General features: G+C 68.1%; 52 protein-coding genes and 1 tRNA gene (2 of these 53 running past the window's edge). 29 read left to right on the top strand and 24 right to left on the bottom strand.

The window, feature by feature from the left end:
* The 3 genes in view from CIW48_RS00780 to CIW48_RS00770 are tightly spaced (at most 11 nt apart) and all read left to right on the top strand, a layout consistent with a single transcriptional unit that may run on beyond the window.
* Window positions 1–1,228 carry the 3' portion of an ABC transporter substrate-binding protein gene (locus CIW48_RS00780; protein ID WP_149308176.1) on the top strand. It extends 725 nt beyond the left edge of the window, so the window shows 1,228 of its 1,953 coding nt (coding positions 726–1,953); its start codon lies beyond the left edge, outside the window; its stop codon occupies window positions 1,226–1,228.
* Window positions 1,225–2,241 carry an ABC transporter permease gene (locus tag CIW48_RS00775; protein ID WP_149308174.1) on the top strand — a complete coding sequence of 339 codons (1,017 nt, stop codon included), beginning with the start codon at window positions 1,225–1,227 and terminating at the stop codon, window positions 2,239–2,241. Before CIW48_RS00780 ends, CIW48_RS00775 begins: the two co-directional genes overlap by 4 nt.
* An 11-nt stretch (window positions 2,242–2,252) precedes the next feature.
* Entirely contained in the window at window positions 2,253–3,401 is a 1,149-nt protein-coding gene (locus CIW48_RS00770; protein ID WP_149308172.1) for an ABC transporter permease, read from the top strand.
* A gap of 118 nt (window positions 3,402–3,519) precedes the next feature.
* Here CIW48_RS00770 and CIW48_RS00765 read toward each other — a convergent pair whose 3' ends face one another.
* Both CIW48_RS00765 and CIW48_RS00760 read right to left on the bottom strand, forming a co-directional pair.
* Entirely contained in the window at window positions 3,520–5,736 is a 2,217-nt protein-coding gene (locus CIW48_RS00765) for an HWE histidine kinase domain-containing protein (protein WP_149308170.1), read from the bottom strand.
* Between the two features lie 55 nt (window positions 5,737–5,791).
* Entirely contained in the window at window positions 5,792–6,133 is a 342-nt protein-coding gene (locus tag CIW48_RS00760) for a SelT/SelW/SelH family protein (protein ID WP_173009145.1), read from the bottom strand.
* 260 nt (window positions 6,134–6,393) lie between these two features.
* Here CIW48_RS00760 and CIW48_RS00755 point away from each other — a divergent pair.
* Window positions 6,394–6,468 (top strand) — tRNA-Val (locus CIW48_RS00755).
* A 157-nt stretch (window positions 6,469–6,625) separates the two neighbouring features.
* The gene (locus tag CIW48_RS00750; protein WP_149308168.1) at window positions 6,626–8,158 is read left to right on the top strand and encodes an acyl-CoA carboxylase subunit beta; all 1,533 of its coding nucleotides are present in this window, start codon (window positions 6,626–6,628) and stop codon (window positions 8,156–8,158) included.
* Between the two features lie 35 nt (window positions 8,159–8,193).
* Here the strand turns inward: CIW48_RS00750 and CIW48_RS00745 are convergent, their stop codons facing one another.
* The 3 genes from CIW48_RS00745 to CIW48_RS00735 all read right to left on the bottom strand — a co-directional run bounded on the left by CIW48_RS00745 (window position 8,194) and on the right by CIW48_RS00735 (window position 10,366).
* Window positions 8,194–8,655, bottom strand: a complete 462-nt coding sequence (locus CIW48_RS00745) for an ABC transporter ATPase (protein WP_149308166.1) — start codon at window positions 8,653–8,655, stop codon at window positions 8,194–8,196.
* 65 nt (window positions 8,656–8,720) lie between these two features.
* Window positions 8,721–9,275 carry a TerB family tellurite resistance protein gene (locus tag CIW48_RS00740; RefSeq protein WP_149308164.1) on the bottom strand — a complete coding sequence of 185 codons (555 nt, stop codon included), beginning with the start codon at window positions 9,273–9,275 and terminating at the stop codon, window positions 8,721–8,723.
* 170 nt (window positions 9,276–9,445) lie between these two features.
* The gene (locus CIW48_RS00735) at window positions 9,446–10,366 is read right to left on the bottom strand and encodes a metallophosphoesterase (RefSeq protein WP_149308161.1); all 921 of its coding nucleotides are present in this window, start codon (window positions 10,364–10,366) and stop codon (window positions 9,446–9,448) included.
* A 185-nt stretch (window positions 10,367–10,551) separates the two neighbouring features.
* On the opposite strand from CIW48_RS00735, the gene hemC reads away from it, so the two are divergent.
* Window positions 10,552–11,475, top strand: a complete 924-nt coding sequence (gene hemC, locus CIW48_RS00730) for a hydroxymethylbilane synthase (RefSeq protein WP_149308159.1) — start codon at window positions 10,552–10,554, stop codon at window positions 11,473–11,475.
* 10 nt (window positions 11,476–11,485) lie between these two features.
* Window positions 11,486–12,358, top strand: a complete 873-nt coding sequence (locus tag CIW48_RS00725) for a PhzF family phenazine biosynthesis isomerase (RefSeq protein WP_149308157.1) — start codon at window positions 11,486–11,488, stop codon at window positions 12,356–12,358.
* A gap of 180 nt (window positions 12,359–12,538) precedes the next feature.
* Here CIW48_RS00725 and CIW48_RS00720 read toward each other — a convergent pair whose 3' ends face one another.
* Both CIW48_RS00720 and CIW48_RS00715 read right to left on the bottom strand, forming a co-directional pair.
* Entirely contained in the window at window positions 12,539–13,609 is a 1,071-nt protein-coding gene (locus CIW48_RS00720; RefSeq protein ID WP_149308155.1) for a phytoene/squalene synthase family protein, read from the bottom strand.
* Window positions 13,590–15,113 carry a phytoene desaturase gene (locus tag CIW48_RS00715; RefSeq protein WP_149308153.1) on the bottom strand — a complete coding sequence of 508 codons (1,524 nt, stop codon included), beginning with the start codon at window positions 15,111–15,113 and terminating at the stop codon, window positions 13,590–13,592. The genes CIW48_RS00720 and CIW48_RS00715 overlap by 20 nt, the downstream gene beginning before the upstream one ends.
* Before the next feature lie 630 nt (window positions 15,114–15,743).
* Between CIW48_RS00715 and CIW48_RS00710 the strand changes: the two genes are divergently transcribed.
* The 3 genes from CIW48_RS00710 to CIW48_RS00700 all read left to right on the top strand — a co-directional run bounded on the left by CIW48_RS00710 (window position 15,744) and on the right by CIW48_RS00700 (window position 18,517).
* Window positions 15,744–16,715 carry a GDP-L-fucose synthase gene (locus tag CIW48_RS00710; protein WP_149308624.1) on the top strand — a complete coding sequence of 324 codons (972 nt, stop codon included), beginning with the start codon at window positions 15,744–15,746 and terminating at the stop codon, window positions 16,713–16,715.
* A 77-nt stretch (window positions 16,716–16,792) separates the two neighbouring features.
* Window positions 16,793–17,815, top strand: a complete 1,023-nt coding sequence (locus tag CIW48_RS00705; RefSeq protein ID WP_149308151.1) for an SGNH/GDSL hydrolase family protein — start codon at window positions 16,793–16,795, stop codon at window positions 17,813–17,815.
* A 3-nt stretch (window positions 17,816–17,818) separates the two neighbouring features.
* A complete protein-coding gene (locus CIW48_RS00700; protein WP_149308149.1) occupies window positions 17,819–18,517 on the top strand; it encodes a GDSL-type esterase/lipase family protein in 699 nt (232 codons plus the stop codon).
* Here CIW48_RS00700 and ilvD read toward each other — a convergent pair whose 3' ends face one another.
* A complete protein-coding gene (gene ilvD / locus CIW48_RS00695; RefSeq protein WP_149308147.1) occupies window positions 18,518–20,347 on the bottom strand; it encodes a dihydroxy-acid dehydratase in 1,830 nt (609 codons plus the stop codon).
* A 127-nt stretch (window positions 20,348–20,474) separates the two neighbouring features.
* Between ilvD and ade the strand changes: the two genes are divergently transcribed.
* Both ade and CIW48_RS00685 read left to right on the top strand, forming a co-directional pair.
* Window positions 20,475–22,196 carry an adenine deaminase gene (gene ade / locus CIW48_RS00690; protein WP_149308145.1) on the top strand — a complete coding sequence of 574 codons (1,722 nt, stop codon included), beginning with the start codon at window positions 20,475–20,477 and terminating at the stop codon, window positions 22,194–22,196.
* Between the two features lie 86 nt (window positions 22,197–22,282).
* Entirely contained in the window at window positions 22,283–22,708 is a 426-nt protein-coding gene (locus CIW48_RS00685; RefSeq protein WP_149308622.1) for an organic hydroperoxide resistance protein, read from the top strand.
* 268 nt (window positions 22,709–22,976) lie between these two features.
* On the opposite strand, the gene CIW48_RS00680 is transcribed toward CIW48_RS00685, so the two are convergent.
* From CIW48_RS00680 to CIW48_RS00660, 5 genes are all read right to left on the bottom strand, one after another.
* Window positions 22,977–24,125, bottom strand: coding sequence for an acyl-CoA dehydrogenase family protein (locus CIW48_RS00680; RefSeq protein WP_149308143.1), 1,149 nt, complete (start codon window positions 24,123–24,125; stop codon window positions 22,977–22,979).
* Window positions 24,126–24,135: 10 nt separating this feature from the next.
* Complete coding sequence (locus tag CIW48_RS00675; protein WP_149308141.1) at window positions 24,136–24,885, bottom strand: glucose 1-dehydrogenase; 750 nt, start codon at window positions 24,883–24,885, stop codon at window positions 24,136–24,138.
* 43 nt (window positions 24,886–24,928) lie between these two features.
* A complete protein-coding gene (locus CIW48_RS00670) occupies window positions 24,929–26,065 on the bottom strand; it encodes a CaiB/BaiF CoA-transferase family protein (protein ID WP_149308139.1) in 1,137 nt (378 codons plus the stop codon).
* A 153-nt stretch (window positions 26,066–26,218) separates the two neighbouring features.
* On the bottom strand, window positions 26,219–29,383 hold the full coding sequence (locus tag CIW48_RS00665) for an efflux RND transporter permease subunit (RefSeq protein ID WP_149308138.1): 3,165 nt from the start codon (window positions 29,381–29,383) through the stop codon (window positions 26,219–26,221).
* A 49-nt stretch (window positions 29,384–29,432) separates the two neighbouring features.
* Window positions 29,433–30,686 carry an efflux RND transporter periplasmic adaptor subunit gene (locus tag CIW48_RS00660; RefSeq protein ID WP_149308136.1) on the bottom strand — a complete coding sequence of 418 codons (1,254 nt, stop codon included), beginning with the start codon at window positions 30,684–30,686 and terminating at the stop codon, window positions 29,433–29,435.
* Between the two features lie 253 nt (window positions 30,687–30,939).
* On the opposite strand from CIW48_RS00660, the gene CIW48_RS00655 reads away from it, so the two are divergent.
* A complete protein-coding gene (locus tag CIW48_RS00655; RefSeq protein ID WP_091783620.1) occupies window positions 30,940–31,167 on the top strand; it encodes an HOOK family protein in 228 nt (75 codons plus the stop codon).
* A gap of 424 nt (window positions 31,168–31,591) precedes the next feature.
* Window positions 31,592–31,768, top strand: coding sequence for a hypothetical protein (locus CIW48_RS33060; protein WP_173009144.1), 177 nt, complete (start codon window positions 31,592–31,594; stop codon window positions 31,766–31,768).
* Here CIW48_RS33060 and CIW48_RS00650 read toward each other — a convergent pair whose 3' ends face one another.
* From CIW48_RS00650 to CIW48_RS34685, 3 genes are read right to left on the bottom strand one after another with little or no spacing between them, the layout of a single operon-like run.
* Entirely contained in the window at window positions 31,769–31,918 is a 150-nt protein-coding gene (locus tag CIW48_RS00650; RefSeq protein ID WP_246695077.1) for a hypothetical protein, read from the bottom strand.
* Window positions 31,919–31,976: 58 nt separating this feature from the next.
* Window positions 31,977–32,591, bottom strand: coding sequence for a cysteine hydrolase (locus tag CIW48_RS00645; protein WP_149308132.1), 615 nt, complete (start codon window positions 32,589–32,591; stop codon window positions 31,977–31,979).
* Window positions 32,588–33,841 carry a GNAT family N-acetyltransferase gene (locus CIW48_RS34685; protein ID WP_149308130.1) on the bottom strand — a complete coding sequence of 418 codons (1,254 nt, stop codon included), beginning with the start codon at window positions 33,839–33,841 and terminating at the stop codon, window positions 32,588–32,590. The genes CIW48_RS00645 and CIW48_RS34685 overlap by 4 nt, the downstream gene beginning before the upstream one ends.
* A 97-nt stretch (window positions 33,842–33,938) precedes the next feature.
* Here CIW48_RS34685 and CIW48_RS00635 point away from each other — a divergent pair, with 97 nt between their 5' ends.
* The 6 genes from CIW48_RS00635 to ureG all read left to right on the top strand — a co-directional run bounded on the left by CIW48_RS00635 (window position 33,939) and on the right by ureG (window position 39,224).
* Complete coding sequence (locus CIW48_RS00635; RefSeq protein ID WP_149308128.1) at window positions 33,939–34,952, top strand: LysR family transcriptional regulator; 1,014 nt, start codon at window positions 33,939–33,941, stop codon at window positions 34,950–34,952.
* A gap of 117 nt (window positions 34,953–35,069) precedes the next feature.
* Window positions 35,070–35,690, top strand: coding sequence for an urease subunit gamma (locus CIW48_RS00630; protein ID WP_149308125.1), 621 nt, complete (start codon window positions 35,070–35,072; stop codon window positions 35,688–35,690).
* Between the two features lie 2 nt (window positions 35,691–35,692).
* Window positions 35,693–37,420 (top strand): urease subunit alpha, encoded by a 1,728-nt coding sequence (gene ureC / locus CIW48_RS00625; protein WP_149308123.1) that lies wholly within the window; start codon window positions 35,693–35,695, stop codon window positions 37,418–37,420.
* A gap of 12 nt (window positions 37,421–37,432) precedes the next feature.
* Window positions 37,433–37,921 carry an urease accessory protein UreE gene (locus CIW48_RS00620; protein ID WP_149308121.1) on the top strand — a complete coding sequence of 163 codons (489 nt, stop codon included), beginning with the start codon at window positions 37,433–37,435 and terminating at the stop codon, window positions 37,919–37,921.
* Complete coding sequence (locus CIW48_RS00615) at window positions 37,893–38,597, top strand: urease accessory UreF family protein (RefSeq protein ID WP_246695076.1); 705 nt, start codon at window positions 37,893–37,895, stop codon at window positions 38,595–38,597. Before CIW48_RS00620 ends, CIW48_RS00615 begins: the two co-directional genes overlap by 29 nt.
* 9 nt (window positions 38,598–38,606) lie before the next feature.
* On the top strand, window positions 38,607–39,224 hold the full coding sequence (ureG, locus tag CIW48_RS00610) for an urease accessory protein UreG (RefSeq protein ID WP_149308119.1): 618 nt from the start codon (window positions 38,607–38,609) through the stop codon (window positions 39,222–39,224).
* Between the two features lie 39 nt (window positions 39,225–39,263).
* On the opposite strand, the gene CIW48_RS00605 is transcribed toward ureG, so the two are convergent.
* The gene (locus CIW48_RS00605; RefSeq protein ID WP_149308117.1) at window positions 39,264–39,494 is read right to left on the bottom strand and encodes a hypothetical protein; all 231 of its coding nucleotides are present in this window, start codon (window positions 39,492–39,494) and stop codon (window positions 39,264–39,266) included.
* Window positions 39,495–39,691: 197 nt separating this feature from the next.
* Here CIW48_RS00605 and CIW48_RS00600 point away from each other — a divergent pair, with 197 nt between their 5' ends.
* Entirely contained in the window at window positions 39,692–39,895 is a 204-nt protein-coding gene (locus CIW48_RS00600; RefSeq protein ID WP_149308115.1) for a DUF3311 domain-containing protein, read from the top strand.
* Window positions 39,892–41,352, top strand: coding sequence for a sodium:solute symporter (locus CIW48_RS00595; RefSeq protein ID WP_149308113.1), 1,461 nt, complete (start codon window positions 39,892–39,894; stop codon window positions 41,350–41,352). Before CIW48_RS00600 ends, CIW48_RS00595 begins: the two co-directional genes overlap by 4 nt.
* A 6-nt stretch (window positions 41,353–41,358) precedes the next feature.
* Here the strand turns inward: CIW48_RS00595 and CIW48_RS00590 are convergent, their stop codons facing one another.
* The 4 genes from CIW48_RS00590 to CIW48_RS00575 form a co-directional block, all read right to left on the bottom strand.
* On the bottom strand, window positions 41,359–42,132 hold the full coding sequence (locus tag CIW48_RS00590) for an ABC transporter permease subunit (RefSeq protein ID WP_149308111.1): 774 nt from the start codon (window positions 42,130–42,132) through the stop codon (window positions 41,359–41,361).
* Window positions 42,129–43,043 carry an ABC transporter permease subunit gene (locus tag CIW48_RS00585; protein ID WP_149308109.1) on the bottom strand — a complete coding sequence of 305 codons (915 nt, stop codon included), beginning with the start codon at window positions 43,041–43,043 and terminating at the stop codon, window positions 42,129–42,131. Before CIW48_RS00585 ends, CIW48_RS00590 begins: the two co-directional genes overlap by 4 nt.
* A gap of 70 nt (window positions 43,044–43,113) precedes the next feature.
* Window positions 43,114–44,172 (bottom strand): ABC transporter ATP-binding protein, encoded by a 1,059-nt coding sequence (locus CIW48_RS00580; RefSeq protein WP_149308107.1) that lies wholly within the window; start codon window positions 44,170–44,172, stop codon window positions 43,114–43,116.
* A gap of 4 nt (window positions 44,173–44,176) precedes the next feature.
* Window positions 44,177–44,863 (bottom strand): Crp/Fnr family transcriptional regulator, encoded by a 687-nt coding sequence (locus CIW48_RS00575; RefSeq protein WP_091783579.1) that lies wholly within the window; start codon window positions 44,861–44,863, stop codon window positions 44,177–44,179.
* Window positions 44,864–45,108: 245 nt separating this feature from the next.
* Between CIW48_RS00575 and CIW48_RS00570 the strand changes: the two genes are divergently transcribed.
* Window positions 45,109–46,011: a UDP-3-O-acyl N-acetylglycosamine deacetylase gene (locus CIW48_RS00570; protein ID WP_149308105.1), complete on the top strand. Its 903-nt coding sequence runs from the start codon at window positions 45,109–45,111 to the stop codon at window positions 46,009–46,011.
* A 19-nt stretch (window positions 46,012–46,030) separates the two neighbouring features.
* Here the strand turns inward: CIW48_RS00570 and CIW48_RS00565 are convergent, their stop codons facing one another.
* Window positions 46,031–47,095 carry an HD domain-containing phosphohydrolase gene (locus tag CIW48_RS00565; protein ID WP_149308103.1) on the bottom strand — a complete coding sequence of 355 codons (1,065 nt, stop codon included), beginning with the start codon at window positions 47,093–47,095 and terminating at the stop codon, window positions 46,031–46,033.
* A 267-nt stretch (window positions 47,096–47,362) separates the two neighbouring features.
* Here CIW48_RS00565 and CIW48_RS00560 point away from each other — a divergent pair, with 267 nt between their 5' ends.
* The gene (locus CIW48_RS00560; protein WP_149308102.1) at window positions 47,363–49,228 is read left to right on the top strand and encodes an ABC-F family ATP-binding cassette domain-containing protein; all 1,866 of its coding nucleotides are present in this window, start codon (window positions 47,363–47,365) and stop codon (window positions 49,226–49,228) included.
* A gap of 169 nt (window positions 49,229–49,397) precedes the next feature.
* Here the strand turns inward: CIW48_RS00560 and CIW48_RS00555 are convergent, their stop codons facing one another.
* A complete protein-coding gene (locus tag CIW48_RS00555; RefSeq protein WP_149308100.1) occupies window positions 49,398–50,702 on the bottom strand; it encodes an aspartate aminotransferase family protein in 1,305 nt (434 codons plus the stop codon).
* A gap of 92 nt (window positions 50,703–50,794) precedes the next feature.
* Here CIW48_RS00555 and CIW48_RS00550 point away from each other — a divergent pair, with 92 nt between their 5' ends.
* The gene (locus tag CIW48_RS00550) at window positions 50,795–51,649 is read left to right on the top strand and encodes a LysR family transcriptional regulator (RefSeq protein ID WP_149308098.1); all 855 of its coding nucleotides are present in this window, start codon (window positions 50,795–50,797) and stop codon (window positions 51,647–51,649) included.
* A 71-nt stretch (window positions 51,650–51,720) separates the two neighbouring features.
* On the opposite strand, the gene CIW48_RS00545 is transcribed toward CIW48_RS00550, so the two are convergent.
* Window positions 51,721–52,383, bottom strand: a complete 663-nt coding sequence (locus CIW48_RS00545) for a hypothetical protein (protein WP_246695075.1) — start codon at window positions 52,381–52,383, stop codon at window positions 51,721–51,723.
* Window positions 52,384–53,203: 820 nt separating this feature from the next.
* Here CIW48_RS00545 and CIW48_RS00540 point away from each other — a divergent pair.
* From CIW48_RS00540 to CIW48_RS00525, 4 genes are all read left to right on the top strand, one after another.
* On the top strand, window positions 53,204–54,268 hold the full coding sequence (locus CIW48_RS00540) for a WcbI family polysaccharide biosynthesis putative acetyltransferase (protein ID WP_149308093.1): 1,065 nt from the start codon (window positions 53,204–53,206) through the stop codon (window positions 54,266–54,268).
* Window positions 54,269–54,348: 80 nt separating this feature from the next.
* A complete protein-coding gene (locus tag CIW48_RS00535) occupies window positions 54,349–55,377 on the top strand; it encodes an alpha/beta hydrolase (RefSeq protein WP_149308091.1) in 1,029 nt (342 codons plus the stop codon).
* Window positions 55,378–55,494: 117 nt separating this feature from the next.
* On the top strand, window positions 55,495–55,932 hold the full coding sequence (locus CIW48_RS00530; protein WP_149308089.1) for a heme-binding protein: 438 nt from the start codon (window positions 55,495–55,497) through the stop codon (window positions 55,930–55,932).
* A gap of 2 nt (window positions 55,933–55,934) precedes the next feature.
* Window positions 55,935–56,016, top strand: partial view of a peptide ABC transporter substrate-binding protein gene (locus tag CIW48_RS00525; RefSeq protein WP_149308087.1) — the beginning only. The gene runs 1,505 nt beyond the window's last position; the window shows 82 of its 1,587 coding nt (coding positions 1–82); it begins with the start codon at window positions 55,935–55,937; its stop codon lies beyond the right edge, outside the window.

The following is a 56,016-nucleotide window of genomic DNA, read 5'->3' as shown; positions in this document are numbered from 1 at the left end:
GCTGCACAACCGACTCGACGACAATTACGAACTCAACAATCCGGATTGCCCCACCCTGCAGGGCTGGGTGCCGCGGACCCGCTCGCCGGCGACCCGGTTCCGGTTCGAGCGCAACCGCAGCTACCACCGGGTCGACACGGCCGGCACGCAGCTGCCCTACGTCGACACCATCGTGATGGATGTGGCCTCCCAGGGCCTTCTGGTCGCCAAGACCAATGCCGGCGAGGCGGATCTGATGTTCCGCGGGCTGTCGATGCCCGACATTCCGAGCCTCAAGGAGGGCGAGGCTGCGCATCGCTACCGCACCAACCTGTGGCCCGTGGCCCGTGGTTCGGAGATCGCCCTCTATCCGAACCTTACCACGGCGGATCCGGCCTGGCGGAAGCTCAACCGTGATTTGCGCTATCGGCAGGCCTTGTCGCTCGCCATCGATCGCCGGACGCTCAACAACACGCTGCTGTTCGGGCTCGGCACCGAAGGCAACGACACGATCGTGTCGGAGAGCGCGCTCTTCGAGCCTGAGATGCGGAGCCTCAATGCGGGTTACGATCCGGCGCAGGCCGCGAAGCTCTTGGACGCCGTGGGCCTGACCGGACGCGACGGATCGGGCACGCGACTGCTGCCGGGGGGGCAGCCCCTTGAGATCGTGGTGGAGAGCGACGGCGAGGCCGAAATGGTGCTCGACGCGCTGCAACTCATCACCGAGTTCTGGCGCGAGATCGGCATCCGCCTGATCACCAAGCCGCAGGAGCGCACAAACTTGCACCGCCGCTCCATCGGCGGCCTGACCGTCATGGTCGCTGCCCAGGGGCTCGACCTCGCGGTCCCGACCGCGATCATGCCGCCGACGGAACTTAGTCCGGCTCAGCCGGAGCATTATTCCTGGCCGCTCTGGAGCATGAACGTCGAGAGCCGCGGTAAGAGTGGGGAGACCTGCGACATGCCGGAGGTACGGCGCCTGCTCGACCTCGATCGGCAGTGGCGCGACACCGACGATGCCGGCAAGCAGGCTGCGATCTGGCGCGAGATGCTGATGAACCACGCGCACAACACCTGGGTGATCGGCACGGTGGCGGGCGCGCTCCAGCCTGTGGTCGGCGCGGAGCGCCTGATCAACCTGCCGAAGCGCGCGCTCTATTCGTGGGATCCCACGGCGATGATCGGCGTGCAGCGCCTCGACGAGCTGTTCTGGGACAGCGGCGCCGATAAGCGCGCGGAGGTCCGGTGATCACTCAGATCCTCCGCCGGATCGTCACCATGGCGATGACGCTGCTCGTCATCTCGGCGCTCGTCTTCATCATCATCAAGCTGCCCCCCGGCGACTACCTGACCAACCGGATCATGGAGCTTCGCGCCACCGGCGATGCCAGCTCCGTGGCGAAGGCGGAGTTGCTGATCCAGCAATACGGGCTCGACCGCCCGGTCTGGCAGCAATACCTGATGTGGATCGGAGTCATGCCCGGGTCGGTGGGATTCTCCGGCCTGCTCCAGGGCGATTGGGGTTGGTCGTTCGAGTACGACAAGCCAGTGGCCGACGTCGTGGGCGATGCCCTGTGGCTGACCCTGCTGATCAACCTGACGGCGGTGGTGTTCGTCCACCTCGTGGCGATCCCGGCGGCGATCTATTCGGCGACGCACCGGAACACGGCCGGTGATGCCGTCGTGACCCTGCTGGGCTATGTCGGGCTCGCAGTGCCGGGTTTTCTGCTGGCGCTGATCTTGCTGTTCTATGCCAACCGTTGGTTCGGGCTGTCGATCGGCGGCCTCTACGATTCGGCGCTCACCAACCAGCCCTGGACCTGGGAGAAGATTCGCTCGCTCCTGGCCCACTTGATCGTGCCGACCCTGGTGATCGGGCTTGGCGGCACGGCGGCCATGATCCGGCGGATGCGGGCCAACCTGCTCGACGAGCTGGCCAAGCCCTATACGGTCACGGCTCGTGCCAAAGGCCTGCCGCCCCTGCGGGCCTTGCTGAAATACCCGTTCCGGATGTCGCTTAATCCGTTCGTGGCGGATATCGGCAACCTGTTGCCGCATCTCGTCTCGGGTTCGGTTCTGGTCTCCCTGGTGCTCAGCCTGCCGACTGTCGGGCCGCTGCTCCTCGAAGCCTTGCGCAATCAGGACCAGTTCATGGCCGGGTTCATCCTGATGTTCGTCGCGGCTCTGACCCTCGTCGGCATGCTGATCTCGGACCTGATCCTGGTCTGGCTGGATCCGCGCATCCGCATGGGCCTGCGATGAACCGGCCTGCGATGAGCGGTGCGCGCCCCGCATCCGGACATTTCGTCGATCCGGCCCCATTCGAACCGGAATCCCGGCCCGAGAGCCCGGTCGCCACGGCCTCCGCTTGGCGGCTGATCCTGCGGAAGTTCCTGCGACACCGTCTGGCCGTGGCCTCGGCGCTGATCTTGCTCGCGCTCTACGCCACCGTGCCCTTCGTCGAGCAGCTGGCACCTTACGGGCAGGCCCGGCGCAACGGCGACTTCCTCTACGCGCCGCCGCAGGGCGTTCATCTGTTCCATGAGGGCCGGTTCGTCGGGCCCTTCGTCTATCCCTATCGCGCCCATCTCGATCTCGACACGTTCCGTCGAGACTACAAGGTGGATGCGTCCGCTCCGCAGCCGCTGCGGTTCCTCTGCCGGGGCGACGGCTACGACTGGCTCGGGCTCGTCAACGCCGACCTGCACTTCGTCTGCCCGCCGAAAAATGGCACGCTTTTCCTCCTCGGTACCGACAAGCTGGGGCGCGACCTGTTCTCCCGCATGATCTACGGGGCTCGGATCTCGCTCACCATCGGCCTCGTCGGCGTGGCGATCTCTTTCACACTCGGGCTCTTCTTCGGCGGCATCGCGGGCTATTTCGGTGGTCTCGTCGACGCCGCCGTGCAGCGGCTCATCGAGGTGGTCCGTTCCCTGCCCGAGCTTCCGCTCTGGCTCGCGCTGTCGGCGGCACTGCCGCCGAACTGGAGCCCGCTGCTGATCTTCTTCGGCATCACGGTGATCCTCGGCCTGCTCGACTGGCCCGGACTCGCCCGTGCGGTGCGCGGCAAGCTACTGGCTTTGCGCGAGGAGGATTTCGTCCAGGCCGCCGAGCTGATGGGCGCCTCGCCCACCCGGGTGATCGGCCGTCACCTGATCCCGAACTTCATGAGCCACCTGATCGCTTCCGCGACCCTGTCGATCCCGACCATGATCCTCGGCGAGACGGCCCTCTCCTTCCTGGGTCTGGGCTTGAGACCGCCGGTGACCAGCTGGGGCGTGCTGCTCAACGAAGCACAGAATCTCGCGGCGGTGCAGCTCTACCCATGGCTGCTTCTGCCGGTGCTTCCCGTGCTGGTGACGGTCCTGGCCTTCAACTTCATGGGTGATGGGCTGCGCGACGCGGCCGATCCGTATCACTGATTGAGGCTGCGTCGGCCTGCTTCGTAAGGGCGGCGTGGCGACCCCGGAGCGCGGCGCAGGACGCCGTCGCGTTGGGCGCGTGCCGCACGGCGTCGACGCGAGGGCGAGGTGCGTCTGCCTATCCCGCAAGCGGAAGCGGTGCGATCCGCGTCGGCGCGGCCGCGCTCTTGCGCTCCAGCAGACCCGGGGGCGGAACCGGCGCATCGATGGTGCAGACGACGCCGGTCGGTTCGTAGCTGAGTACGACCTCGCCGGCGAGTTCCCGGGCGAGGCTGCGCTCGATGAGGCGCGAGCCGAATCCGGTCCGGGTCGGCTTCTTCACAGGCGGTCCACCGCGTTCCGACCAGCGGAGGGAGAGCTGCATCCCCTCCGCGCGTCGTACGGTCCAAGAGATCTCGACCATGCCGCCCTCGGCCGACAGCGCGCCATACTTCACGGCATTCGTGCCGAGTTCGTGCAGCGCCATCGCGATCGACAGGGCGAGCCGTGGCGGCAGCCGCAGGGCCGGACCCACGACCTTGAACCGCGAGGCTCGGCCGTCGCCGGCTTCCAGTGGCCGGATCGCGTCTGCCACGACGGCGGAGAGTTCCGCGCCCTCCCAGCTTTCCCGGGTGAGCACGTCGTGGACCCGCGCCAAAGCCAGGAGGCGCGCCTCGAACGCCGCGCGCGCCGCGTCGGCCTCCGCGCCCTCCAGCCCGCGCAGCGACTGCGCGGCGATCGACTGCACCGTGGCCAGGGTGTTCTTCACCCGATGGTTCAGTTCGTGGATCAGGAGCAGCAGATGCTCCTCGGCATTCTTCGTGTCGGTGATGTCGATGTTGCAGCCGGTATAGCCCAGGAAGTTCTGGTCGTCGTCGAGCCGTGGAACGCCTTCGCATTGGAGCCACCGCACGGCCCCCGTCTGGTCGATCACCCGCGCCTCCGTGCGGAACGGCATGCGGGCCTCGAACGCCTTCGTGAAGGCGCTGCGGAAGCCCTCCAGATCATCGGGATGGACGATCTGGTGCCAGCCGTCGTCGTTGAAGCGCGCTGCGGGCAATCCGAACAGGTGCTCGAAATGAAGATTGGCGAAGCTGACTGCCCCGGTCTCGTCGGTCATCCAGATCAGGGCGGGAGCCGAATCGGCCATATGCCGGAAGCGCGCCTCGCTCTCGCTCAAGGCGCTCAAGCCGCGCTTGGTTTCGGCGAGGGCCCGGTCGCGTTCTTCCTCGCGGGTCCGCAGCCGGAGGGACGCCTCCGACAGCACGGCGCCGAGCCGCTGGATCTCATGCACCGGAGACGACACGCGCGGGATCGCCTCGCCCCGGGCCAGCGCGGGTCCGGAGGCGGCCAGCAGGCGCAGGGGACGCGAGACACGTGACCAGAGATTCACCGCCAGGAGCGACGAGGTGGCGAGCACCAACAGACCGAATCCGGCGAAGGCCCAGATCCAGCGCCGTACCCGCGCATCGACGAGCGCCTGAGGGATGCTCGTGGCGACCATCCAGCCCGTCAGCCGCGAGCGTGCCTCGATCACCACCACCGGCTTGTGCTGGCGGTCCTGGCCTTCCCAGACGCCTGGGGTCGCCGATTGCACTTGGCGGAGGCTGGCGAGGCGCGGCTTGCCGACCACCGCCTCGGGATCGGGGAGCCGGGCCAGGACGATGCCGGACCGGTCGCTGATCCCCGTCGTCCAACCCGGAACGACCTCGCGGGACAGGATGCCTTGAAGGCGGGAGAGGGGGACGGTGAAGCTCAGGATGTAGCCGACTTCGCCGTCGATCATCACCGGCACGCCGACCGCGTAGGTCGCCTCGCTCGGCGTCGGGCCCGGCACGTAGCCGCTCACCATCGCGCGCTGCGTGCCCCGGGCCAGGTCCTGGTCGAAGGGAAGCGCGACCATCGGCATCGGCGCACCGCGCGGGACGCCGGTATTCACCACCTCCTGACCGTTGGGCCGGCGCAGCAGCACATCCAGGTCGATCGATTCGCGGACGAGGCGCGCCTGGGCGTCGAACGCCTCGAATTCGCCCAGCCGGATCCGCGGTGAGGTCGCAAGGGTCTGCAGCACCGAGACCAGGCCGGCGGTGTCGCGGTCCAGGGAGAGGCCGATGCCGCGGACGTTCTCGCGGGCATCCTGCTCGAACCGCGCACGCTCGGCGGACGCATAGCGCATCAGCAGAATGCTGGTGAACAGCAGGCCCGGGCCGATCAGCGCGATCACCAGCGCGATCAGATAGACCTGAGTCGAGAACCCGCTGCCCCCGAAACGGTGCAGCCGCCGCGACAGCCACGAGCGGCGCGCGGGGATCACCGCCGGGACGCCTGCGCCCTCGGCTTGATGGTCCGGACTCAAGCGGGGTCCGTCCCCGGCCTGCGGCGCCCCGCAGGCTCGTCGCCGTTCCCTCGCCTCATGACCGGTCGATATGACCGAGATCGCGCGCCGGGTCGAGGTGGTCGCGCACGCGCTGCTTCAGCGCCTTTACATCCGGGAAGCCGCCATCGCGCACCCGTTCCCACAGGAGCACCTCGCCCAGTTCGATGCGGAAGGTGCCCCCAGAGGCCGGGATGAGGGCGACTTCGCCGAGGTCGTCACGAAAGGTCGAGAGCAGCTCCTGCGCCATCCAAGCCGCGCGCAGAAGCCAATTGCACTGTGTGCAGTAAGTGATCGCGACGCGCGGTCGCCCTAGCGTCGCCGCGCCCTCCGCCGTCACGTCGCTGCCGGGTTTTGCGCCCGCTGGCCCATCGTGCATGCTCGCACAGCGCACCGGGCCGCCGGCCTTGTCAACCTCGCATGCGTAGAGGACGGTGGGCCTGCCAACAGGGACGATCGCGCTTGGACTTGGCGGCCCTCGATTCGGAGCCGCCTTCGGATGACTGTCTTGGTGTTTCCGAACATCATCTGCCGCGCTTGACGTGTCGGCCTGCCGCGCACTAGAAGGCCCGCCACCGGGTCGCGGCGCCCTTGAGGGCGAGCGGCAAGTATGCGTGCGCTCAGGCTGCACGCCGGTACGGACGGTTAGCACAGCGGTAGTGCGTTCCCTTCACACGGGAAAGGTCGCAGGTTCGATCCCTGCACCGTCCACCATTACACCCGCCCTCTCCCGAAGGTCTGATCAGGTCGGCTGCCGCGTCGGTTTGCCACTCGAAATGCGCGTGCTAAGGGCGCTCGATCGGCGAACGCATAAGCTTGCACCCGGCCATCCGGGTCGCAGGTCACGGGCAGGGGAAGGGCGGGAACAGCCATGAAGGATATCCTCGACAAGCTCGACCAGCGTCGGGCGCAGGCCCGTCTCGGAGGCGGCGAGAAGCGGGTCGAGGCGCAACACAAGCGCGGCAAGCTCACGGCGCGCGAGCGGATCGAACTCCTCCTCGACCACGGGTCGTTCGAGGAATTCGACATGTTCGTGCAGCACCGCTCCACCGATTTCGGCATGGAGAAGCAGAAGATCCCCGGCGACGGCGTCGTCACCGGCTGGGGCACGATCAACGGCCGCACCGTCTTCCTGTTCTCCAAGGACTTCACCGTGTTCGGCGGCTCCCTGTCGGAGGCACACGCCCAGAAGATCGTGAAGGTCCAGGACATGGCGCTCAAGATGCGCGCCCCGATCATCGGCATCTTCGATGCCGGCGGCGCCCGCATCCAGGAGGGCGTCGCCGCGCTCGGCGGCTACGGCGAGGTCTTCCGCCGCAACGTCATGGCCTCCGGCGTCATCCCGCAGATCTCGGTGATCATGGGCCCCTGTGCGGGCGGCGACGTCTATTCGCCGGCCATGACCGATTTCATCTTCATGGTCCGCGACACGAGCTACATGTTCGTGACCGGCCCCGACGTGGTGAAGACGGTCACCAACGAAGTCGTGACCGCCGAGGAACTCGGCGGCGCCAAGGTCCACACGACCAAGTCGTCGATCGCGGACGGTTCGTTCGAGAACGACGTGGAAGCGATCCTGCAGATCCGCCGTCTCCTCGATTTCCTCCCTGCCAACAACATCGACGGTGTGCCGGAACTCGAGAGCTTCGACGACGTCGATCGCGTCGATTCCTCCCTCGACACCTTGATCCCCGACAATCCGAACAAGCCCTACGACATGGGCGAGTTGATCCGCCGGGTTGTCGACGAGGGCGACTTCTTCGAGATCCAGTCCGCCTACGCCCGCAACATCATCACCGGTTTCGGCCGGATCGAGGGCCGCACCGTCGGCTTCGTCGCCAACCAGCCGCTGGTGCTGGCGGGCGTGCTCGATTCGGACGCGTCGCGGAAGGCGGCGCGCTTCGTGCGCTACTGCGACGCCTTCGGCATTCCGATCGTCACCTTCGTGGACGTTCCGGGCTTCCTGCCGGGCACGGCGCAGGAATATGGCGGCCTGATCAAGCACGGCGCCAAGCTGCTGTTCGCCTATTCCCAGGCGACCGTGCCGCTGGTGACGATCATCACCCGCAAGGCCTTCGGCGGTGCCTACGACGTCATGGCCTCGAAGCATGTCGGCGCCGACGTGAACTACGCGTGGCCGACGGCGCAGATCGCCGTGATGGGCGCGAAAGGTGCGGTGGAGATCATCTTCCGCAGCGAGATCGGCGATCCGGAGAAGATCGCGGCGCGCACGGGCGAGTACGAGGACCGGTTCCTGTCGCCGTTCGTGGCGGCAGAGCGGGGCTACATCGACGAGGTGATCATGCCGCACTCGACCCGGCGCCGGATCGCCCGCGCATTGGGCATGCTGCGCACCAAGAAGATGGAGCAGCCCTGGAAGAAGCACGACAACATCCCGCTCTGACACGGGAGCGCCAGCCGGCGGAAGTCTCCGCCGGCTTAGCTGCGGTTGCTGTGCTCGATCACTGCGCACAGCGTCAGCGGGCCCTTGTCGGGCGAGACCATCGCCGAGCAGGTGACCCGGGCGCCAGCGAGATCGATGTTGCTGTGGCGCTGCTTAGAGGCGGTCGCCTGGGCGCGATGTGCCGCCTCGGTGATCACGGCGGCATCGATACCGGTCACCGCGTGCCCGGCCTGTCCGAACAGGTCGTAATAGCGGTCCGGCGGGTTCGCGCCGCGGAACTGCGCGCCCACAGAGGACAGGTCGGGCCCGCCGCAGGCCAGAGTCAGCGTCATGTCCGGGCCGGCCGTGAAGCTCGCATAATCGCTTCGGCGATCGGTCGTCTTGGCCGCCGTCTCGGCGGCGACCTTGTCGACTAGGGTGTCGCACGATTGTGCCCGGGCCGCTGCAAAGCTCGCCGCGAGGGAGGTGAAGACGAGGAGAGGTAAGAGCGCTCGCATAGCCGCGAGGTAGCGCGACGGCCAGAAAAGGCGAGCGGGCCGTCGTGGCCCCGCCGCGATCCGGATCAGGTGGATTCGCTGCTTCGTTGCACCGGTGCATGCACCTCGCCGGCGAGAAGCCGTCGTTTCAGGCGGGCGATACCCTCGCGCTGCAACTCGCTCGGTGGAGAATGCGCGCCGGCCACCTGTGTCAGCATCGTGATCAACTCCCCCCGCTCCGCCGGCGTCAGCGCGTCGCGCAGCAGCGGAGTCAGTGCATCGGCGACCTGTGAGAACGGAAGCCGCGCCTGCGTATAGCCCCAGGCTCGGTCGAAACTGGCCGAGATCCGGTCCACCTCCAGGGGCTTCTCCATATACGCGAGGATCCGCGTCTTCTCGCTGGCCGTTAGAGGGCTGCCCGTCCGGACCAGCTGGATCATCAGGATGACCGCCGCGAGGCGCGGATCGCGCACACGTTGCAACGGCGTGCCGACGAAATCCTCGATGGTCGAAACGGCGCGGCGCTGAAGCCCCTTCGTATCGCGGTTGACCTCCTGGAGACCCTTGATGGTTCCGTGCGTGCGCAAGATCCAGAACAGTCCCGCCGCGATAAGGCCGATGAGGCCGAGCAGGATCGGCATGCGAATCCCCCTATCGAATCGACGCGGGACGGTCTCATGCACCTCTCACAGTGTCAAACTGGCACTAATGCCTTCCAATTACACGCGACTATCATAGTATTAACGGCATCGAAGGCGCTTTTCTTGTGTGCTATCGGACTGCACTTCAATCGGTCCCGGCTGCTCGGCGCTCAGCTGGCGGCCGGCGACGTGTCCGCTCTCCCCAGATCGAGGAGAACGATCTCCGGTGGAACGCCCATCCGCACCGGGATCCGGCTCATCCCGAAGCCGCCCGAGACGATCATGTGGCGGCCGTCCTGAATGACGTGGCCGTAGGAGTAGTCGTGTCCTTGCACCTTTCGGATCGCGGGCGCGTGGCCGAATAGGCGGATCTGGCCACCGTGCGTGTGCCCGGCGAGCGTCAGCGAGACGCGGTCGGGCACGGAGACGAAGATATCGGGCTCGTGCGCCATCAGGATCACGGGCGCCGAATCCGTGATCGCCTCCAGCGTCCGCGGCAGGTCGGCCAGGCTGAACGTGCTCCACGCGTTGAAGAATGGCTGCTGGTCGGCAAGACCGGCGAGCCAGAAAGGCCGTCCGTCCTTCACGAGGCGCACCGCGTGGTTTTCAAGAACCGGAATGCCTTGCGCCTCCAGAAGGCGCCGGACCGCCGGCACGCCGCGGCCGGACCTCTGAACGGCATGGTCGTCCCACCAATCGTGGTTGCCGAGGATCGCGTGCGTGCCGAGCGGTGCCTTGAGTTCCGTCATCATCCGGGCGAATTGGTCGAGTGGTAGCTTGCGCCACGCGATCCTGCCGGCCGGATAGTCGCCGAGCAGTAGCACCAGATCGGGCTCGAGGGCATTCGTCGCCGCGACGATCTCCGCGACCCGGTCGAAGGGCATGTACGGCTCGCAGATGTGGAAATCCGCCAGTACCGCAACCCGCATGCGCAAAGACGGATCCCAGTGCGGCAGCGCCGGCGCGTAGGACGTCACCACCAGCCGGTGCAGTGGCTCCACATCGAAGGCGTAGACGCCCGTTGCGGCCGTGAGGCCGGCACCCGCGCCGAGCCCGGTCAGGAACTGCCGTCGGCTCGGCATGATCAGCATCGCGATAAGACCTGTTGACCCTTCGAATGGTGGGCGTCCCGCTAGGTGCCCAGTCCGGCGAAAGCGGGGCGGAGCGGGTTTCACGTCCGCGAGACCGCGCTCCGGAACCGGAAGACCGAGCGTGGCCTGACGCCGCGCTCGGTCTATAAGGCTTTGTCTCGTCCAGCGAAGCGATCCGGAACCAGATGTTGAACCGCCCCCTGCGCATCGGCACCCGCGGCTCCCCGATGGCGCTTGCGCAGACCGGGATGGTCCGCGACCGGATCGTGGCGGCCAATCCGGGCCTGGAGACGGAATTGGTGGTCGTCACCACCGTGGCCGACAAGATCCTGGACCGGCCCCTGTCCGAGATCGGCGGCAAAGGTTTGTTCACTAAGGAACTCGAACAGGCGCTGTTCGCCGGCGAGGTCGACGTCGCCGTGCATTCCATGAAGGATGTGGAGACCTGGCTGCCCGATGGGCTCACCATCGCCTGCATCCTCGAACGTGACGACCCGCGAGACGCGTTCCTGTCGCCGCACGCCGATGGCCTCGCGGGGCTGCCCACGGGCGCACGGGTCGGGACCTCGTCGCTCCGCCGCGGCGCGCAGGTCCTGATGCGGCGACCCGATCTCCGGGTGGTCCCGCTGCGGGGCAACGCCAACACGCGGATGCGCAAGCTCGAGGCCGGAGAGTGCGACGCCACGCTCCTCGCCCTGGCGGGCCTGCAGCGTCTCGGCCTGGAGAGCACGGCGCGCAGCGTGCTCTCGGTCGAGGAGATGCTACCAGCCGTGGCCCAGGGCGCCCTGGGCATCGAATGCCGCTCGGATGACCCGGTGATCCGCGACCTCCTCATGCCCATTGCCTGCGAGCGGACCACCATCGCGGTGTCGGCCGAGCGGGCGTTGCTCGCGGAACTCGATGGATCCTGCCGGACTCCGATCGCAGCCCTGGCGCAGATCGACGGCGACCTTCTGCGGATCGACGGCTTGCTGTTCCTGCCCGATGGCAGCCGCCACTGGTCGGCCTCCCGACAGGGGCCTGCGACGGATGCGGAGCGGATCGGCCGGGAGGCCGGAGCTGCCCTTAAGGCAGCGGCCGGCGACACGTATACCCGCCATTTGCAGTGAGACCGGGCATATGTACGCCGTGACGATAGTCGACGTCTTCACGCATGCGGGCGCGGGCGGAAATCCCTGCCCGGTCGTCTCCGACGCGCAGGGGCTCGACGCGGGGGCCATGCGGGACGTCGCCCGGCGTTACGGCCACGAATCCGGCTTCGCGCTGCCGCCCGATGATCCGGACCATGACCTGCGCCTGCGCTTCTTCGTCCCGAATCACGAGATGGAGATGTGTGCACACGCCACCATCGGCGTTCTGTGGGTTCTGGCCCGCGAAGGCCGGCTGCCGACCTCACCGGTGCGGATCGCGACCGCGAGCGGCTCGGTGACGGGCTTCCTGACCCCGCGCGGCGCGGAGGCGTGGAGTGTCGCGATCACGCAGCCGGTTGGGCGTGTTCGTCCCCTCGGGGACGGGCAGAGAGCCGACGTCTGTGCGGCGCTTGGAATCGAGCCTGACGCTCTCGCCGAGCGGCCGGTCCACAACGCCGTGACATCGCGGGTCAAGACCCTCGTGCCGATGCGCGATACGGCCGCGCTCAACGCCCTCGCGCCCACCGGCGACGCTGTCGAGGCGGCGTGCACGCGGATCGGTTCGACCGGGCTCTACCCCTATGCCGTGCTGGACGGGCCAGCGCGCCTGTTCGAGGCGCGGCAATTCCCCCGCGCCTCAGGCTATCCCGAGGATGCAGCCACGGGGATCGCCGCGGCGGCCTTGGCCTTCGGACTGCTGCAGGACGGTCTCATCGCCGCGGATGACCGCCCGATCCGGATCCTGCAGGGACGGGCCATGGGCCGCCTGTCGGAGATCCGGGTACGGCTCGGTTTCGCCGAGGGGCGCCCGGTCGGGTGCCTCTTGGAGGGTGATGTTGCTTCAGTGCAGGCTGATCGCTAGGGGCCGGCGAGGGATCCGATCGGCGCCTGAGATCGGACGCAGACGGAATTGCTCGTCTCGGATAGGTCAGAGGCTCGGCTCGCCCTGTCTGAAGCAGAAGCTGTTTCTGATGAGCGTCGGCCCCTGCATCCGCACGAGGCGGTGATTGGCTGATCGCTCAGCGAGACCGCCCTCGACCAATCAGGACGGCGCCGAACGGCCGAACGCCTCGCGTTCACGCATCCGCTCGATCAAGTCGAGAACGTGCACGACGCGGCCACTCACGTGCCACCAGGGCCGCAGAGCCGGACGCTGGCGCATCGGCAGGGAGGATTCGCGCGCTACGGCCTCGATTAGGAAGGCCGCCTCGGGAAGCGGCGGCGCGCCGAGGCCCAGCGCTCCCTCAGGCGTGCGGATTGCGCGAGCGATGAGGGCGAACTTCCGCGGGGTTTTGACCCGTGCACGATGGCGAACCGAATCGTAGCCATGTGCGGCCACCACCAGGCCGATTTCGGCATAGATCAGACTGGCCGCCCGAATCGAGGGTCGACAGCCGCCGGGCAGCGCCGAGATTCCCGCCTCCGCGCGGGCATAGAGGCGCTCCGCCTCGGCGAGCAGACGGGCCACCACGCCGGCCAGAGCCGGGCTCGGCCGCGGGTCGGCAAGGAACGCATCGGGATCCAGCCCGGCCGCCCGCATCCAATCCAGCGGCAGATAGAGGCGACCCATCCGGGCGTCCTCGCCGACATCGCGCGCGATGTTGGTTAACTGCATCGCTGCGCCGAGATCGCAGGCGCGGGCCAGGGCGTCGGGTGTGCGGGTGCCCATGACCAGGGCCATCATCGCTCCGACGGAACCCGCCACCCTGGCCGCGTAAGCATGCAATGCCCCGAGATCGGCGTAGCGCCGGCTCTCGGCATCCCAGGCGAAGCCCTCGATCAGTGCGCGCGGCAGCGCCTCCGGGATCGCGTAAGTGGCGACGATCTCGGAGAAGGCGCGATCGGCAGGCGCGTCGGCCGGATGGCCGGCATAGGCCTGGCCGATCCGTGTCTCGAGCCGCACCACTGCGCGGCGACGCTCGGCCGGGTCTTCTGCGTCGTCGACGAGGTCGTCCGAGAGGCGGCAGAAGGCGTAGAGGCCGTAGGCGGCCTCGCGCACATCGCCCGGCAGCAGTTGACCGGCCGCGAAGAAGCTCTTCGAGCCGGCCCGGATCGCGAGGCGGCAGGCAGTCCGGTCGGCCGCAGCGGCAAATTCAGGCGGTAACGCGGGCATCGGGGACCACGCTGTCGAGGATACGGGCGGAGGAGAGGACCCCGGGCAGGCCTGCGCCCGGATGAGTGCCGGCGCCGACCAAGTAGAGGTTGCGGATGCTGCTCGACCGATTGTGCGGGCGGAACCAGGCCGATTGGGTCAGCACCGGCTCCAGGCCGAAGCCCGAACCCCGGTAGCTGAGGAAATCGTCCTGGAAATCGAGCGGGGTCGTGACCTTCGAGGTCACGATGGCCTCCGACAGGCCGGGCAATACGCTCTCTTCCAGCATGGCGGCGATCCGACGCCGATATGGTTCGGCGAGGGCGTGCCAATCCTGGCCGCCGGCGAGGTTCGGAACCGGTGCCAGTACGTAGAAGGTGTCGCATCCCGGGGGCGCGAGGCTTGGATCCGTGGCGGTCGGCCGGTGGAGGTACAGACTCGCATCCTGGGCCAGCACCTTGCGGTCGAAGATGTCGGCCAGCAGGTCGCGATATCGCGGACCGAGCAGGATCGTGTGGTGATCCACGTTCGGAAAGCGCCGGCTGGTGCCGAAGTACCAGACGAACAGCCCCATTGATGAGCGGGCGCGCTCGAACCGGCCCGAACTCCAGCGCTGCGCCTCGGGCAGCAGACGCGCATGTGTCACGGCCGAGTCGGCATTGGAGACCACAAGGCCGGCGGCGATCGTCTCGCCGCTCGTCAGGTCCACGCCCGTGGCCGCGCCCGCCTCCACCCGGATGCGCGCGACCTCGACGCCGAGGCGCAGGCGGCCGCCCTGGGACCGGATCAGCCGCACCAGCCCGTCGACCAGTTGGCCCGTTCCGCCCATCGCGAAGTGGACGCCCCAGCGCCGCTCGAGGTCGGCGATAAGGCAATAGATGGCGCTGGCTCGAAACGGGTTGCCGCCGATCAGCAGCGGATGGAAGCTGAACACTGTCCGCAGCCGCTCGTCGCGGATGAAGCGCGCCACCACATCGTGGACGGACCGGTGTCCCGAGAGGCGCAGCAGGTCGGGCGCGATCTTCAGCATCGAACCGACACTGCCGAAGGGCACGTGACCGAGTTGCTCGAAGCCGATCCGGCAGACGGCACGGCTATGGGCCATGAAACGATCGTAGCCCGCGACATCGTCCGGCGCGAAGCGCGCCACCTCGGCACGCATGCGGTCCACGTCGCCGCTATAGGCGAAGGCCGTGCCGTCCGCGAAGCGGATCCGGTAGAACGGATCCATCGGCACAAGCATCACATCGTCTGAGAGCCGGCGACCGGCCAGCTGCCAGAGTTCCTCGAAGAGCTGTGGCGCCGTGACGATGGTCGGACCGGCGTCGAAGGTGAACCCGTCCTGCCGGTGGACTCGCGCACGCCCCCCCGGCTGCGTCAGGCGTTCGAGCACGGTCACGCGGTACCCTCGCGCACCGAGCCGGACCGCCGCGGCAAGGCCGCCGAAGCCCGAGCCGACCACGAGGGCATGCGGGCGCCGATCGATCTTTTGCGCAATCTTTTGGTCGACCGCGAGTGTCAGCATTGCTTGACACTACCGCCTCCCTTTCACGCCGCGCAAGACCGAAATGCATTTGATGGCGTCTCAGATGCGCGTTGTTCAGAATGCGCCGGCCACACCGCCCGAACGTCGCCGACGCCGCTCTTGGCAACGCCAACGGTCACCCGGTCTCGGGCGCAGGCAATCCTGAACCGATGCGTGACGGTGAGACCAACAATCGATTCGCGACGATTCCTAGACGAAAGCCGCCAGAAGCGGTGCAGAGCAGTAGTCCGTCTGCCATCGACGTCGCACGCACGACAGGCGGAGACGACACGGGGCACGGTTCCGTCCACGGCAACGCCACGCGTCCACCAGAGAGCGACCCAGATCACCAAAGCTGCACTGCGAAGCGCATTTCCGGACCGGCCTCGTCATCGATCGCTTTGTGAGCAGGAACGCGGTGCGGCGTCTGTCCAAGCAACCATATGCAATTTTAAGATGTACCAAAATCGAGCCCGCGCCGCAGCGGCGCTGCAGCGGGATGCGGTCCGCCAGCGACTGCTCGGGCAGCCTGTCCCGCCTCAGAAAACGCGTGTTTGCCCGGCGATATCGCGCCGCAAACGGGCTATAGGGGCTTGGAAATCCGAGCTTTCGGCAGGGAACGGACGCGTGATGGACGGTCGAGGTCAGACCATTTTCGTGGCGGGCCATCGGGGCATGGTGGGCTCGGCGATCGTGCGTCGCCTGCGTGAGCTCGGTCACGAGCGGATCCTCACGGCGGACCGCCGGACCCTCGACCTTCTGGATCAGGCCGCGGTCCGGCGCTTCTTCGCCGAGAACCGCATCGATCAGGTCTACCTCGCCGCCGCGCGCGTCGGCGGCATCCACGCCAACAACACCTACCCGGCCGAGTTCATCCACGAGAACCTGCTGATCCAGTCGAACCTGATCGACGCCGCGCACACGCACGGCGTCGACCGGCTGCTGTTCCTCGGCTCGTCGTGCATCTACCCGAAGCTCGCCCCGCAGCCGATGCGTGAGGATGCCCTGCTGACCGGGCTGCTCGAGCCGACCAACGAGCCCTACGCGATCGCCAAGATCGCCGGGATCAAGATGTGCGAGAGCTACAACCGCCAGTACGGGCGGCGCTATCGCAGCGTCATGCCGACGAACCTCTACGGGCCGAACGACAACTTCCATCCCGAGAACGCCCACGTCCTGCCGGCGCTGATGCGCCGCTTCCACGAGGCGAAGCGGGAGGGCCTGGCGAAGGTCACGGTCTGGGGCACCGGCCGCGCGATGCGCGAGTTCCTGCACGTCGACGACATGGCGCGGGCCAGCGTCTACGTGATGGAGATGGATGATGCGGTCTACGCCGCGAATACGCGTCCCGACCTGTCGCACATCAACGTCGGCACCGGTGAGGATTGCACAATCCGCCAGCTGGCCGAGGCGCTTGCCCGGGTGATCGGCTACGAGGGCCAGCTTGAATTCGACGCCACCAAGCCCGACGGGACGCCGCGCAAGCTGATGGACGTCTCGCGGCTCAAGGCCATGGGCTGGCGGCCCGAGATCGCTCTCGAAGACGGGCTGCGCCAGACCTATGGCTGGTTCCTGGAGAACCACACGACGCTGCGGAGCTGAGCGGGCCCTCCGCCCCGCGGCTCGGTTCACCGAACATCGCACAGCCACCGGGCCCCCGCCCGGGGAGGAGACGGATCATGGCCCACCGGCCGCCCGACCACAGCGCGGACGCGCGACGGCGGAAGTTCCTGCAGAGCTTCCAGAACTTCGACGCGAACAGCCGGTTTCCCGCGCCCTACGCGCATTTCGCCGGCAAGCCGCTGACCGAGGCGTCCGGTCAGGGCTGGCGCTACGACGCCCTCGGGTACCGCAACGACGTGCATGCCGATACGCGGCCCCCAACCGATACGCTGCGGGTCTTCGTCGTCGGCGACAGCACCCTGATCGACGGGCAGGTCTTCGCCGACACCGTGCCTGGACGGCTGGAGACCGGGTTGAAGCAGGCGCACGGTCCCGGCGCGCATGTCTACAATTTCGGCGCGGTCTCGGCCTGCCTGAACCAGATGATCGCCCTGATCACAACGCGGCTGATGGATCTGCAGCCCGACGTCATCCTGATCGTCGGTGGCGCCACCGACATCTTCCAGCCCTGGAGTTTCGATCCGCGGGCTGGTGTCCCCTACAATCACTTCGCGAACGAGAGCCTGTACGATTACTTCTTCGATCCGAGGAAGTCCGCCGACGACACGGAGGCTCTGTCGTATGACAGCCTGCAGGCGATGATCTTCAACCGCCTCGAGAACCTGCGCGCGCTCACGAACTGGCAGTCCGATATCTGGGAATGGGAGGTGGTGCGGCAGTTCGAACTGGCCCTCAAGCGCCTCGCGCGGCTCGCGCCGGGGATCGGCGCGCCGGTGCGGTTTCTCCTGCAGCCGACGGTCGTTCGCAAGGGGACGCTCGCGGGCGCGGAGGCCGGCGTCGCGTCCGGCGCGTTCCTCGCGTATCTCGACCGCCAGTACGAGCGCTTCGAGAGCATCCTCGGGCGGCTGGACACGGCCGATCGGGCCTTCGCGGCGCGGGATCTGAGCCGGCTGTTCGAGGCCGACAGCCGCGCCCTGTTCACCGACATCGTCCACGTGACCTCGGAGGGCCGCCAGGTGATGGCGGACTGCCTCCAGGCGGAAGTCACCGAGGTGATCGAGGCGGCGACGCCCGCCTGAGCCATGGCCGAACCGATCGTCTTTATCGGGGACTCGATCACGGAGCTCTGGGGCTTCCACCGGGCCGGCACCTTCGAGGCCTACGATCTCATCCCCCGCGGCGGCTCCGGCCAGACGGCGCGCTGGATTACCATGCGGTTCGCCCGCGATCTCGCGGAGACCGAGGCCTGGGGCGTGCATCTCCTGTGCGGCGTGAACGATATCGGCCGCAACGAGGGCGCCTTCGTTCCGGTCGAGGAGATCTGCCGGACGCTGGCCGGCATGCTTGACGAGGCCCGCGTCCTGGGCGTGAGGGCCTGGATCGGCTCGCTCACGCCGGTGGACGGCATTCCGTGGAACCCGGAGGTGCGGGACGCGCCCGCCATGATCGCGGCGGTCAACGCGTGGCTCCGGGACCACGCCCACGAACACGGCGCTACGTTCATCGACTATCACGCCGTGCTGGCGACCGAGACCGGCGGGCTCCGACCTGACTACGGGACGGACGGGCTTCACCTGAGCCCGGCGGGCTATACGGCGATCGAGCCGCTGATGCTCCGGGCCCTGGGGCGCATCCCGGAGGCCGCACCCGAGCCTATGTCGTCCGCGAAGGGAGCGCCCGCGAAGGCGACGCGGACAATCCGCGCGCGCCTCATCGGCGTCGCGGTGGCGGCGGCAGCCCTGTTGGCCGCCGTCGCAGCCCTGGTTCTCGAACTCCGCTGATCAGACCCGCCGCACCGCGCCGTGCGCCGCGCTCGTCGTGAGCATCGCGTAGGCGCGCAGGGCCGCGCTCACCTTCCGCTTGCGCGGCTTCGCCGGCTGCCAGCCCGCCGCCTCCTGGGCGCTGCGACGCTCGTCGAGTTCCGCCTGGTCCACGTCGAGATGGATGCGGCGGTTCGGGATGTCGATAGCGATCCAGTCGCCGTCGCGCACGAGGCCGATGAGGCCGCCCTCGGCCGCCTCGGGCGAGACGTGCCCGATGGACAGACCCGAGGATCCGCCGGAGAACCGCCCGTCGGTGACGAGGGCGCAGGCCTTCCCAAGCCCCTTCGATTTCAGGTAGCTCGTCGGGTAGAGCATCTCCTGCATGCCGGGACCGCCGCGCGGACCCTCATAGCGGATCAGCACCACCTCGCCGGCGGTGACCTTGCCGTTGAGGATGCCGTCGACGGCCGCGTCCTGGCTCTCGAACACGCGGGCGCTGCCCGTGAAAGTCAGGATCGAGGCGTCGACGCCCGCGGTCTTCACGATGCAGCCCTGCTCGGCGAGATTGCCGTAGAGCACGGCCAGCCCGCCGTCCTGCGAGTAGGCGTGCGCGGCGTCGCGGATGACGCCGCGCTCCCGGTCGACATCGAGCTCGTCGAAGCGGGATTCCTGGCTGAAGGCCACCTGTGTCGGCACGCCGCCGGGGGCCGCGCGGTAGAAGGTCTGGACCGAGGCGGCCGGCGCGCCGCGCACGTCCCAGCGTGCGAGCGCCGCACCCAGCGTGCCGGCCGAGACGTTGCCGACGCCGGTGTCGATCAGGCCGGCCCGGTCGAGCTCGCCCAGGATGCCCATGATGCCGCCGGCGCGATGAACGTCCTCCATGTGGACGTTGGCCACCGCGGGGGCAACCTTGCACAGCACCGGCACCCGCCGGGACAGCCGATCGATATCGGCCATGGTGAACGGCACCTCGCCCTCGTGGGCGGCGGCGAGCAGGTGCAGCACCGTGTTGGTCGAGCCGCCCATGGCGATGTCGAGGGTCATGGCGTTCTCGAACGCCTGGACGCTCGCGACCGCGCGCGGCAGCACGCTGGAGTCGTCCTGCTCATAGTGGCGGCGGGCCAGATCGACGATCAGGTGGCCGGCCTCGACGAAGAGGCGCTTGCGGTCGGCGTGGGTGGCGAGCACCGAGCCGTTGCCCGGCAGGGCGAGCCCGAGGGCCTCGGTGAGGCAGTTCATGGAATTCGCCGTGAACATGCCGGAGCAGGAGCCGCATGTCGGGCAGGCCGAGCGCTCGATGACGGCGACGTCCTCGTCGGAGATCCGGTCGTCGGCTGCCGCGATCATCGCGTCGACGAGGTCGACTTTCCTGGCGATCCCCGGCAGCTGAACCTTGCCGGCCTCCATCGGGCCGCCGGAGACGAAGACGGTCGGGATGTTGAGGCGCAGCGTCGCCATCAGCATGCCGGGGGTGATCTTGTCGCAGTTCGAGATGCACACCATCGCGTCGGCGCAGTGCGCGTTGACCATGTACTCGACAGAATCGGCGATCAGCTCCCGGGACGGCAGCGAGTACAGCATCCCGTCATGGCCCATCGCGATGCCGTCATCGACCGCGATGGTGTTGAACTCCTTGGCGACGCCGCCGGCCGCCTCGATCTCCCGCGCGACGAGCTGGCCGAGATCCTTGAGGTGGACGTGGCCCGGCACGAACTGCGTGAAGGAGTTCACCACCGCGATGATCGGCTTGCCGAAATCCGAATCCTTCATGCCGGTGGCGCGCCAGAGGCCGCGGGCACCGGCCATGTTGCGGCCGTGGGTGGTGGTGCGTGAGCGATAGGCAGGCATCGAGAGCTTCGACCAGTTCAAAGGTGAGCGGCTTCTGCGCCTGCGCCCGCGCATCCGCAAGCGTCGCAGAAGGGCTGGCACCCGTGGCATGCTTCTGGCGGATGGCAGGACGGAGGGGCGACTCGCGATGACACAGGTGGATTTCCTCCGGCGGGCCATCGCGCAGGGTCGGGGCCGGGCCGACGCCGATCTCGTTCTGAAAGGCGGCCGCTTCCTCGACCTCGTTACAGGCGACCTCGTTGCGTCTGACATCGCGATCTGCGGCGACCGGATCGTCGGGACCTTCGGCCAGTACCGCGGCGCCCGGGAGATCGACGTCTCCGGCAAGGTCGTGGTGCCGGGCTTCATCGACACGCATTTCCACGTCGAATCGTCGCTGATGCCGCCCCAGGAATTCGAGCGTTGCGTTCTGCCGCACGGCGTCACCACCGGGATCTGCGACCCGCACGAGATGGCCAACGTGCTCGGCACCGACGCCTTCACGTGGTTCCTGGGCGCCTCCGAAACCCTGGTGATGGATCTGCGGGTGCAGCTCTCCTCCTGCGTCCCGGCAACCGATCATCTGGAGACGTCGGGCGCCAGGATCGAGGCGCACGATCTGTTGCCCTTCGCGGCGCATCCGAAAGTAATCGGGCTCGCGGAATTCATGAACTTCCCGGGCGTGCTGGCGGCGGATCCAGCCGTGCTCGACAAGCTCGCGGCCTTCCAGGGACGGCACATCGACGGCCACGCCCCGCTCCTGCGCGGCCTCGGTCTCAACGGCTACATCACGGCTGGCATCCGCACCGAGCACGAGGCGACGTCGCCCGAGGAGGCCCGCGAGAAGCTCTCCAAGGGTATGACCGTGCTGATCCGCGAGGGCTCGGTCTGCAAGGACCTGCACGCCCTCGCGCCGATCCTGACCGACCGGACGGCGCCGTTCCTGGCATTCTGCACCGACGATCGGAACCCCCTCGACATCGCCGAGGAGGGCCACCTCGACTTCATCATCCGCACGGCCATCGCCCTCGGCGTGCCGCCGCTGGCCGCCTATCGTGCGTCGTCCTGGTCGGCAGCCCGGGCCTTCGGGCTGCACGACCGGGGCCTGGTCGCGCCCGGCCAGCGCGCCGATCTCGTGGTGCTCGACGATCTGGCCGCCTGCGCGGTCTCGCAAGTGCTCAGTGCGGGTCGGCCAATTGACGCGGCGCTCTTCGACACGCGTGCCGCGATTGAGCCGATCGGCCGCCGGAGCGTGCGGGCGCGCCGGGTGACAGCCGCGGATTTCGCCGCGCCGGGTTCCGGGCCGTCGACGCCGGTGATCGGTGTCGTTCCCGGCAAGATCATCACCCTGCGTCACGACCTCACCCTCCCGTTTTCCGGCGGCGAACGCCGGATCGACCTCCATCAGGACGTCATCAAGGTCGCCGTGGTCGAGCGCCACGGCCGGACACCGCCGGGATCGCGCGGCATCGGGGTCGCGTTCGTGAAGGGCTTCGGTCTCAGGCGCGGCGCCATCGCCTCGTCGGTCGGGCATGACAGCCACAATATCACGGTCGTCGGGGCGGACGATGCCGACATGGCGGTGGCGGTGAACCGCCTCGGCGAGATCGAGGGCGGCTTCGTGGTGGTCGAGGGTGGCCGCGTGCTGGCCGAGATCGCGCTGCCGGTCGCCGGCCTGATGAGCCTGATGCCGTTCGACGCCATACGGCAAGCGCTCGTAACCCTGCGCGAGGCGGCGCGAAGCCTCGATGTCGTCCTCCCCGAGCCCTTCCTGCAGGTGGCGTTCCTGCCGCTGCCGGTCATTCCCCACCTCAAGATCACCGACCGGGGGCTCGTGGATGTCGACCGCTTCGTACTGATTGACCCTTGAAATTAGATTGCGCGCAATCTACCTGGGCTGTGCGGAAGCCAGTCGGCACCTACATGCCGACGGCGTTCCTCAAACCGGAGATACCCATGCCCGTAGACGTGAAGTACCGCACCACCGCCACTGCCACCGGAGGCCGCGACGGCGCCGCTCGGACGGCCGACGGCAGCTTCGAGGTCAAGCTCTCGACCCCGAAGGAGCTCGGCGGCGCAGGTGGTCCGGGCGCCAACCCGGAGCAGCTCTTCGCGTCCGGCTACTCGGCCTGTTTCCTCGGCGCCATGAAAGCCGTCGCGCCTTCGATGCAGCTGAAGGTACCGGCGGACACGACCGTCACCGCCGATGTCGGCATCGGCCCACGCTCCGAGGGCGGATTCGGTATTACCGCCGACCTGACGATCAGTCTGCCGGGCCTCGACCGCACGGACGCGCAGAAGCTCGTCGATGCCGCGCATCAAGTGTGCCCGTACTCCAATGCGACCCGCGGCAACGTCAATGTGGGTTTGAAGCTGGCCTGACGGGGCTTTCGAGCGGGCTTCGTCTCGGCGAAGCCCGCCTTCGCTGGCTCCTGAATGCGGCCACTCCGTCCTCGTTTGCACCGCGGAGCCGTTAAGGCGGCCCCTCCAGGCCCCATGTCGCGCATCGCGGCTCTTCTTCGCTGTTTTCGCGGCGACCGTACTGGCAGAGAACCTATCCCGGACGCCCTTGGATTTTCCGACGTCCACCACGGATCTTCTCGCGCCCATCTCCCAGATCCAGCCGCTGCCAGTGTCGAGATGGGTCCCGTCAGTACGAGCGCGGCAGGTCGAGGACGTGTTCGGACAGGTAGGCGAGGATCAGGTTCGTGGAGATCGGCGCGACTTGGTAGAGGCGCGTCTCGCGGAACTTGCGCTCCACGTCGTACTCCTCGGCGAAGCCGAAGCCGCCATGGGTCTGAATGCAGGCGTTGGCCGCCTCGAAGGAGGCGTCCGCCGCGAGCATCTTGGCCATGTTTGCCTCAGCCCCGGGATTAGCGCCGCCCTCGTAGAAGGTCAGCGCCTCGCGGACCATCAGCTCGGCCGCGCGCATGTTCGCGTAGGCCTTGGCGATCGGGAATTGCACGCCCTGGTTGGCGCCGATCGGCCGCCCGAAGACGGAGCGCTCGGCGGCATAGGCCCGGGCCCTGTCGATGAACCACTTGGCGTCGCCGATGCACTCGGCGGCGATCAGGATCCGCTCCGCGTTCATGCCGGACAGAATGTAGCGGAAGCCCTTGCCCTCCTCCCCGATGAGGTTTTGCGCCGGCACCCTGAGATTGTCGAAGAAGATCTCCGTGGTGGCGTGGTTCATCATCGTGCGGATCGGCCGGATTGTCAGGCCATTGCCTTTCGCTTCGCGCATATCGACGAGGAGCACCGACAGGCCGTCCGTGCGCTTCATGCCGTCTGCCTTCGGTGTCGTGCGGGCCAGGAGCAGCATCAGGTCCGAATGCTCGGCGCGGCTGGTCCAGATCTTCTGGCCATTGACGACGTAGCGGTCGCCCTCCAGGCGCGCCGTCGTCTTCAGGCTGCCCGTGTCGGTGCCGGAGGTTGGCTCAGTCACGCCGAAGGCCTGGAGCCGCAGGCGGCCTTCCGCGATCGACGGCAGGTATTCGGCCTTCTGCGCCGCGGAGCCGTGCCGGAGCAGCGTGCCCATCGTGTACATCTGCGCATGGCAGGCGCCGCCGTTGCAGCCCGCCCGCTGCACCTCCTCGAGGATCGCAGCCGCGGCGGAGAGCGGCAGGCCGGAGCCGCCGTACTCCTCGGGGATCAGGACAGACAGGTAACCGCTCTCAGTCAGCGCATTCACGAACTCCGTCGGGTATGCCATCTCCCGGTCGAGGGCCCGCCAGTACGGTCCCGGGAAGCCGGCGCAGAGCTTGGCGACAGCCTCGCGGATCTCGGTATAGGCTTCCATCGAGACCTCCTCAGGCCGTGCGGCCGCCGTCGACGGGCAGATCGACGCCGGTGATGAACGCCGCCTCGTCGGAGGCGAGGAACAGCGCCGCCGCGGCGATGTCGCTCGCTTCCGACAGTCGACCGAGCGGAATCGTGGCGATGAACCGATCACGATTCTCGGGCGTGTCGCGGACGCCCATGAAGTGCTCGAGGAGCCCCGTGGCACCCATGACCGGGCAGAGAGCGTTCACCCGGATCTTCCAGGGGGCCAGCTCCAGGGCGAGGGACTTCGAGGCCAGGCTCGCCGCGCCCTTGGAAGCGTTGTACCATGTCAGACCCGGCCGCGGCCGCAGCGCCGCCGTCGAGCTGACGTTCAGGATCGCGCCGCCGCCCGCTTCGCGCATCAGCGGGGCGACTGCCCGGACGTAGTGGAAAATCGACTTCACGTTGACCCGGAAGACCCGGTCGAAATCCTCCTCCGTCACCTCCATCAGCGGCTTGTTGCGGTGGGTGGTGCCGGCGTTGTTGACGAGAATGTTCGGAACCCCGAAGCGCTGCCGCGTCTCGGCGACGCTGGCGGCGACGTCGGCCGCCAGCCCGACATCGGCGGTGATCGCGATCGCGTTGTCGCCGAGCGCCGCCGCGACACGCTCGGCCGCCGCACCGTCGATGTCGACGCAGGCCACCTTGGCGCCCTCCGCGGCGAAGCGCTGGGCGATCCCGGCCCCGAAGCCGCTGCCGGACCCCGTCACGAGCGCGATCTTGCCGTTCAGTCTCATCGTTTCCTCCCGCCCATTCTGATGTGCCGTCGTATCTGGGCCGTTAGTCCTTGCGCGCGAATTCCGCCCGGATCCGTGCGCCGTGCTCGTCGATCGCCGGGACGGGACCGAGCCCGCGGACTGCGCCGTCGATCAGCACCGGTGGCGCCACGATCCGGGCCGGCCCAGAAGGCGTGCGAACCTCCGCGCGGATCAGGGCCGGGTGCGTGGCGAGGTCTGCCAGGGTGTTGACGAAGCCGTAGGCAATGCCTGCCGCCTTCAGCCGGGCGGCGGCCGCCTCGCGGCTCAGCCGCACCAGCTCGGCGCCGATGCGCAGGTCGACCGCGGCGCGGTTCGCCACCCGGTCATTGTTGGACGCGAAGCCCTCGGCCCGGGCGAGATCCGGCTCACCGAGCACGCCGGCGCAGAAGCTCACCCATTCGCGCTCGTTCTGGATCGAGATCAGCACGAGGCTCCCGTCGGCCGTGGGGAAGGCGCCGTAGGGGCAGATCGACGGATGCGCGAGGCCGACCCGCTGCGGGGCCATGCCCGTCCCCTCGAAGTAGAGCAGCGGCACGTTCATCCAGTCGGCTGCGCCGCTGAACAGGCTGACCTCCAGAGCACAACCCTGCCCGTTGATCCCGCGGGCGATCAGCGCTTCAAGGACCGCGGCATGGGCGTCCATCCCGCAGGCGACGTCGCAGACGGAGACGCCAACGCGCCCGGGTCCGGCTGGGTGGCCGGTAATCCCGGCGAGCCCGCTCTCGGCCTGGACCAGCAGGTCGTAGGCCTTCAGGTTGCTGTAGGCGTTGCCGGAGCCGTAGCCCGAGATGTCGACGGTAATCAGCCGGGGGTAGCGCGCGCGCAGCTCCGCCGAGCCGAAGCCGGCCCGCGCCGCCGCCCCCGGGGCGAGGTTCTGCACGAACACGTCGGCCTGCGCGAGGATCGCGTGCAGCAGGCGCACATCCGCAGGATCCTTGATGTCGGCGACGAGGCTCTCCTTGCCGCGGTTGAGCCACACGAAATAGCTCGCGAGCCCGTTGACCGCCGCGTCGTAGCCGCGGGCGAAATCACCCTCCGGCCGCTCGATCTTGATGACCCGCGCCCCGGCATCGGCGAGCCGCGAGGTGCAGTAGGGCGCGGCGACGGCCTGCTCCAGGGCGAGTACGGTCAGTCCTCGCAGCGGCAGCGTCTGGCTCATCCGCACCCTTCGTTTCTGCGCCGCTCCGCGGAGCCAGAGTCGGAGCAAGTGGAACGGCCGCAGGCTCCGCCAAGCCGGCGGTGGTGACAGGGCAGCCCGCTCGTCGGCCTCCAGCAGGCGCTCGGGCGATGTCGGCGAGGACGAGGGTCGAACTCACTCCGCCGCGCGCAGAGCGGGCGGCCCGCGAACCTCCTCCACCGGCGCCGCGTCTTCGCGAGCGACTTCCGTCGCCTCCGGCCGGTCGCGGAAAGAAAGCCGGTGAGCAAGCCGGTCGAGGTAGATGTAGATCACCGGCGTGGTGAACAGCGTCAGCACCTGGCTCACCGCGAGGCCGCCGACCATGGCGTAGCCCAGCGGCTGCCGGATCTCCGAACCCGTGCCGGTGGCGATCATCAGCGGGATGCCGCCGAGGAGCGCCGCCATCGTTGTCATGAGGATCGGCCGGAAGCGCAGCAGCGCGGCCTTCCGGATCGCGGCCTCGGGCGAGAGACCCTCCTCCCGCTCGGCCACGATGGCGAAGTCGACCAGCATGATGCCGTTCTTCTTCACGATGCCGATGAGGAGGATGATGCCGATCAGCGCGATCAGGCTGAAGTCGAACCCTGCCCACATCAGTACCGCCAAGGCGCCGACACCGGCCGATGGCAGCGTCGACAGGATTGTGATCGGGTGGATGAAGCTCTCGTAGAGGATGCCGAGGATCAGGTAGACCACGAACAGTGCCGCCAGGATCAGCAGCGGCACCGTCGAGAGCGATTGCTGGAAGGCCTGTGCGGTGCCCTGGAAGCCGCTCACCACGGTCGCCGGCACCTGCAACTCCCGCATCGCCCGGCCGATCGCTTCCGTGGCCTGGCCGAGGGCGACGTCGGGGGCGAGGTTGAAGCTGATCGTCACCGCCGGGAACTGGCCCTGGTGGTTCACGGCGAGCGGCGCCACCGGATCGGTCGTCCAGTGGGCGAAGGCGGCGAGCGGCACCTGCCCGCCGCCGATCGGCGCCTTGATGTAGATCTTGTCGAGGCTCTCGACGCTGCCCTGCAGCGCCGGCAGCACCTCCAGCACCACGTGGTAGCTGTTCAGCTGCGTGAAGTACTGCGCGATCTGGCGCTGGCCGAACGCGTCGTAGAGTGTGTCGTCGATGAGCTGGGGCGTGATGCCGTAGCGCGAGGCGGCGTCGCGGTCGATCGACAGCGTCAGCGTCGTACCCCGGGTCTGCTGGTCTGTGGCGACGTCCCGCAGCTCCGGCAGCGTCTTCATCTTGTCGAGGATGCGCGGCGCCCAGGTGTTCAGCTCAGCGAGGTCCGGATCCTGGAGGGTGTACTCAAATTGCGTCCGCGAGGTGCGGCCGCCGGTGCGCACGTCCTGGGTCGCCTGGATGAAGGTCCGGATGCCTGCCACACGCTCGAGCTTCGGGCGCAGCCGGCCGATCACCTGGAACGCGTTGGCGTCCCGCTCGTCGCGGGGCTTCAGCGTGATGTACATGCGCCCGGAATTGAGCGCCTGGCCGTTGCCGCCGAGCGACATGCCGACCGTCGACACCGCCGGATCGGCCTGGACGATTGCGCCGACCTTCTCCTGCAGCACCTTCATCGCCGAGAACGAGATGTCCTGACCCGCCTCGGTGACGCCGATCATGAAGCCTGTGTCCTGCTGCGGGAAGAAGCCCTTCGGGATCGCCACGAACAGGTAGCCGGTCAGAGCCAGCGTGGCGAAGAAGACGAGGAGCGTCGCGCGGCGGAAGCGGAGGGCGACGTCGAGGGCGTCGGCGTAGACCGCGAGCAGCCAATCGAAAGCGGCCTCGCTCATCCGGTAGAGGCGGCCGTGGCGCTCGGCCTCGTGGGGCTTGAGCAGACGCGAGGCCATCATCGGGGTAAGCGTCAGGGAGACGAAGGCCGATACCGCGATGGTCATGGACAGCACCACCGCGAATTCTCGAAACAGCCGGCCGATGATGCCGCCCATCAGCAGGAGCGGGATCAGAACCGCGATCAGCGACACCGAGATCGACACGATGGTGAAGCCGATTTCGCCCGCGCCCTTGAACGCGGCCTCCATGGGGCGCATGCCCTCCTCGACGTAGCGGCTGATGTTCTCCAGCACGACGATGGCGTCGTCGACCACGAAGCCAACCGAGATGGTCAGGGCCATCAGCGAGAGATTGTCGAGGGTGTAGCCCGCCATCCACATCAGCGCGCAGGCTCCGAGGAGAGCGAGCGGCACAGTCACGCTTGGGATTACGGTCGCCCAGAAGCTGCGCAGGAAGACGAAGATCACCCCGACGACCAGTGCGATCGTGAGCACGAGGGTAAATTGTACGTCCTCCACCGATGCGCGAATCGTTTGGGTGCGGTCGCTGAGGATGCCGACGTTGATGGCGGCCGGCAGCGTAGCTGTCAGGCGCGGCAGCTGAGCCTTGATGCTGTCCACCGTGTCGATAACGTTGGCGCCGGGCTGCTTGAACACGACCAGGAAAATGCCGCGCTTGCCATTGGTCCAGCCCGCCTGCTTGGTGTCCTCTGGACCGGCAACAGCTTGGCCGATATCCCGCACGCGCAGCGGCGCACCGTCGCGATAGGCGATGATGACGTCGTTCCAGTTCTTCGCCGCGGTGAGCTGATCGTTTGCGTAGATCGTGTAGCTGTGGCTGCCGCCGTCGATGCTGCCCTTGGGATTGTTGACCGTGGTAAGGGTTAGCTGCGCGCGCACGTCCTCCAGCGACAGACCCTTGGCGACGAGCTTGGCCGGATCGATCTGGACGCGCACCGCCGGCTTCTGCTGACCGCCGATGAAGACCTGGGCGACGCCCGAGATCTGGCTGATCCGCTGGGCGAGCTGCACGTCGACGGCGTCGTCCACGTCGATCAGCGGCATGCTGTCGGAGGTGGCCGACAGCAGCAGGATCGGCGAATCGGCGGGGTTGACCTTGCGGTAGGTCGGCGGTGTCGGGAGGTTCTTCGGGAGCTGGCCGCTGGCGGCGTTGATCGCCGCCTGGATGTCGCTCGCCGCACCGTCGATATTCCGGTTGAGATCGAATTGGACCGTGACCGTCGAGATCCCAAGGGAACTTGTCGAGGTCATCTGCGACACGCCCGGGATCTGCGAGAACTGCCGCTCCAGGGGCTGCGCAACCGACGACGCCATCGTCTCCGGGCTGGCTCCGGGGAGCTGCGCGGTCACCTGGATCGTCGGGAAGTCCACCTGCGGCAGCGGCGCGACGCCCAGCAGCGGGTAGGCAACGACGCCCAGGAACAGGATGCCGACCATGATTAGCGTGGTCGCCACCGGGAACCGGATGAACGGCGCGGAGATGCCGCCCTTCATGGCCTTGTCCCGCGCGACGGTCCGCGCATCGGCGTGTGTGCCAGGACCATTACTGGACCCCCTCCGCCTGCGCGGTGTGGGCAGCATGCGGATCGGCCACGAGGCTGCCGTCCTGTACCTTGTACTGCCCGGCGGTGATCACCCGCTCGCCGGGTTGGAGATCGCCGCTGAGAATCCGGGTCCGTCCGGAATCCGAGCGTCCCGCCTTCAGCGCGCGCTGATGCGCCCGGCTGGCGTCATCCACCACGAAGGCGAATAGGCCGTCTGGCCCATGCTGGATCGCGTCGTCCGGCACGGTCATGGCGAGGGCGACCGTACCGACCCGCATCTTGGTGGATACCGACAGGCCTGGCCACAACGCGTGGGTCTTATTCTCGAAGACGGCCTTGAGCCGGATCGTACCGGTCGCGGTATCGACCTGATTGTTGAAAAGGGCGAGCTTGCCGTCGGCGAGCTTGGTCAGGCCGTCGGTGGTCCAGGCCTCGACCGGCACGTCGCCCGCTTTCAGCGCCGCGGTAATCGCGGGCAGCTGATCCTCTGGAGCTGTGTAAACCACGAAGATCGGCTCGACCTGCGTGATCGTCACGATCGGGGTCTGGCCGGCCGCGTTGACGATGTTGCCGATGTCGACCTGCCGGAAGCCGGTCACGCCGCCGATGGGGGCGCGGATGGTCGCGTAGCCGAGTTGGGTCGTGGCATTGTCGATGGCGGCCTGATCGGAAGCTACCTGCGCAGTGAGCTGGGCGACCAGGGCCGTCTGCGTCTCGGTCTGCTGCCGAGAGGCGTAGGCGCCCAGTCCCGTGTAGCGGACGAGGTCGGCCTTGGCGTTGCCGAGATTGGCCGTGTCCTGTTCCTTCTTGGCCTTCGCTTGGTCCAGCGCTGCCTGGTAGGGCCGCGGATCGATCTGCACCAGAACGTCCCCCTTGTGGACGGTCTGGCCCTCGCGGAACGCGACCTGCTGGATCTCGCCGTCGACGCGTGTGCGCACCTGGACGGTGTTGTAAGCCTGAACGGTGCCCAGACCGTTCGACACGAGTGCGAACGGCCCCTGCTCGACCGTACCGAGGGTGACGGGAACAGGAAGCGGAGCGACCGCCTTGGACGGCGCGGCGGTCGAATTCAAACGCGTGTAGCCGTAAGCGCCGCCGCCCACGACAGCGAGAAGCAGCAGGATCAGGCGGGCCGCACCGAAGCGCTTGGGTGTCGGGCCGGATGCCGGTCGAGGCATGTCGCAGTCGCCCCTGAGCGCAACGGTCTCGTCTGATCGAGATGCGTCGGAATCGTGCCCGTCTTCACGCAGCATGCGCCGATGTCCGCCCGTTGATCCCACCGCGCCGCGAACCGGGATATTTTGCATTCAGTAGCATACAACGCGCTCGCTGGGCACCGCGGCACTCCATGGATCGCAGCAATGTTCCCCCACAGAAAGCGTGCTACCGCCGCCGATACCAGGTCGCGCCGCTGCGTCCGACGCCCTATCTGGACGATTCCTACCCGGCGCGTCGGAGCGGGCTGTTCGCCGTTGCCGCGCGCAGGATGTGAGACCGGGATTCCCCATGGCCTCGACTTTGGAACTGGACGGTCTGAACGAGCTCCGCGATGCGCTCATTGAGGAGCGGCAAATCATCGTCGCGTCGGTGCGCAAGCTGCGCGACGTGCGACGGCAGAAGGGCACCTTCGTGCTGGGTGACGGCGCGGAAGCCGGACCACGGCTCGTGGCGGTGCAGGAGCAGATCGAAATGGTCGAATCCATCATCGCCGTGCTGACGCAATCTCAGGCCTGACGTCCTGGGTCCTCTCGCCGGGACCGCTGCGGAGCCGGATTGGCATAGTTCGATGTCCGGTATGTTTCTGGGCCTTTCGCTGGTCTCACCCCCTGTCAAAGACATGCCGTAAGTGAAAAATCGAGGTTAAGTTCGTTTATATTGCAAAGTCTACTGGTTATCTGGGAATATATATTGCTATATCGCGGCAGAAGGCCGTGTTTGGTTTCAATGCGCACAATACAAGCCCTGCGTCTGCTGAGACCAATGGCGGCATTTGGATCGTCCCGCGCGAACGCTCGGCTCAGGCGCTGGTTTGCCGGCGACGGATTTCCCTGGGCGTGACGATCACGTCGGCTTGTACAAGATCTGCCCATCTTTCGGGCTGGACGATCCCGACGCTGCCCTGGTACCGCACCGTAACTCAAGGCGCGAGATTTTAAACATGGACGCCTTCGATCACGCCCGCACGATACGCGACGCCGACGAAATCACCGATACGCCTCACGAGATCGAGCTACAGGCGCTGTGGCGTGCCCTCGCCGCAGACCGAAGCGCGCGGGACGAGCGGACCGCGCGCCTGCGTGCCATGCGCTTGATCGGCGGCGACGGAGCGGATTGATCAGTCGGTCGCCGGCTTCCACTCGGGAAGTCGGCTCGCCAGCAGGAAGCCGACCGCCATCGCCATGGCCTCGGCCTGCGCGATCAGCGTCGGCTCTCCAGCGTCGCGCGCCGCCTGAAGCAGCGCGATCGCGTGCTTGCCGAGGCGCATGTCCACATCCTCGTCACGCAGTGGGATGTCGTCCGGGTTCCCGGGATTCTGGGCTCGGTCAGTCATTGCTGTGCGTGGGCCTTGAAGCGGCGAGCATGGGCTTGAACGGGGAGGAGGTGGCGATCCAGGATTGCGTGTCCGTGACGTCACCGAACACCCGCATGATCGCGCTCACCGATCGGTGGATCTCATGAGCGGCGATATCCTCCAGGCCGTGGCTGGCGGAGGCATCGGACAGGAAGGTCACCGCCTGTCCGCGGTGGTAGCCATCGACCGCCGTTGCGAGGCAGGACGACTCGCCGGCGAACCCCGCGATGACCAGCGGCGGCAAGCCGCGCTCCATCGCGTCGGCGAAGGCGGGACTGGCGTAGCAGGAGGGCCGGTCCCGATCGAAGATCATGTCGCAGCCATGCGGTTCGAACCCTTCGATCCAGCGGGCGAAGCGGCTGCCTGCCTGGAACAGCGGAGCGCCGACCCAGCGGACATAGGCCACCTGCATGCCGCTCTCGCGGGCATGTGAGAGCGCGCGGCGGCAGTTCAGGAGTGCGGGCCCGATTTTCGGAACGGCGAGCGGACGGCCCGCAATCTCGTATTCCTGCTGCATGTCTACCAGCACCAGCACCGGGACGCTGCGCGGGTGGCGATACAGCGCCGGATTGAGCGGCCGATTCATCGCGCCGCGACCTCCCGGTCGACGGACGGACGGGTCACGGCGCGGCTCCGCGAGCGGTCGAGCGCGCCAGCCCGGTGCCAGCGGCCTTCCGGCCGGATGATGACGTACGGATCGACGCCGAGGCCGATGGCTTGCGGATGCGGGTCCGCTTCCATCAGCATTTCGATGTAGTCGAAATCTGAGAACACCAGTTCCTGGGCGCCCTCGAAGACCCGGAAGCCGAAGCGGCTCCAGAAGCCGACAAGGCGCTTCTGGGCATGACCGTAGAGACGGCGGTAGCCCTTGACCCGCGCCAGCTCGATCCCGGCCCGGACCAGCGCGAAGGCCATGCGGGTGTTGCGGAACTCGGCCCGGACCGCCAGGCGCTCGATCTTCGCGAAATCTGCGAAGAACCGGATGCGCAGGCAGCCCGCCGGCTCGTCGCCGACATAGCCGATCAGGTGCGTTGCAGAGAGATCGTTGCCGTCGAATTCCTCCTCGTAAGGGCAGGCCTGCTCGCCCATGTACACGGCTGCGCGCAGGGCGATCACCCGGGACAGATCTTCCAGGTTTCTGGCCACCGCGACGCTGATTCCGGTCCCGCCCGGCTTGTGACTGTCATAGGGGGGTGCCGGATCCCCTTTCGGCCCACGCCCGAAATGATACAGGTCGCCGCGGGCGGTGTTCCTGAGAGTGAAGCCGAGCGTCGTGAGGAGATCCGCGCCCTCGGGCGTCGCCGCCCGGGCATAGAAATCGACGCCGCGATAGGTCGGGCTCGACAGACGGTCGAAGACGAGGCTGACGCCGCCGGCAAGCCGTCGCCGCGCATAGACGGCCCAGACGTAGATCCCGGCCGGACGTTCGTGTTGACCGGCCAGCATCGCGACCGGCGGCTCCGCCGTGTCGAGAGTTCCGTCCTTGAGGGCGGTCAGACCGTCTGCGTTCAGCATCAGGCAGGCGACGAAACCTTCACCTCTAGGCTGCGCAGCATTGAATTTATGTCTCTGTGCGATCGCAACGACGCTGTCGGGATTGATCGACATTACGCGCCGGACAGCCTGGACCGATGCAAGATCGGGCAGATTCGTTCGTGCATCTTCGATCAACTGTTGCAGATCACTTGGTGTCGGCATGAAGATAACGAGATGACGGGCAACACGGTCGACGCGCAGCGCGCTCAAATCATGGCGTGGCTCCGCAGAGACTGGCGCTGTTCCAAATTGATCCGCGTCCCGCGCAACGAACTGAGCGCGCGTGATATGCAGCGTCATCGGATGACCTGTCATTCGGTTTCGGATTGACGGTCCAGCACTTCGCATCTAGCGCTCTGGTTGTCTGTGCAAAATTTGGAACAGGGGCGTTCCGTCAATGGAACAGGCCGAGGCGAGCCGGGAGGCGATGCCTGACTGGCAGAGCATTCGGGTCTTCCTGATGCTCGAGCGGTCCGGGAGCTTCCGGTCGGCCGCCTTGAAGCTCGGCCTATCGGTGAACTCGGTGCGACGGCGGATCGCCGATCTGGAAGCCCTGATTGGTTCGCCCCTGCTGACGCGCCATGTCGACGGCATCCGTCTCACCGCCGAGGGTCACGCGATTTTGGAAGCCGCCGCCCGCATGGAGGCGGCGGCTTTCAGCCTGGTGCGAACGGGCGAGGCCACCCCCTTCGCCGAGACCGGCGAGGTGCGGATTGCCGTCACGGAAGGTCTGGGTGCCTTCTGGCTCGCGCCGCGCCTCGTCGAGTTCCAGCGCGCGAACCCGCGTCTGACCGTTGACCTGCGCTGCGCCATGGAATCCGCCGATGTCCTGCGGCTTGAGGCCGACGTGGCTATCCAGTTGACGCGGCCGACCAGCCCGGACCTTCGCGTGGTCAAGCTCGGCCGGATCCACATGATGCCGTACGCCGCGCGGATCTACGAAGACACCTATGGGCTGCCGATCCGCCCCGAAGATCTCGAGCGCCATCGCATCGTAGTTCAGGATGGCGGGCAGACCGTGCCGCTCGAAGACTATGTGAGGACAGTCCCAGGCTTTCCCGCCAAGGTCCCGATCACGCTGAAAGTCAATGTCAGCAGCGCGTATTACTGGGCAATCGCCAAGGGGGCCGGAATCGGATTGCTGCCCACCTATGCCAGCGCAATCGGCGCTCAGGTCGTTCCGTTGGACAATCTGGGCCGTTTCGGCGTCGACATCTGGCTGACCTATCACCCGGATGCGGAGCGGATTACCCGCGTGCGGCGGACGATCGATTGGCTGCGATCCTCCTTCGATCCGAAGCGTTATCCGTGGTTCCGGGACGAGTTCATCCATCCGCGTGACCTGCCGGGCGCCGTCAAGGGGTCGGCCTTGCCAGATCTGTTCGCCGGGTTTGTCGCCATGACACCGTGACGGCCGACGCTGCGCGCTGCACCCGCGGTGGTCCGGGTCCTGCAACGGCCGACGCACGCCCTTGACCGCGCCGCGCGCATGATCCTTGCTCCGGCCGCCGCGACGACGAGGTTGCCCGTGCTGCTGACGCCCCGAGAGAAGGACAAGTTGCTCATTGCCATGGCGGCGCAGGTGGCGCGCAATCGCCTCGCCCGCGGCGTGAAGCTCAACCATCCGGAGGCGGTGGCGCTGATCACCGACTTCGTGGTCGAGGGCGCCCGGGACGGCCGCACCGTGGCCGACTTGATGCAGGCCGGCGCCACCGTGCTGACCGCCGATCAGGTGATGGAGGGCGTGCCCGAGATGATCCACGACATCCAGGTGGAAGCGACCTTCCCGGACGGCACCAAGCTCGTCACCGTGCACCACCCGATCCGCGGCGCGGCCTCGGCCGATATCCCCGGCGCGGTGACGACTTTGCCGGGCGAGATCGTGTTCAACCCTGGCGCCGAGCGGACCGTGATCGAGGTGGCCAACGTGGGGGACCGGCCGATCCAGGTCGGCTCGCACTATCACTTCTTCGAGGTCAATCCGGGCCTCATATTCCCGCGCGAGGAGGCCCGCGGCAAGCGCCTCGACATCGCGCCGGGCACCGCCGTGCGCTTCGAGCCGGGATCGACGCGGGAGGTCGCGCTGGTGCCGCTCTCCGGCGGGCGCACCGTCTACGGGTTCCGCGGCGACGTGATGGGCAAGCTCTGACCATGGCCAACACGCCCAAGCCCGCCAGCCTGCCCCGGTCGGCCTACGCCGACATGTTCGGCCCCACGGTCGGCGACCGCGTCCGCCTCGCCGATACCGGCCTGGAGATCACGATCGAGCGCGACTTCACCACCTACGGCGAGGAGGTGAAGTTCGGCGGCGGCAAAGTCATCCGCGACGGCATGGGCCAGAGCCAGGCCACGAACGCCGACGGCGCCGTCGACACGGTGATCACCAACGCCGTGGTCCTCGACCATTGGGGCATCGTGAAATGCGATGTCGGGATCGTGCGGGGCCGGATCTTCCGGCTCGGCAAGGCCGGCAACCCGGACGTGCAGCCCGGGGTCGACATCGTGGTCGGGCCTGGGACTGAGGTGATCGCCGGCGAGGGCAAGATCCTGACGGCGGGCGGCTTCGACAGCCACATCCACTTCATCTGCCCGCAGCAGATCGAGGAGGCGCTCTGCTCGGGCATCACCACGATGCTCGGCGGCGGCACCGGACCGGCGCACGGCACCTTCGCCACCACCTGCACGCCGGGCCCCTGGCACATCGCCCGGATGATCGAGGCGGCGGATTCCTTCCCGATGAACCTCGCCTTCGCCGGCAAGGGCAACGCGTCGCGGCCGGAGAGCCTCGTCGAGATGGTGCGCGCAGGCGCCTGCGCGCTCAAGCTGCACGAGGATTGGGGCACCACGCCCGCGGCGATCGACACCTGCCTGTCGGTGGCGGACGCCCACGACATCCAGGTCATGATCCACACCGACACGCTCAACGAATCGGGCTTCGTCGAGGACACGATCGCGGCCTTCAAGGGCCGGACCATCCACGCCTTCCACACCGAGGGCGCGGGCGGCGGCCACGCGCCGGACATCATCAAGGTGGCCGGGTTGCCGAACGTGCTCCCGTCCTCGACCAACCCGACGCGGCCCTACACGTGGAACACGATCGACGAGCATCTCGACATGCTCATGGTCTGCCACCATCTCGACCCGTCGATCCCCGAGGATCTCGCCTTCGCGGAGAGCCGGATCCGGCGCGAGACCATCGCGGCCGAGGACATCCTGCACGATATCGGCGCGCTCTCGATGATGTCGTCCGACAGCCAGGCGATGGGCCGGGTCGGCGAGGTTATCATCCGCACGTGGCAGACCGCCGACAAGATGAAGCGCCAGCGGGGCGCCCTGCCGGGCGACGCGTCCGGTACCGACAACCTGCGGGCGCGCCGCTACGTCGCCAAGTATACGATCAACCCGGCCATCGCGCACGGCATCTCCCGTCACATCGGCTCGGTCGAGGCGGGCAAGCTCGCCGACCTCGTGCTGTGGAATCCGGCCTTCTTCGGCGTGAAGCCCGACCTCGTGCTGAAGGGCGGCAGCATCGCGGCCGCACCCATGGGCGACCCCAACGCGTCGATCCCGACACCGCAGCCGGTCCATTACCGGCCGATGTTCGGCGCCTACGGACGGGTGCCCTTCGCCACCGCCCTCACCTTCGTCTCCCGGGCGGCGGTGGAGGACGGTCTGCGGGAGCGGCTGGGCGCGCAGAAGGAGCTGGTCGCGGTGGAGAACGTCCGCGGCGGCATCTCGAAGAAGAGCATGGTGCTGAACGACGCGACGCCGGTCATCGAGGTCGATCCGGAAACCTACGACGTGCGCGCCGACGGCGAGCTGCTGGTCTGCGAGCCGGCCGAGGTCCTGCCGATGGCGCAGCGCTACTTCTTGTTCTGAGCGCGGCCATCCATGATCCGCGCCACCCGCATCATCCGCCGCGACGCCCTGTCGGGCGGTGAGATCGTCGACCGCGTCGTCCTCGATCACGGCGACCGCCACCGCCGCCGCGTCGCCATGCGCGGCGCCGGGGGGCTGGGCTTCCTGCTGGACCTCCCGGAGCCGACCGTGCTGGAGGACGGCGACGCCCTGGTCCTGCAGGACGGACGCCTCGTCTGGGTCGAGGCCGCGCCGGAGCGTCTGCTCGAGATCCGGGCTGCCAGCGATCACGCGCTCAAGCGCCTGATCTGGCACATCGGAAACCGGCACATCGCCGCCGAGATCGGCGCGGACGCGGTCTGGATCGCGCACGACCACGTCCTCGCCGAGATGGTCCATGGCCTCGGCGGCACCGCCGAGCCGGTAGAGCGCCCGTTCCGGCCGGAGGGCGGCGCCTATTCCGGCGGTCACGGGCACGATCACGACCACCCGCATGGCGGCCACCACCATGCCGCAAGCTGAGGCCCTGGAGGCGCTGCGCCTGATGGCGTGGCTGTCGCCCGGCTACCCGGTCGGCGCCTATGCCTACTCGCACGGGCTGGAATGGGCGGTCGAGGCGGGCGACGTCCGCGACGAGGCGAGCCTGACGGCGTGGCTCCGGGACGTCTGCGAGCGCGGCGCCCTGCGCAATGACCTGATCCTGGCCGCGCACGCCCACGCGGCGGCGCTGTCCACCGACGTCCCCGCGCTGATCGCCGTCAACGACCTCGCCCTGGCGCTGGCGCCGTCGCGCGAGCTGCACCTAGAGACGAGCCAGCAGGGCCGGAGCTTCCTCGACGCGACGCGCGGCGCGTGGCCTTGCGACGCCCTGGCCGCCCTGGCGGAGCAACTGCCGGGCCCGGTCGCCTATCCGGTCACGGTGGGGCTGGCGGCCGGCGCACACCGCATGGCGCCGGGCCCCGTGCTCGCCGCCTACGGCCTCGCCTTCCTCCAGAACCTCGTCTCCGCGGCCCTCCGGGCGGCGCCCGTGGGTCAGGCCGCCGGCACGCGGGTCGTCGCCGCCCTCGCGCCGCGCCTCGCCGGGTTCGCCGAGGCGGCCGCCGAAGCGGATCTCGACGCTCTCGGTGCCGCCACCTTCCGCCTGGATCTCGGCTCCTTCCAGCACGAGACCCAGTATTCCCGCATCTTCCGATCCTGAGTCCGCAGCATGACCCCCACCAACGGACCCCTCCGCGTCGGCATCGGCGGACCTGTCGGTTCCGGCAAGACCGCCCTGATGGAGCAGCTCTGCAAGCGCTTCCGCGACCGCTACGAGATCTGCGCCATCACCAACGACATCTACACGAAGGAGGACGCGCGGATCCTTACCGTCGCGGGTGCCCTGCCGGAGGAGCGAATCATCGGCGTCGAGACCGGGGGGTGTCCGCACACCGCGATCCGCGAGGATGCCTCGATCAATCTCGCCGCCGTCGCCGAGATGAACCGGCGCTTCCCGAAGCTCGACCTCGTGCTGATCGAGTCCGGCGGCGACAATCTCGCGGCAACGTTCTCGCCGGAACTCGCCGACATAACGCTCTACGTGATCGACGTGGCCGGCGGCGAGAAGATCCCCCGCAAGGGCGGCCCGGGCATCACCCGGTCCGATCTTCTGATCGTCAACAAGACCGACCTCGCGCCGCTTGTCGGCGCGGACCTGTCGGTGATGGAATCCGACACGCGGCGGATGCGCGGCACCCGGCCCTACGTCTTCGCGTCCCTGCGCGAGGGGGCGGGCGCGGACGCAGTGGCGCGCTTCGTCGAGGAGGCGGGCGGCCTGGGCCGCTGAGGTGACGCGCCGGTCCGAGCGGCCGGCGCGCCAAGCTACCTAGCGCCCGGCCTCGGCCGAGCGCGCGCGGATCGACGACGTGGTCGGAACGCCCATGAGCGCGTCCAGGCGACTCATCCGCGCGTTGAAACCGTTCATGACGGTCTGGCGCGCCTTGATCGCGGCGCCGGGCTGCGCCTTGGCGGGTGTGTGCCGCGCGCGGGCTTCCGCCTGGACCGCCGGAACGGCGAGGAGCGCGGCCAACGCCGCGATGGTCAGAGTGCGGGTCATCGTGAAATCCCTCGGCGTCCGCCGTGTCGGACAGCGCGACGCGTCACGAGGATATGCGCGCTCGAAGCGCGGCCGCGTGCGCGAGCGCACAGCACGCAGACGTGATCGCGATGCGCGCCGTTGGGCGCTCGCGGCGTTGACAGCGCTCCGCGACTGATTCAACCCGCGATATCGAGGCCTTCTGAACGGTATCGCGCATGCGAAATCTGCGGTGGCTGGCCGCCCTGCCCTTCCTCGGCATCCTCGTCGGCCCGTTCGTCCTGAACCGGGTCGAGCCCTTCGTGTTCGGCTTGCCGCTGCTCCTGGCCTGGCTGGTGTTCTGCGTGATCGGAACCTCGGCCGTGATGGGGGTGATCTACCTGACCGACCCTCAGAATCGCGCGCCGGAGGATCCCCGATGAGCATCGCGCTCGTCATCGTGGCCGCCGGCTTCGCGCTGGCGATCGGCCTCGGCCTCTACGCGCGGGTCGGCCGCGAGATGGGGCTGGAGCAGTGGACCGTCGGCGGCCGCGGCTTCGGCACCGCCCTGGTCTTCTTGCTGATGGCCGGGGAGATCTACACGACCTTCACGTTCCTCGGCGGCTCCGGCATCGCCTACGGCAAGGGCGGACCCGCCTACTACATCCTCTGCTACCTGACGCTCGCCTACGTCACATCGTACTGGCTGCTGCCGCCGGTCTGGCGCTACGCCAAGCAGAACAACCTTTACACGCAGCCCGACTTCTTCGCGCGCAAGTACGGCAGCCGGGCGCTCGGCATGCTGGTGGCGCTCGTGGGGATCGTCGCCCTCGTCCCCTACCTCGTGCTGCAGTTCAAGGGGCTCGGGATCATCGTGTCGACGGCGTCCTACGGGGCGATCTCGTCGACCGCCGCGGTCTGGATCGGCGCGGCCGCGCTCACCGCCTACGTGGTGGTGTCGGGCGTGCACGGCTCCGCCTGGACGGCGGTGACCAAGGACACCAGCATCCTGTTCGTGGTGGTGTTCCTCGGGATCTACCTGCCGGTTCACTATTACGGCGGCTACGAGGGCCTGTTCACGGCGATCGAGGCTGCGAAGCCCGGGTTCCTGGCCCTGCCCGACCGCGGCCAGAGCCCGGTGTGGTTCACCAGCACGGTCCTGCTCACCGCGCTCGGCGGCTATATGTGGCCCCACACCTTCGCGTCGCTCTACACGGCGCGTGAGCCAAGCGCCTTCCGCCGCAACGCGGTGATCCTGCCGATCTACCAGCTGATCAACCTGTTCGTGTTCGTGATCGGCTTCACCGCGGTCATGCAGGTGCCGGGCCTGACGGGGCCCAACGTTGACCTGTCGCTGTTCAAGCTCGCCCTGGCCACCTTCCCGCCGTGGGTCATCGGGCTGATCGGCGCCACGGGTGTGCTCACCGCCCTCGTCCCGGGCTCCATGATCCTGATCGCCGGCGTGACACTGGTGGCGAACAACCTCGTCCGCCCGCTGCGCCCCGGCATGAACGACGCCGCGACCGCGCGGCTGTGCAAGATCCTCGTGCCGGTGCTGGCGCTGGTCTGCGTCGGCTTCACCCTGTCGGGCGGCGACACGATCGTGCAGCTCCTGCTGATGGGCTACAACTTCGTGACGCAGCTCTTCCCCTGCTTCATCACCAGCCTGATGCGCCGCAATCCCCTCGACCGCCGCGCCGCGATCGCCGGCATCGTCGCGGGCGTCGCCACCGTGGCGGCGACCGTCCTGAGCGGGTTCAGCCTCGCGAAGCTGCCCGTCCTGGGGCCGCTCCAGGACGTGAATGTCGGCATCGTGGCGCTGGTCGTGAACGTCATCGTGACGGTTGTGGTGGCGCGGACGGTGCGCGCGGGCGCGACCGCCGCGCAGGCCGCCGAGTGACGCCGCTCAACTCTGTCCGCGGCGGGCGGTGAGCCAGGACGCCAGCAGCACCGCGACGCTCACCAGCCCGACGAGCAGGGTCGAGGCCGCGTTGATCTCCGGATTCACCCCGAGCCGGACCTGGCTGTAGAGCCGCATCGGCAGGGTGGTCGAGCCCGGGCCGGAGACGAAGCTCGCGATCACCAGGTCGTCGAGCGACAGGGTGAAGGCGAGGAGCGCGCCGGCCGCGAGGGCGGGCGCCAGCAGCGGCAGCGTCACGGTCATCAGCACGCGCGCCGGCGCCGCGCCGAGGTCGGCCGCGGCCTCCTCGAGCGATCGGTCGAGGCCGCGCAGGCGCGCGCCGACCACCACAGCCACGAACCCGGTGCAGAATGTCGTGTGGGCGATGACGATCGTCACGAGGCCGCGGTCCAGCCCGATCCCGATGAACATCAGCAGGAGCGACAGGCCGATCATCACCTCCGGCATCACGATCGGCCCGAACACGAGACCCGTGAACAGGGCGCGCCCGCGGAAGCGACCCTGCCGCTCCAGGGCGAGGGCCGCCAGCGTGCCGAGGATCGTGGCGAGCAGGCTCGCAAGGATCGCGACCTTCAGGGAGACCAAGGCGGCGGCGAGAAGCGGCGCGTCGGAGAGCAGCGCGCCGTACCAGCGGGTCGAGAACCCGCCCCAGACCGTGACCAGGGGCGAGGCGTTGAACGAGTACATGATCAGCACCAGGATCGGCCCGTAGAGGAAGGCGAGGCCGGCCGCCAGGGCGGTGCGGGTCACCCAGGTCACGGCACCTCACCCTCGCCCGCGCGCAGGCTGTCCCGGAACAGCACCACCGGTCCGATGACGATGGCGAGGATCAGCACGGCGACCGCCGAGGCCAGCGGCCAATCGCGGTTCGAGAAGAACTCGGTCCAGAGCACCCGGCCGAGCATCAGCGTCTCCGACCCGCCGAGCAGATCCGGGATCACGAACTCGCCGACCATCGGGATGAAGCACAGACCGGCGCCGGCCGCGATCCCCGGCAGGCTGAGCGGCACGGTCACGGTCCAGAACACCCGGCTCGGCGAGGCGCCGAGATCCGCCGCGGCCTCGCGCAGGGTCGGATCGAGACGATTCATCACCGCGTAGAGCGGCAGCACCATGAATGGCAGATACGCATAGACAAGTCCGATGATCACGGCCCTGTCGGTGTTGAGGATCGTCAGCGGCTCGGCGATCAGCCCAAGACGCCGCAGGCCGAGGTTGAGCAAACCCTCGGGCTTGAGGATCGCGATCCAGGCGTAGATCCGGATCAGGAAGCTCGTCCAGAACGGCACAATCACCAGCGCCACGAGCAGCGGCTGCCAACGGGACGGCGCCCGCGCCAGGGCGTAAGCGAGCGGCGTGCCGAGGGCGACGAGGATCAGGCTGGCCACGCCCGCATAGGCCAGGGAGCCGAGGGCGGCATCGCGGTAGAGGGGGTCGGCGTAGAGCGTCAGATAATTGTCGAAGTTCAGGGCTTCGAGAAAAGCCGACCAGCCGTCGAGCCCGGCCCGCCAGTCGAGCACAGGCAGGTACGGCGGGATCGCCGTCGCCGGCTCCGATAGGCTGATCTTGAGAGTGATGGCGAAGGGCAGCAGGAAAAACGCTGCCAGCCACAGGAAGGGCGGAAGGCGCACCAACCGGTCGAAGAGTCCGACGGGCTTCCGCCCGCTCACGGACCCGGCCTCCGGTCGCCCCGCCGCGCGGACCGGCGCTGATCGCCGTCGGCCTCCGACACGGCGGCCGTCATGCCGGCAGGATCACGGCGACGTCGGCCGGGAAGCCGGCCCGCGCGTCCGAGCCCGGCGCCGCGCCGGCCTCCGCGGGCCGCCCGCTCGACCGGAGGGTCGCGCCGTCGGGCAGTCGCAGCGTCCGGCGCAGCCGGTCGCCCAGGAACACGACGTCGGTGACGGCCACCGGCAGCCCCTCCGCACCCAGCACCACATCCTCGGGCCGCACCGCCACCACGACGGCGGCGCCCTCCTCGAGCGCGGCCGCCGCGACGCCCCGCACGGGACCGTGCGCGGTCTTGACCGTGCGGATCGCGTCCGGGCTCACAGGCCCGAGCCGGCCGGGAATGAGGTTCACGTCGCCGAGCAGGCCGGCCACGAAGCGGGTCGCCGGTCGCCTGTAGAGGTCGGCCGGCGGCCCGACCTGGATCAGACGGCCCGCCTCCATGACGCCAATCCGGTCGGCGAGCATCATCGCCTCCTCGGGATCGTGCGTGACGACGACGAAGGCGGTGCCGAGGCGGCGCTGGACCGCGCGCAGCTCGCCCTGCGTCTCCTCGCGCAGGCCGCGATCGAGCGCGCCGAGCGGCTCATCGAGCAGCAGCAGCTTCGGCTCCCGGGCCAGCGCCCGGGCCAGGGCGACCCGCTGACGTTGACCGCCCGAGAGCGTGTCCGGGCGACGGCTGCCGAATCCGTCGAGGCGCACGAGCTTGAGGAGATCCGACACCCGTTCCGCCACCGCTGCGCGACCGCGTCCGTTCAGGCCATATCCGATATTGCCGGCCACGCTCATGTGCGGAAACAGGGCGTAGGACTGGAACATCATGTTCACCGGCCGCCGATGGGGCGGCAATGCGGTGAGGTCCTGCTCACCCAACAGGATCCGTCCGGTGGTTGGCGTCTCGAAACCTGCAATCATGCGCAGGAGGGTGCTCTTGCCGCAGCCGGACGGCCCGAGCAGGCAGAAGAACTCACCCGCCTCGAGATCGAGACTCACGGCATCGACGGCGCGATGGGTGCCGAAACGTTTGGTCAGCTCCTCGAGCCGCAGGCGCGGCGCCGGCAGGTCCGACAACGGATCAGGAATCCTCGCGCAGCGCCTCGGCCACGCGCGCTTCCAGAAGATCCGGCCGGCGCAGGACCAGGGCGCCTCGGGTGCGGTCCACGAGTCCTTCCGCGGCCATCGCGGTGAATTCCCGGGTCACCTGCTCGCGGCGGCAGCCGATCCGGGCGGCGAGGACGTGATGGTAAGGCGGCGGCGAGACCACCCGCTCCCCCGTGGTGCCGGTCCGCGGAACGGAAAGGCGCAGCAATTCGGCGTAGAGTCGGTGCTTGAGGTCGAGCAGGGCGTGCTCCATGAGCCGCGTGTTCAGCTCGCGCACGCGCTTGGCCAGAAGCCGGAACAACCGGTCGGCGATCGCCTCGGAGGCGAACACGATCTGCCGGAATACCGCCGCCGGCACGACGCAGACCTCACCCCGCGTCAGCGCCGTGACGTTGGCCGAGCGGCCGATCCCGTCGATCGCCGCGAGTTCGCCGAAGAACGCCCCGCCCCGCATCTCACCCAGGATGACCTCCTTGCCGGACTGGGTCCGGTTCAGGATGCGGACCTCGCCGGAGGCGATGAAGTACACGTCGGTGGAGATGTCGTCGAAGTCGACGAGTACCTCATTCTCGTCGAAGCGGCGCCAGTGGCACCGGGGCTCGTAGGGGCTGAGCTCGATGCCCGGATCCTTGAAGAAGGGTATCGTCCCCAGCCGCGCCATCGATCGTGTTCCCTCAACTCCGGCCTCCGTCCCTGCCCTGACGGGGGCCGACCAGCAGATCTGGGGACGGGAGCAGCCCGCACTGTGAAGCTGCGCCCCACCGGGGCGGTGCTGGATCGATCGGGCAGCCGCAATCGTGACGGTCGCAGGCTGAGCGGTCAAGCCGCGTCCCGTTGAACAGGAGTTTATTAGCGTGGATCGGGGATGAGGGCTAAATTCCTGGCCCGCCGCGGCGGGCAGTAGCGATGCATCAAGACGTTCCATTCTCGCGTTCGACATTTTCTACGGGTCCCCGTCGGCAGGCGACGCTCGCCTGCGCCTTCGAGAGGTCCGGGCGCAGCCTCCATTCCGGGCGGCACGCGACGATCCGTGTGAGCCCGGCGCCGGCCGGGCACGGCATCGTCTTTCGGCGCCGTCTGAAGGACGGTCGCGCCGTCAACGTGCCGGCGCATTGGCAGTACCGGGATTCGCAGCCGCTCTCCTCGGCTGTGCGGCGCGACGGCGTCCTCGTCCGAACGATCGAGCACCTCATGGCCTCGCTCAGCGCGCTGCGGATCGACAACGTGCTGGCCGAGATCGATGCGGACGAATTGCCGATCTTCGACGGCAGCGCGACACCATGGTGCGAGGCGATCCGGGCGGCAGGCCGAAGCGAGCAGGCCTTGCCCTGCCGGGTAATCCGCCTGCGCCGTACCGTGGCGGTCGAGAGCGGGCGGCGCCGGCTTCAGATCGAGCCGGGCCCCGGCCTGCACATCACCGGCCACATCGCATTGGCGCATTTCGGGTCGATCGATTGGTCGGGCGCGATCACGCCGGAGGGCTTCGAGCGGGAGATCGCGCCGGCCCGCAGCTTCGGTCGCTACATGCGCGCCATGGCCGGCCGCGCCTACGGTTACGTGATGGGAAACGACTTTCTCCAGGGCGTGTCGCCGCGTTCGGCGGCGCTCTTGGTGCGGGGGCACGTGCTCGGCGGGATGCGGGGACCGGGCGAGCCGGTTCGGCATCGAGTCCTCGACCTCGTCGGCGATCTCGCCCTGGCAGGGCACCCGATCGAGGGACGCGTCTCGGCATTCCACACCGGCCACGAACTCAACCATGCCCTCGTCGCCGCCCTGATGCGCGACGGTTCAGCCTGGGAACTCGTCTGAGCGGCGGCCAAAAGCGACCTCAGGCGGAGGCGCGGCGCGGCGTGTCGCAAGCAACAGCGACCGCGCCGAAGGCGCGGACCAGATCCGGGTCGAGCTTCGCGTTCATCAGACCCAGGATCGCGTAGGCCTCCCGCGGGGATTTCGGCGCCTTATAGGGACGTGCCTCAATGAGCGCGGCGAAGATGTCGCAAATGGTGATCAGCCGGACCAGATCCGGGATCTGCTGCCCGCGCAGGCCGTCCGGATAGCCCGAGCCGTCGAGATATTCGTGGTGCGAGCGGACGACCGCCAGCGTCAGAGCGTCGTAGTCGCCCGTTAGCAGCATGGCGTGACCGAGGGCTGGGTGACGATCCATCTCGCTGCGCTCTGCCGGCGTCAGCGGAGCCGGCTTGTTCAGGATTGCGAGGGGGATCTTGGCCTTTCCGATGTCGTGGAGCAGTGCGCCTTTGACGAGGTAGCGGGAATCGGCCTCTTTGAGCCCCAAGGCCCGGGCGAATTCTGCGGCAATCCCGGCCACGCTCAGGCAATGCCGGTGGGTGACGTCGTCGAAGCTCGCGACGATCTTGAGCCACTCCCGCACCTTCGCCTCGCGGATCGCCTGATTGACCAGGTCGGCGCCAGTTTCGACTACCGCGGCCGGCGGTGCCTGATCGGCACGAAACAGGCTTGCGAAGACCGAGCGGGCTTCCTTGACTTGGTGCCGCCAGTTGGCAGCCGAGCGCAGGTCCGGCGTGCTGCTGGTCAGCGTCGCGACCGCATTCAGAAGCATGGCGCTCGCCGTGGCGGCCGGCATCACCCGCGTGGCGCCGAGGGCGGTCGCCTGAATCTCGCCGCGACCGAGATTACCGTGGATGAGCGCGAGGAACGGTGTCCCCGGACCCCGCGTCACCGACAAGGCCTCGCGCAGGCGGCGTACAGATTCGGACGTCAACGCGCTGACGTCGCTGATGATCAGCGCGGCTCCCGCCGGCGGAACGGCATCGCCGTAGAGATCATGCAATGCCACGGACTTGCCACCGCCGAGATTGCGCGCGAGCCGCTCGCCGCGCTCGACATCGTCGGTCAAGATCAGGGTCTGGCCCAATATCCCCCCCTCTCGCTCGCCCCCTTCCCGGGAATCCAATCGAGCGGCTCATGTACGCTGTCGGACCAATGATCAGCAGATCCCCGACTGGATCCACAGCACTCGCCGCAGATTTGATGGCATGCCGTTAAAAATCCGGCCGTCGAATCAGATGTTCACCGCTTCAAATAGGCAACGATCTGGAGAACCGGATCGCCGCGGGGATGGTGACCGGTTCGCGCGGTTGCGGCGCTTGCCTCGCCGCGTCCGGACCGCCAGAACGCCGTCATGCTGCGCGTCAACGACCTTACCTATCGCATCGGCGACCGTCTGATCCTCGATTCCGCGAACTTCACGATCCCGGAAGGAGCGCGGGTCGGGCTCGTCGGTCGCAACGGGGCAGGCAAGACCACGCTGTTCAAGGCCATTCTCGGCGACTTGCCGGTGGATGCGAAATCCGTCGCGCTGCCCAAAGGCATGCGAATCGGTGCGGTCGCCCAGGAAGCTCCGGCCGGGCCGGAGACGCTGCACACTGTCGTACTCGCCGCCGACACGGAGCGCGCCAGCTTGATGGCGGAGGCTGAGCATGCGGACGGGTTGCGCCGGGCCGAGATCGAGACGCGGCTCGTCGATATCGGTGCCCACTCGGCGCCGGCTCGCGCCGCCGCGATCCTGCATGGACTCGGGTTCGATGCGGCTGCCCAGGCGCGGCCCTGCTCGGACTTCTCAGGCGGCTGGCGGATGCGCGTGGCGCTGGCCGCCGTGCTGTTCTCGGAGCCTGACCTGCTGCTCCTCGACGAGCCGACCAACTATCTCGACATCGAAGGTACGCTCTGGCTGTACGATTACCTGGAGCGCTATCCGCGGACTGCGATCATCATCAGCCACGATCGCGACCTGCTCGACACCAGCGTCGATCACATTCTGCACCTCGACCGTGGCAAGCTGACCATCTACCGCGGCGGGTATTCGAGCTTTGCCAAGCAGCTCTCGGAGAAGCGGGTCCTCCAGGCCAAGGCGAAGGCCAAGCAGGATGCCGAGCGCGCGCATCTCCAGAGCTTCATCGACCGGTTCAAAGCCAAGGCCACCAAGGCGCGCCAGGCCCAGTCGCGGATGAAGCGCCTGGCCAAGATGGAGCCGATCGCGGCGCTGCTCGATGACGACGTGCCGGTGATCCACCTTCCGAGCCCGGAGAAGCCTCTGTCGCCGCCGATCGTCGCTATGGAGCGCGTGAAGGCCGGCTATGGGGATCGGGTCGTCCTGACGGGTCTCGACCTGAGCCTCGCGCCGGATGACCGGGTGGCGCTGCTGGGCGCCAACGGCAACGGCAAGTCGACCTTCTGCAAGCTGATTGGCGGCCGGCTCGGGCCCGTCGCCGGCGAGCTCAAGCGCTCCTCCAAGATGGAGGTCGCCTATTTTGCACAGCATCAGCTCGACGAGTTGCGTCCCGCCGAGAGCGCCTATGCGCATGTCCGGACCCTGATGCCGGACGTGCCCGAAGCGAAGGTGCGTGCCGCCACCGCGCGTCTCGGATTTGGAGCCAACAAGGCCGATACGCCGGTCGAAAAGCTCTCGGGCGGCGAGAAGGCGCGGCTGCTCATGGGATTGGCAGCCTTTCACGGCCCGCACCTCCTGATCCTGGACGAGCCGACTAACCACCTCGATATCGAGAGCCGGCAGGCCCTCGTGGAGGCGATCAACGACTACGAGGGCGCGGTCATCCTCGTCTCTCACGACCGCTTCCTGGTCGAGGCCTGCGCCGACCGGCTGTGGCTGGTCGCGGACGGCACGGTGAAGGCCTTCGACGGCGACATGGACGATTATCGGCGCTTCGTCCTGTCGGGTCCGGACCGCGAGGACGAGCGCGAAACCGAGACGTCCGGCGGCCAGAAGGCCGAGGCACGCCGCGCCGGCGTCGAGCGCCGCGCAGCCCTCGCGCCGCTGCGCAAGCGCCTGGAGGCCATCGAGGCGCGGATGGCCAAGCTGACGGCGGCGATTCAGAAGATCGACGCCGCCTTGGAGGACGGATCCGCCTTCCGCGAGAATGCGGTCAAGGCCGGCGAGATCGCCAGGATGCGTGCGGACGCGTCGAGCGCGCTCGCCTCCGCCGAGGAGGAGTGGCTGAATGTGAGCGCGGAGATCGAAGCTGCCTGAAACGTTCGTGGCTGCACTTCGAAGGTCGGGGCTGGTGCTCACCGCCCTCGTGAGCGCGGAGAAGCCAGCAAGGAGCGCTGCGATCCACGATAGCGAGCTGTCCTGACGCGCTTCGCCGCGCTCGCGCCGAGGGCGGCGGGTGCGTCGCGGCGGCGCGATCCGGTGCTTGTCAGATCGAAAGCGCGATTGCCCGTTCCAGAATATCGACACCGAGGTCGATCTCCTCATCCGTGGCGGTCAGCGGCGGGGCGATGCGGAACACGCCGCCCATGCCCGGCAACTGCACGATGTTCATGCTCAGGCCGAGTTCGAGGCAGCGCCGGGTGATCGCGTCACCGAGTTCCGGGGCCGGGACCTTCGTGGCCCTGTCGGCAACGATCTCGACGCCCTGCAGGAGGCCACGCCCACGCACGTCACCGATGCAGGAGAAGCGCTGCTGGAGCGCCCGCATTCGGGCGTCGAGCCGGGCCCCGGCCTCCTTGGCCCGCGCCACGAGGCCGTCGCGCCGGACGATCTCCAGCACCTTGAGGCCGACTGCTGCGGGAAGAGGATCGGAGACGTGTGTGGTGTAGAACAGGAACCCGCGGGCGTGGCAGAGATCCTCGATCTCCGGCGTGGTCATGACCGCCGCGAGCGGCAGGCCGGCACCCAGGGTCTTCGACAGGGTGAGGATGTCCGGTACAACCCCGTCCCGCTCGCACGCGAACATCATGCCGGTGCGGCCGACCCCCGTCTGGGCCTCGTCGAGAATCAGCAGCATGCCCCGCTCCACGCATTTGCGCTTGAGCGCCGCCAAATAGCCGGGCGGAAGCTCGAGAATGCCGCCGGAACTGAGGATCGGCTCCGCCAGAAAGGCCGCAAGGTTGCCGGTCGACTGCCGGTCAACCAGGGCGAACGCGTAATCGAGTTCGGTCTGCCAATCTGAAGCCCCATCTTTTTCGAAGGTGGGGCGGTAGGCGTTCGGCGCGGGGATCGCGAAAGACCCGACCGAAGCGGGGCCGTAGCCCTTGCGGCCGGCGCTGTAGGTCGCCGCCGCAGCGCCCGCCGTCATGCCGTGCCAGGACTGGGCGAAGCCGACGATTTCCCAACCGCCGGTGGCGAGCTTGGCCATACGCAGCGCGGCCTCGTTAGCCTCGGCACCGGTGGTCAGCAGAAGAGTTCGTTCCAGACGACCGGGAGCGATCCCGGCCAATTCCGTCGCGAGATCGACCACAGTACGGCTCAGCATGCCGCTGAACAGATGGTCGAGATGCCTGATATGGTGCGCCACGACGGCAGCAATCTCTGGGTGTCCGTGGCCCAGGATCGCGCTCATCTGGCCAGAGGTGAAATCGAGAATCTTCCGACCCTCGACGTCGTAGACGAAGCTGCCCGCCGCCCGTTCTATGATGACCGGGGCAAAGGTTCCACCGTAGCGCACCAGATGCCGCCGCGCACGGGACCAGAAGTCGGGGTCGTCATTCTGCGTCGTCATCGATCCTCCTCCCCACCGGAGTAAGGCGATGCTAGAACCACGGCCGAATCCAGAAAAACTTATATTTCTGAACCGAGAGTTCAGAGAACCTGATGGCGCAAAATCTCGACATCGACCTGCTGCGCAGCTTCGTTGCGGTCGCGGAAACCGGAGCCCTCAGCCGTGCCGCGGAGCGGGTTAGCCGGAGTCAGGCCGCGCTCAGCATGCAGATGAAGCGCCTGGAGGATCTCCTCGCGCAGCCGCTGCTGCGACGAACCGGACGCGGTGTCGTCCTGACGGTCCAGGGGGAGCGCCTTCTGGTCCATGCGCGCCGGATCCTCACCTCGCATGACGACGCCGTGGCGGAATTGTCCGGCCAGAGCCTCAACGGCACTCTGCGGTTCGGTTGCCCGGATGATTATGCGCAGGCGTTCCTCCCAGGGCTCCTGCGTGGTTTTGCGCGTCATCACCCCGAAGCGGCAATCGAAGTGGTTTGCGCCGCGACGCCCCGTCTCGCGGAACGCCTGCAACGCGGCGGGCTCGATCTGGCGCTCGTCTCCGCCCCGCTCGCGGCCGAGCGGGAAATCTTGAGGCGGGAGGATCTCGTTTGGGTCTCGCTGCGCGGTGTTCCGGCGACTTGGCTGGATCCCCTGCCCCTCGCTCTGGGCGACCCCGATACCCTCGACCATAGGGCGGCGCGTGCCGCCCTCGACGCCGCCGGCCGCGCATACCGGATCGCCTATGCGAGTAGCAGCCTGTCGGGGCTTCTTGCCGTGGCGCGCTCCGCACAGGCCGTCGCAGTTCTGACTCGGGCCGCGGTTCCCCGCGACCTGCAAATCCTGACCCGCGGCAGCGGTCTGCCCGCGCTACCGAGCATCGGCGTGACGATCCACATGGATGAGCCGCACGCCGCACCGCTGACACGCGCTTTCGCCGCGCACGTTCGGTCGGTCCTGCCGACGCTCTGACCGGGCGGTCGTTCGGCAAGGACCACCGATCGGCTGGGCCTATTTGGCTTTGAGCGGCTGGAGGCTAGGACCTACTCTGCGTCGGGGTGTTTTGGCCAGAACACGACAATGTCGTCGTTATCGACATTGATCCAGTTGATACGGGTCCTCGGGTGATCCTGGCTGATGGTCTCGAAATGTGCGCTGTTGCAGAGGAGGTAAATTTCCGCCGCCAGCCCGTCGAGACCCGCATCCGCTGCGGCCTCGCTCAAGGCGGAGCGGAGATCCGCGTCGGGCAGCTGAAGGCCGCGGAACTTCCGTCCGGCCACTTCAGGGAAGGCCGCGCTCCAGGCGGCGATCACCCGTGGATTGTCGTATTTCACGACCGTATCGGTCCCGACGATGCGGGTCGGATTATGGTCCAGCCTTACATCTTCGGTCCAGTTTCGGTTGGAGGCGCAGAGCGTCTTGGTCGTTTCCGGCGAGACGACGGGAGTTGTCGCCGTGACCGTCGCCATTGCCACCTCGATGATCTGTGCACCGCGCAGGTCGCGCAGGTCGAGCGGCGTCGCATCGATGGCCTGGATCCGTGTCTCGACCAGCGCGAAGACGGCTCCGGCCGCCTCCGGTGAGAGTGTGTAGACGGACCGGGGATCCAGCGGCACAGACGGTGTCGGTGTCACGGTCTTCGCTGTGGTGAGCGCGCCGGCTTCGGCATGCTGTGGTTTCGGGGCGTTCGCCGTGACGGCGGCCATCGAAGGTATGTAATCCATCGCACAGTCTCCAATCGTTCGAGCCGATGCGTCCCCCGCCCTTGCCACGCGCAGCCCCTTCCCTCCCGCCTTGCCGGCCGCTGATCGATAGCTTCGCGGCGCGGCGCGCGTGATCGCAGCCCTTTGCTCGGAGCGGCAAGCGCCACAGCGACGGTTGCGGCTGACCGTCCGAGGGGTGCCGCTGCGGCGCGCCTTAACCCGCATCGCCAGCGTTGTCGCCAAGGCCGGTGCTGCAGGTCGAATCGGGCTGCCGGGTGCGTTCAGCTCAGATCCGGGCGCGTCCGTCTGAGACGCGGAAATTGGAGGATGCCGTGTGTTGAACCAGGGAACGCCTCGGTCGTCGGGCGCCTGACGATCCTCATGTTCGCCGGCACGCCATCCGCGAGCTTCATGCTCCGTTAATTTGATCGTGCACCCGAGGTCTTGACAATGTCAACGATCGTCGCAACGTGATTTTCCGCGCCACAAGCATCGATATATCAATTCTTTTCGAGTAATACTATCTGTATCAGGTCGAAATTTTAGAGATTTGAATATAATCCGATGATTATTTGCTCTGATTAGAGAACGAATTTCCTTGCGTGCAGCTTTGTCGTCCCGCGAGATCCACAGAGCGCAGTGACTTGATTCAAAACGGCCCAGAAGCCGGAACGCGCCACCACCCTCCAGCACATCGCTCGTCCGGCCGCTTATCGGGAATAGCGGCAGGGGCTTCACAGGGTCAGCGCTGCGGTTCCAACTGCCGGATCGAGGCAGAAAGGCCGCGTTTGCCCGCGGCCCGCGGACATGCGAGAGAGGCCGGATGTTGACCGTCGATAGCCTCTGGCGCGCGCGGCACCGGCTCGCGCAGTTCGGGAAGAAGCGGACAGGTTCGCCGCGCATCCTCGTGATCGGTGTCTGTCAAGCCGGGTCCATCGCCAAGGCGATGCGCTACCTGCTGCCCCACGCTCAGGTGGATTTCGTCTCGGCGTTCACGGCATCGCGCCGGTTCCCGCGGCTCGCCGACCTTATGGCGCACGCGGACGGGTACGATCACGTCTTCACCAGCATCTACCTGCCCAAGTTCAAGGGCGGCGGCACGATCGACACGCTCCGGACGCACCCGAAGGTCCGCCTGATCCCGACCATCGTGTTCAGCGCCTATCATCCCGACCTCGTCCATGTCGGCGTGCAGGATTCCGTCACGCTCAACGGCCTGATCTCGGGGCCGATGGGGCACTCGCACTCGGCGATTACGCTGTTTGCCTACCTGTCCGGCTTCTCGCAGGCGCAGGCGCTGCGTCTGTTCTCCGAGCCGGTCTTCGAGCGCCTTGGATACTTCAACCTCTGGGACGAGTCGGTCTCGTACCTGCGCGGGCTCGGCGTCCAGGCCGGGTATGATCTCGACACGCACCTCACGCGGTGGGCGCGTCGCGGCTGCTTCATGCACTCGATCAACCACACGAAGCTCTACGTCGTGGCCGACCTCGCCCGGGGCCTGCTGAGCCGGGCCGGCGTTCCCTTCGACGAATGCGATCTCGACGCGTTCCTGCCGGACGATCTCGGCGGCCAGGGCAGTTGGCCGGTCTATCCGGAGATCGCCCAGCATTACGGCGTGCCGGGCAGCGCCCTGTTCTTCAAGGCGGAGACGCGCCGGTCCGGGCCCGCGCGGACGATGAGCCGGGCCGAGTTCGTCGCCGCCTCCTACGCGAATTACGACCGGCGCGAGCGGAAGCTCCTGATCTCGCAGCGCGTCCAGGGCTGGCTCAACGATCCGCCGACGGTGGACTTCCTGCGCGAGGCCGCGGGGCGTGGCGACGCGCCGGCGCGGTTGGCGAGCCGGGCCCCTGCGGTGAATGCCGGCAGTCTCGCCGGCCATGCCTCGTAACGTCCGGCCGGGCACTTCCCTTCGGTCCCGGCGTTGTCGCGCACGGCCCGCCTTAGCGGGATGGACGTCGAGGTGTTCCGATGGGTCCCCTGTCCCGCCATCGCACCGGTCGTACTGCGACCGCGGCGGCCCTGACGCTCGTCGGCTCGGCCGCGGCCCTGGTCGCCTGGAGCGCGTTCGCGGTGAACCGGCGGATGACCCTGCCGTCCGCCCTGCCAGGCCGGCACGAGCGGCTCCGGACGCGCCGCGCCGGCGCGCTCTCGCTCTACGGGTCCACCGACGCGGAGGGCGTGCCGCTCCTGCTGATTCACTCGATCAACGCGGCGGCGAATGCCTATGAGGTCCGGCCGCTGTACCTGCGCTACAGCGGAACGCGCCCGGTCTACGCTCTGGACCTGCCGGGTTTCGGCTTCTCGGAACGCTCGCGCCGCCGCTACACGCCGCGCCTGATGGTGGAGGCGATCCAAGCGACGGTTGACGAGATCCGGAGCCGGCACGGCGGATCGGCGATCGACGCCCTGGCCCTGTCGCTCTCGGCCTCGTTCCTCGCGCGGGCGAGCCTGGAACGGCCCGACGCCTATCGCAGCCTCGCGCTGATCAGCCCGACGGGGTTCGACGCGCGGCTCTCCGGGGAAGGCCCGCCGGACGGCCATCGCGGCCGCGACTGGCTGCGCCGCGTCCTCGACCGCCCTCCCCTGGGGCGGCCGCTCTTCGACGCCCTGGTGACGCGGCCGAGCATGCGCTTCTTCCTGGAGAAGACCTTCGGCTCGTCCGATATCGACGAGGGGCTGCTCGCCTACGATTACGCCTCCGCCCATCAGCCGGGCGCCGAGCACGCCCCCTTCTGCTTCATCGCGGGCCACCTCTTCCCCACCGACGCGACGCGCCTCTACGAGCGCCTGCGCCTCCCGGTCTGGATGGTGCACGGGGTGCGCGGCGACTTCGTCGACTACAGGCTGGTGCCGCGGGTCGCCGATCGACCCAACTGGCGCGTCGAGACATTCGCGACCGGCGCGTTCCCGCATTTCGAGCAGCCGGAGGCGGTCGCGTCCGGCTACGACGCGTTCCTGGCGAGCATTATTCGCCTGCCGGCGGCGCGACCGGCGTGATCCGGTAGCGCGGCCACACTGGGTCGTCGGACAGGCTGATGCGCGTCGGTGGACCCGGCGCGCCCCGGTCCGTAAGGATGGGGCCGCCGCCCGGAGCGGCGTCCGCGTTGGAATCCGATGATCGACCTGACCCTCGAGGCCGCCCGCACCATCGTCGACACCGCCCTGCGGGAGGCGCGGGCCCGCACGCTCAAGTCCCTGGCCGTCGTCGTGTACGATGCCCGCGGCGCGCTCAAGGCGGTCGCGGTCGAGGACGGCACGTCGCTGCGCCGGGCCGAGATCGCGAGCGGCAAGGCGAACGGCGCCCTGGCGCTCGGCCTCGGCTCCCGGGCGATCCACGCGCGGGCGGAGCAGCAGCCCTACTTCGTCGCCGCCGTCACCCATCTCGCCGGCCCCGCCGCCCTCGTGCCGGTGCCCGGCGGCGTGCTGATCCGCTCCGCCGAGGGGCGCCTCCTCGGCGCGGTCGGCATCTCCGGCGACACCTCCGACAACGACGAGATCTGCGCGGTTGCCGGGATCGAGGCGGCCGGCCTGAAGCCGGACACCGGCGCCTGACCGTGCGCCCGCGCCGGCGCGACTGGCTGGCCGGCGCGATCGCCCTCGCGGCCGTGCGGTCCGCCCGCGCGGCCGACGCGCTCT

Source organism: Methylobacterium sp. P1-11 (assembly GCF_008329595.1).
GTDB lineage: Bacteria > Pseudomonadota > Alphaproteobacteria > Rhizobiales > Beijerinckiaceae > Methylobacterium.
This window is presented reverse-complemented; position numbering and strand designations above follow the sequence as displayed.

Excerpts from the sequence above, each read along its gene's own strand:
- CIW48_RS00770 (WP_149308172.1), top strand. The coding sequence starts at position 2,253 with ATGAGCGGTGCGCGCCCCGCATCCGGACATTTCGTCGATCCGGCCCCA.
- CIW48_RS00760 (WP_173009145.1), bottom strand. The coding sequence starts at position 6,133 with ATGCACGATGGGCCAGCGGGCGCAAAACCCGGCAGCGACGTGACGGCG.
- CIW48_RS00750 (WP_149308168.1), top strand. The coding sequence starts at position 6,626 with ATGAAGGATATCCTCGACAAGCTCGACCAGCGTCGGGCGCAGGCCCGT.
- CIW48_RS00745 (WP_149308166.1), bottom strand. The coding sequence starts at position 8,655 with ATGCGAGCGCTCTTACCTCTCCTCGTCTTCACCTCCCTCGCGGCGAGC.
- CIW48_RS00740 (WP_149308164.1), bottom strand. The coding sequence starts at position 9,275 with ATGCCGATCCTGCTCGGCCTCATCGGCCTTATCGCGGCGGGACTGTTC.
- CIW48_RS00735 (WP_149308161.1), bottom strand. The coding sequence starts at position 10,366 with ATGCTGATCATGCCGAGCCGACGGCAGTTCCTGACCGGGCTCGGCGCG.
- hemC (WP_149308159.1), top strand. The coding sequence starts at position 10,552 with ATGTTGAACCGCCCCCTGCGCATCGGCACCCGCGGCTCCCCGATGGCG.
- CIW48_RS00725 (WP_149308157.1), top strand. The coding sequence starts at position 11,486 with ATGTACGCCGTGACGATAGTCGACGTCTTCACGCATGCGGGCGCGGGC.
- CIW48_RS00720 (WP_149308155.1), bottom strand. The coding sequence starts at position 13,609 with ATGCCCGCGTTACCGCCTGAATTTGCCGCTGCGGCCGACCGGACTGCC.
- CIW48_RS00715 (WP_149308153.1), bottom strand. The coding sequence starts at position 15,113 with ATGCTGACACTCGCGGTCGACCAAAAGATTGCGCAAAAGATCGATCGG.
- CIW48_RS00710 (WP_149308624.1), top strand. The coding sequence starts at position 15,744 with ATGGACGGTCGAGGTCAGACCATTTTCGTGGCGGGCCATCGGGGCATG.
- CIW48_RS00705 (WP_149308151.1), top strand. The coding sequence starts at position 16,793 with ATGGCCCACCGGCCGCCCGACCACAGCGCGGACGCGCGACGGCGGAAG.
- CIW48_RS00700 (WP_149308149.1), top strand. The coding sequence starts at position 17,819 with ATGGCCGAACCGATCGTCTTTATCGGGGACTCGATCACGGAGCTCTGG.
- ilvD (WP_149308147.1), bottom strand. The coding sequence starts at position 20,347 with ATGCCTGCCTATCGCTCACGCACCACCACCCACGGCCGCAACATGGCC.
- ade (WP_149308145.1), top strand. The coding sequence starts at position 20,475 with ATGACACAGGTGGATTTCCTCCGGCGGGCCATCGCGCAGGGTCGGGGC.
- CIW48_RS00685 (WP_149308622.1), top strand. The coding sequence starts at position 22,283 with ATGCCCGTAGACGTGAAGTACCGCACCACCGCCACTGCCACCGGAGGC.
- CIW48_RS00680 (WP_149308143.1), bottom strand. The coding sequence starts at position 24,125 with ATGGAAGCCTATACCGAGATCCGCGAGGCTGTCGCCAAGCTCTGCGCC.
- CIW48_RS00675 (WP_149308141.1), bottom strand. The coding sequence starts at position 24,885 with ATGAGACTGAACGGCAAGATCGCGCTCGTGACGGGGTCCGGCAGCGGC.
- CIW48_RS00670 (WP_149308139.1), bottom strand. The coding sequence starts at position 26,065 with ATGAGCCAGACGCTGCCGCTGCGAGGACTGACCGTACTCGCCCTGGAG.
- CIW48_RS00665 (WP_149308138.1), bottom strand. The coding sequence starts at position 29,383 with ATGAAGGGCGGCATCTCCGCGCCGTTCATCCGGTTCCCGGTGGCGACC.
- CIW48_RS00660 (WP_149308136.1), bottom strand. The coding sequence starts at position 30,686 with ATGCTGCGTGAAGACGGGCACGATTCCGACGCATCTCGATCAGACGAG.
- CIW48_RS00655 (WP_091783620.1), top strand. The coding sequence starts at position 30,940 with ATGGCCTCGACTTTGGAACTGGACGGTCTGAACGAGCTCCGCGATGCG.
- CIW48_RS33060 (WP_173009144.1), top strand. The coding sequence starts at position 31,592 with ATGGACGCCTTCGATCACGCCCGCACGATACGCGACGCCGACGAAATC.
- CIW48_RS00650 (WP_246695077.1), bottom strand. The coding sequence starts at position 31,918 with ATGCGCCTCGGCAAGCACGCGATCGCGCTGCTTCAGGCGGCGCGCGAC.
- CIW48_RS00645 (WP_149308132.1), bottom strand. The coding sequence starts at position 32,591 with ATGAATCGGCCGCTCAATCCGGCGCTGTATCGCCACCCGCGCAGCGTC.
- CIW48_RS34685 (WP_149308130.1), bottom strand. The coding sequence starts at position 33,841 with ATGACGCTGCATATCACGCGCGCTCAGTTCGTTGCGCGGGACGCGGAT.
- CIW48_RS00635 (WP_149308128.1), top strand. The coding sequence starts at position 33,939 with ATGGAACAGGCCGAGGCGAGCCGGGAGGCGATGCCTGACTGGCAGAGC.
- ureC (WP_149308123.1), top strand. The coding sequence starts at position 35,693 with ATGGCCAACACGCCCAAGCCCGCCAGCCTGCCCCGGTCGGCCTACGCC.
- CIW48_RS00620 (WP_149308121.1), top strand. The coding sequence starts at position 37,433 with ATGATCCGCGCCACCCGCATCATCCGCCGCGACGCCCTGTCGGGCGGT.
- CIW48_RS00615 (WP_246695076.1), top strand. The coding sequence starts at position 37,893 with ATGGCGGCCACCACCATGCCGCAAGCTGAGGCCCTGGAGGCGCTGCGC.
- ureG (WP_149308119.1), top strand. The coding sequence starts at position 38,607 with ATGACCCCCACCAACGGACCCCTCCGCGTCGGCATCGGCGGACCTGTC.
- CIW48_RS00605 (WP_149308117.1), bottom strand. The coding sequence starts at position 39,494 with ATGACCCGCACTCTGACCATCGCGGCGTTGGCCGCGCTCCTCGCCGTT.
- CIW48_RS00600 (WP_149308115.1), top strand. The coding sequence starts at position 39,692 with ATGCGAAATCTGCGGTGGCTGGCCGCCCTGCCCTTCCTCGGCATCCTC.
- CIW48_RS00595 (WP_149308113.1), top strand. The coding sequence starts at position 39,892 with ATGAGCATCGCGCTCGTCATCGTGGCCGCCGGCTTCGCGCTGGCGATC.
- CIW48_RS00575 (WP_091783579.1), bottom strand. The coding sequence starts at position 44,863 with ATGGCGCGGCTGGGGACGATACCCTTCTTCAAGGATCCGGGCATCGAG.
- CIW48_RS00570 (WP_149308105.1), top strand. The coding sequence starts at position 45,109 with ATGCATCAAGACGTTCCATTCTCGCGTTCGACATTTTCTACGGGTCCC.
- CIW48_RS00560 (WP_149308102.1), top strand. The coding sequence starts at position 47,363 with ATGCTGCGCGTCAACGACCTTACCTATCGCATCGGCGACCGTCTGATC.
- CIW48_RS00555 (WP_149308100.1), bottom strand. The coding sequence starts at position 50,702 with ATGACGACGCAGAATGACGACCCCGACTTCTGGTCCCGTGCGCGGCGG.
- CIW48_RS00550 (WP_149308098.1), top strand. The coding sequence starts at position 50,795 with ATGGCGCAAAATCTCGACATCGACCTGCTGCGCAGCTTCGTTGCGGTC.
- CIW48_RS00545 (WP_246695075.1), bottom strand. The coding sequence starts at position 52,383 with ATGGCCGCCGTCACGGCGAACGCCCCGAAACCACAGCATGCCGAAGCC.
- CIW48_RS00540 (WP_149308093.1), top strand. The coding sequence starts at position 53,204 with ATGTTGACCGTCGATAGCCTCTGGCGCGCGCGGCACCGGCTCGCGCAG.
- CIW48_RS00535 (WP_149308091.1), top strand. The coding sequence starts at position 54,349 with ATGGGTCCCCTGTCCCGCCATCGCACCGGTCGTACTGCGACCGCGGCG.
- CIW48_RS00530 (WP_149308089.1), top strand. The coding sequence starts at position 55,495 with ATGATCGACCTGACCCTCGAGGCCGCCCGCACCATCGTCGACACCGCC.